Raw genomic sequence first — 46414 nt, 5'->3', positions numbered from 1 at the left:
GGCGCCCCGCCGCTGGTGAAGGCTGCGACCGGCGAGGTGGTGACGGCGGAAGAACTCGGCGGCGCCGACGTGCATTCGCGCCAGTCGGGTGTGACCGATCACTACGCCCAGAACGACGCGCACGCGATCGGCATCGCCCGGCGCATCGTCGGCACGCTGAAGCCGTCCTCGCGGCCGAACCTCAACATGCACAAGCCGCGCGACCCGCTGTTTGCGGCGGAGGAGATCTACGGCGTGGTGCCCGTGGATGGCCGCAAGCCGTTCGACGTGCGCGACATCATCGCGCGCGTGGTGGACGGCTCCGAGTTCGACGAGTTCAAGAAGCTCTATGGCACCACGCTCGTGTGCGGCTTCGCCCATATCTGGGGTTTTCCGGTCGGCATCATCGCCAACAACGGCATTCTCTTCAGTGAAAGTTCACTGAAGGGCGCCCATTTCATCGAGCTGTGCTGCCAGCGCGGCATTCCGCTGGTGTTCCTGCAGAACATCACCGGCTTCATGGTCGGCAAGAAATACGAGGCCGGCGGCATCGCGCGCGACGGCGCCAAGCTGGTGACGGCGGTTGCGACCGCCTCGGTGCCAAAGTTCACCGTCGTGATCGGCGGCTCCTACGGCGCCGGCAATTACGGCATGTGCGGCCGCGCCTACTCACCGCGATTCCTCTGGATGTGGCCGAATGCGCGCATCTCGGTGATGGGCGGCGAGCAGGCCTCGATGGTGCTGAGCCAGGTCCGGCGCGACAATATCGAGGCCAAGGGCGATAGCTGGTCCAAGGAGGAGGAAGACAAATTCCGCGAGCCCATCCGCGCGCAATATGACAGCCAGGGGCATCCCTATTACGCGACTGCGCGCCTCTGGGACGACGGCGTGATCGACCCGGCCGACACGCGGCTCGTGCTGGGCCTCGGCCTCTCGGCGGCGTCGAATGCGCCGATCGAGCCGACGAAATTCGGCCTGTTCAGGATGTGATGCGATGGACCGTACAAAGCTCTACCGGCGTTTTCGCACGCTCCTGATCGCCAACCGCGGCGAGATCGCCTGCCGCCTCATCCGCACGGCGCGGGCCATGGGCCTGCGTACCGTCGCGGTCTATTCCGAAGCCGACCGCGACGCGATGCATGTCGCGCTCGCTGACGAAGCCGTGCTGCTCGGGCCGGCACGGGCCCGCGACAGCTATCTCAATGTCGAGCGGCTGATCGAGGCTGCGAAGAAGACCGGCGCCGAGGCCGTGCATCCCGGCTACGGATTTCTGTCGGAGAACGCCGAATTCGCGCAGGCCTGTTACGACGCCGGCCTCGTCTTCGTCGGCCCGACCGCCGGAATGATGACGGCGATGGGTTCGAAATCGGGCTCGAAGGCCTTGATGGAAAAGGCCGGCGTGCCGCTGGTGCCCGGCTATCACGGCGACGCGCAGGACGACGCGACGCTGGCGAAGGCCGCCGAAAAGGTCGGCTTCCCCATCCTGGTGAAGGCCTCCGCCGGCGGCGGCGGTCGCGGCATGCGGATCGTGCGCTCGGCGGACGAACTTGGGCCCGCCATCGTCAGCGCCAAGCGAGAAGCCAAAGCCGCGTTCGGCGACGACCGCATGCTGATCGAAAAGTATGTCGACAATCCCCGGCATATCGAGGTGCAGATCATCGGCGACAGCCACGGTAATCTGCTCTCGCTGTTCGAGCGCGAATGTACCTTGCAGCGGCGGCACCAGAAGGTGATCGAGGAAGCGCCGTCGCCGACGCTCAGTCCCGCCCAGCGCGAGACGGTCTGCGCCGCCGCGCGAAAGGCGGCGGGAGCCGTGAACTATGTCGGCGCCGGCACCATCGAGTTCGTCTCCGACGGCAAGGACGTGTTCTTCATCGAGATGAACACGCGCCTCCAGGTCGAGCATCCCGTGACCGAATTGATCACCGGGATCGATCTCGTCGAATGGCAGCTGCGCGTCGCCTTCGGCGAGGCGCTGCCGCTGAAGCAGGACGAGATCCGGCTCAACGGCCACGCGGTCGAAGCGCGCGTCTATGCCGAGAACCCGACCAAGAATTTCATGCCGTCGGTCGGCAGGATCTCGACCTGGCGCCTCCCGGCAGAAACCGGCGGCTTGCGCATCGACGCCGGCTACCGCGAGGGCGACAGTGTCTCGCCGTATTACGACGCGATGCTCGCCAAGATGATCGCGTGGGCGCCGACGCGGGATGTCGCGATCGATCGGCTCAACCGCGGGCTGGAAGAGTCCGACGTCCGCGGCATCGTCACCAACATCCCGTTCCTATCGGCGCTGATCACGCATCCGAAAGTGCGGGCGAACGCGATCGACACCGGCTTCATCGAGCGCGAGCTGGCGGTGCTGACGTCGACGGCATCGGCGCCCGGCGAGCTTGAGCTGTGCGCGGCGGTCGCCGCTGTGATCAATGAGGAGCGGCAGGCCGCGCAAGGCGGCGCGCATTCACCCTGGCAGACCTTTGGCTGGCAGCCGGTCGGCCGCCGCCAGCGCAGCTTTGTTTTTCGCGTCGGTCATGGGCCTGAGCAGAAGGTCACGCTGAACTATGGCAGCGGGCCCTCAACCCTGGTGATCGGCGAGCGCGAGCTGGCCTTCACGATCGCGCCGAAGGATGGCGGCTTCGACCTGACGCTCGACGGCGTCAAATCGTCTGTCGCGGCCGTGATTGACGGCCACGAGCTGTACCTGCGCACGCGCAACGGCCGCTTCGACCTGCACTGGGTCGATCCGTTCGGCGGCGAGACCGAGGAGCAGACCGGCGCGGACAAGATCGCAGCGCCCCTGCCGGGTACGGTCGTCGCCGTGTTGGCCGAGGAGGGCGCCAAGCTCGAGAAAGGGGCGCCGATCCTCACCCTGGAGGTGATGAAGATGGAGCAGACGCTGCGGGCACCCTATGCCGGCGTGCTGAAGTTGATCAAATGCAAGGTCGGCGACATCGTCCAGGAAGGCGTCGAGCTCGCCGTGGTCGAACCGTCGGGAGAGTAAGATGAGCGATCCCGTCCGCATCATCGAGATGGGGCCCCGTGACGGCCTCCAGAACGAGAAGACGGCCGTCAGCGTCGAGGCCCGCATCGCCTTCATCGAGGCGCTGGTCGCGGCCGGCCTCGATACGGTCGAGGTCGGCGCCTTCGTCTCGCCCAAGGCGATCCCGCAGATGGCAAGCTCCGATGCCGTGCTGCGCGGTGTTGCCCATGTGAAGGACGCCGAATTCCACGTTCTGGTGCCGAACGAGAAAGGCTATGACGCCGCGCGCGCGGCGGGCGCGCAAGTCGTCTCGGTGTTCGCGGCGGCTTCAGAGGGCTTTTCGCGGGCCAACATCAACTGCACGGTTGCGGAGTCCATCGATCGCTTCAAGCCGGTACTGGCGCGCGCCAAGAGCGATGGCGTCAAGGTGCGCGGTTATATCTCCTGCGTGCTCGGTTGCCCGTTCGACGGCGAGATCAAGCCGAAGGCGGTCGCCGACCTTGCCAGCACGCTGTGGGACCTCGGCTGCTACGAGATCTCGCTCGGCGACACCATCGGTGTCGGCACGCCTGCCAAGGCGAAGGAGATGCTGCGCGCGGTTAGTGCCAACATCCAGCCGGCAAAACTGGCGATGCATTTCCACGACACCTATGGCCAGGCGCTCGCCAATCTCTATGCGGGAATGGAGGAGGGGGTTCGCGTCATCGACGCCGCCGCCGGCGGCCTCGGCGGCTGCCCCTACGCGCCGGGCGCGACCGGCAATGTCGCGACCGAGGATGTCGTCTACATGCTCGAAGGCATGGGCGTCAGGACCGGCGTCGACATGGACAAGCTGCTGGCGGCCACGAACGAGATGAGCGGCGTGCTCGGCAAGCCGCCGGTGAGCCGCGTGGCCTCCGCGCTGAATGCGAAGAAGAAGCGGGCTGCTTCCTAGTTCGCCGTCATTGCGAGCGCAGCGAAGCAATCCAGAATCCCTCCGCGGAGGGTTTCTGGATTGCTTCGTCGCAAGGGCTCCTCGCAATGACAGAAGAGAGAGCTCTCGTAGGGTGGGCAAAGGCGCGTAGCGCCGTGCCCACGGTCTTTACATGATGGTGGGCACGCTTCGCTTTGCCCACCCTACGAGACCTTCGCTCAGGCCGCCTTCAACCCGACATCCGGCAGGCGCGGGCGGTTCTTCAGGGCGCGGACCATCATGGCCTCGACCTCGGCCTTCTCCTGCGGCAGCAGCGCGAGGCGGGGCGGGCGGGTCAGAGCGGTACCGCGGCCCATGATGTGCTCGCACAGCTTGATGCACTGGACGAGATCCGGGCGGGCGTCGAGATGCAAGAGCGGCATGAACCATTCGTAGAGCGGCATGGCCTCGGCAAAGCGGCCGGCCTTGGCCAGACGAAACAGCGTCTCGCCCTCGCGCGGGAAGGCATTCGACATGCCGGAAACCCAGCCCACCGCGCCCATGGCGATGCTCTCGACGATGACGTCGTCGAGGCCGGCGAACAGCACGAAGCGGTCGCCGACCATGTTCCTGGTGTCGATGAAACGCCGGGTGTCGCCTGAGGAGTCCTTGAAGCAGACCACGGTCTCGACGTCGGCGAGCGTGGCCAGAATGTCGGGGGTGACGTCGTTCTTGTAGATCGGCGGATTGTTGTAGAGCATCACCGGCAGGTCGGTCGCGCTGGCGACGGCGCGGAAATGCGCGGCGGTCTCGTGCGGCTTGGACGAATAGACTAGGGCCGGCATCACCATCACGCCGTCGATGCCGACGCGCGCGGCTTCCTTGGCGGTTTCGACCGCGAAAGCCGTGGTGAATTCGGCGATGCCGCACAGCACGGGCACCCGGCCGGCCGCGACGGATTTGGCCGTCTCCATGATCGCAACCTTCTCCTTGCGCTCCAGCGAGGTGTTCTCGCCGACCGAGCCGCAGACGATCAGGCCGGAGACGCCGTCGCGGATCAGCCCGTCCATGACCTTCGCGGTCGCGTCGATGTCGAGCGAGAGGTCGTCGTGGAATTGCGTGGTGACGGCCGGGAAGACGCCTTCCCAGGAAACGCGGCGGCTCATGGTTTTTCTCCAGATGGAAATGCCAGCGGGGGGCTGGGTCCGCCGGCTGTGGTGAAGAGGATGGCGAATGGGATCAGAGCGTCGCGCCGACCTTGCGCAACTCGGCGAGAACGGGTGCCTTCGGCAGCCAGATCTTGTCGAACTCGGCGATGACGGCCTCGGTATCGCCGGCCGGGACCTGGCGGATCGGGATCGGCGCGTTCTTGAAGTTCTCGATCAGCGCTGGTTCGTTGGAGGCGAGTTCGTCGATCTGCGCGTCCAGCGTCGACTTGATCGTCTTGGCGATCAGCTCGCGGTCGGCTGCGGGGAGCGTCTGCCAGACCCGGCCCGACACCACGGCCGCCATCGGCATGAAGACGGCATTCATCTGCAGGATCACCTTCGAGACCTTGTCGAAGCGCTGGTTCCAGGAGAATTCGAGATCGGCCTCGAGGCCGTCGACCTGGCCGTTGGCCATGGCGTCGAACACCTGCGGCGTCGGGATCGGCGTCGGGGCTGCGCCGAGCGAGGAATAGAAATCGCGATAGACCGGCGTCGGGTTGATGCGCAGCTTCATGCCCTTGATGTCGGCGAGCGAATTGAGGTCCTTGGACGAGAACACCGCGCGCATGCCGGTGATGCCCCAGCCGAGCCCGATGGTGCCGGTCTCCTGCGGCAGCACGTCGAACAGCTTCACTGCCGCCGGATGCCGGACGAATTTCGCGACCGCGGGTGTCGAGCGGACGATGTAGGGCGCATTGATCGCGGCGATGTGCGGCACGCGCGAGCCGAGCTCGGCGGCCTGGATGAAGCCCATGTCGAGCGCGCCGGACTGCAATTGCTGCATCATGGCGGGCTCGTTGCCGAGCTGGCCCGAGTGGAACACGGTCAGGGTCAGCCGGCCGTTGGTGGCAGCCTTGAGCTCGTCGCCGAATTTGAGCGCGGCCTTGTTCCAGGAGTGGCCGTTCGGCGTGATCAGGCCGAGGCGGAATTCCTTGGCCTGGGCAAGCGCCAGCGACGGCGCGAACACCGATGCGGCGGCACTGGCGGCGAGAAAGCGGCGGCGTGAAAGCGGCATGGTCGGGCTTCCTTTTGAACAGGCCTATTTGATGAGGATCAGCGAGAGCGAGGGGTAGAGCGAGAGCAGCACCAGCAGGACGCAGGAGATGACGAAGAAGGGCAGCGTCACCATGAACATCTTGCCGGGCTTGGCGCCGGTGACGGCGGCCGCGACGAAGAAGCAGAGCCCGACCGGCGGCGACAACAGGCCGAGTACGAGGTTGATCACGACGACGACGCCGAAATGCCGGGGATCGATGTGATAAACGTCGGTCGCAACCGGCAGCAGGATCGGCACCGTCATGATCAGGCCGGGAATGCCGTCGATCACAGTGCCGATCACCAGCAGGATGACGTTGCAGATCAGCATGAAGCTGATGGGGTCCTTGGCGGCCGTCTGGATCCAGGCCGCGGTTTCCTGCGGCACCTTGCCGAAGATCAGGACCCAGGAGAACACGGCCGCCGCCGCCACGAGGAACAGCACGATCGCCGAATAGATGCCACTGCGCAGCATCATCTGCGGCAGCTGGGAGAACTCGAATTCCTTCGTCCAATACTTGCCGACGAGTGCCGCGGCGACTGCGCCGACCGCGGCGGATTCCGTCGCATTGGCGAGGCCGCTGAGGATGGTGCCGACGATGACGATCGGGATCAGCAGGGTGGGTGACGTCCGCAGGATCGTCATGACGCGCTGGCGCGGCGTCTGATAGTCCGCACGGGGATAATTGTAGATATATCCCATCAGCGCGATGACGAGGCAGAACATCACCGTGAGGATGACGCCCGGCACGATGCCGGCGATCAGCATGTCGCTGACCGAGACCTGCGCCAGCACGCTGTAGACCACGAACATCACCGAGGGCGGAATGATCGGGCCGAGCATGCCGCCGTAGGCGGTGAGGCCCGCCGCGAAGGTCTTGTCGTAGCCCTTCTTCTCCATCTCCGGCACCATGATCTGGGCCATGATCGCGACCTGCGCGGTGGCTGAGCCCAGGATCGATGAGATGAACATGTTGGCGAGGATGTTGACGTAGGCAAGCCCGCCCTTGAGCGAGCCGACGAAGGCCATCGCCATGTCGACGATGCGCCGCGTGATGCCGCCGCCGTTCATGATCTCGCCGATCAGGATGAAGAGCGGGATGGCGATCAGGCCGTAGCTGTCGACGCCGCCGAACAGCTGGAGCGGATAGGACTGGAACAGCACGGGATTGCCGGACGCTGCGATGTAGACGAGGCCAGCAAGGCACAGGCAGAGCCCGATCGGCACGCCGACCAGCATGATCGCGACGAAGGCGGCTGACGTGATCATCAGTTGACCCCGTCGAGTTCGGAGAGCTGAAAGCCCTTCGGCGGCGTGCGCGGGACCAGCTCGAGATCTTCCAGAAGGTTGGCGAGGCCGTGCACGGTCATCGACACCGCGAAGATCGGCAGCGTCAGATAAAGCACCCAGGTCGGCCAGTTCAGCGTCTGGGTGTGCTCGGTGTAGAGGAAGTTGAAGGTTTCGGCCGCAAGCTTGCGTCCGTCGAACCCGGCACGCGCGAGGCCAATCGGGTCCATCCAGAGCACGCATGTGATGATCAGGGCGACGCCGAAGACGACGACGAGGCCGGTCGAAATCACTTTTGCGATCTTCTGGTGCCGGGCCGAGAGGCGCTCGGTCAGCATGGTCACCGCGAAATCGAGCCGCAACCGCGTCATCGCGGAGGCGCCGACGAAGGTCAGCCAAACCACGCAATAGACTGCGGATTCGTCGATCCAGTAGATCGGGAAGCGGGCGTAACGGGTGACGACGTTCAGCAGGATCAGGCCGGTGAGCAGGTACATCAGGCCCATCAGCGCGACGCGCTCGACGGCGAGCAGGGCGCTGGATGCGCGGACGACCATGCGTCGAACGCTCAACGCGCGCGTGGCCGGAATCGTCTGCTCGATCATGAAAGAGGCCCCGACCCCTGAGAAATCTCGTGCTATCGGCAAATGTATAATTTATACATTTTGGGTGTCAAACGGAGATTGCGGTCATTTCGGCGGTAGGACGCGCTTTTGCTGGGCACTCACTTTTGCTGAGTGGCTCGACATGCAAGAGAGGGACCGCGTCGGCTGGACGAGTCGGGAAGGACAACAAGGTCAGATGAAACAGCCTCTGAAGCATCGCACGCTGTCGGCCGCGATCGTGGATCAGCTCCGGCAGGCGATCCTCGACGGCACCTATCCGGCCGGCTCGCAGCTGCGCCAGGATGCGCTTGGCGAAACCTATGGCGTCAGCCGCATTCCCGTCCGCGAGGCGTTGTTCCAGCTCGAAGCGGAAGGCCTGGTGCGCATCGTGCCGCAGAAGGGCGCCATCGTCTCGGAGCTGTCGCTCGACGAGATCAACGACGTGTTCGATCTGCGCTGCATCCTGGAACCACGCCTGCTGGCGCAGTCGGCGCCGCATTTCTCCGCAGATGATTTCGATGCGCTCGACGACATCCACAGGCAATTCGAGAAGGCCATCAAGGCGAAGAATGTCAGCGATTGGGGCCAGCTCAACGCCGACTTCCATCTCGCGCTCTATATGCACGCCCCGCAGCCGCGCACGCGTGCGATCGTGCTGTCACTGCTCCAGACCAGTGACCGCTACACGCGCCTGCAGCTCTCCAACACCAAGGCGATGGGGACCGCCGAGAAGGAGCACGCCCAACTGATCGCGCTCTGCCGCGCCCGGAAGGTCGATGAGGCCTGCGGCTTCCTGGAGCGGCATATCGAGGCCGTGCGCAAGGACCTGTTGCAGGTGGTCGCCGGCCGCGTGGCCCCACCGAAGGGGCGGCGGAAATAAAAATCGCAGGGTGGGCAAAGCGAAGCGTGCCCACCACTTTTAGCGGAATCACAAAGAGATGGTGGGCACGGTGCCGCGCGCCTTTGCCCACCCTACGGCAGTTGCGATTGCCGCTACCGGCTCCCGTCCGGCCCCATCACCAGATCCGGCAGTGCGGTCGAAATCCCCGGCACGAAGCAGAGCAGCAGCACCGCGAGCATCATCAGCAGCACGAAGGGCAGGGTGCCCCAGATCACCTCGCGCAGGGGAATATCAGGCGCGACGTTGCGGATGACGAAGATGTTGAGGCCGACCGGCGGGTGGATCAGGCCCATCTCCATCACGATGGTCATGACCACGCCGAACCAGATGATGTCGAAATTGGCCGCGCGCAGCGGCGGCAGGATGATCGGCGCGGTCATCAGGATGATCGAGACCGGCGGCAGGAAGAAGCCGAGCACGACGACCATGACGAGGATCGCGAACAGCAACTCCCAGCGCGGCAGGTGCATCGCGACGATGGATTCGGCGACCGATTGCGAGATGTGCAGATAGCTCATGACGTAGGAGTAGAGCAGCGACATGCCGATGATCATCATCAGCATGGTCGATTCCCGGATCGTCGATTTCATGATGGGCGCAAGGTCGCTCGGTCGCCACACGCTGTAGATCGCCGCGATCAGCGCCAGCGCGAGCAGGCCGCCGAGGCCGGCGGTCTCCGATGGCGTGGCGTAGCCGCCGTAGAGCGCGATCATGACGCCGGTGAGCAGCAGCACGAACGGAATCACGCGCGGCAGCACGCTGAAGCGTTCGGCCAGCGTGTACTCGTCGCGGGCGAGGATCGCAGCCTCCGGGCCGCCGTTCTTGTAGACCGCTTCGGCCGCGGCATATTCCTGCCGGAAACGGATCACGGCATAGGCCCCGAACAGCGAGACCAGCAGCAGCCCGGGTCCAATGCCGGCGAGGAACAGCCGTCCCAGCGACTTTTCGGCTGCGACCGCGAACAGGATCATGGTGATCGACGGCGGCAGCAAAATGCCGAGCGTGCCGCCGGCGGCGATGATGCCGGCCGCGAAGCCGCCGGAATAGCCGCGCTTGCGCATCTCGGGGATGCCGGCCGAGCCGATCGCCGAGCAGGTCGCGGGGCTCGAGCCCGCCATCGCCGCGAACAGCGCGCAGGCGAACACGTTGGCGACGCCGAGGCCGCCGGGCACACGATGCAGCCAGGCATGCAGCGCCAGATAGAGATCCTGGCCTGCGCGTGACTTGCCGATCGCGGCGCCCTTCAGGATGAACAGCGGGATCGACAGCAGCGTGATCGAGGCCATTTCCTCGTACACATTCTGGGTCACCGTATCGAGGGACGCGGAGGGCATGTAGATGCCCATGAACACGACCGCGACCGCGCCGAGCGCGAACGCAATCGGCATGCCCGAAAACATCACGAGCAGCGTCGCGACCGCGTAGGCGACGCCGATACCGAAAACGCTCATGGACGCTTCGCTCCTGCTAAAGGCCTGGTCCCCGCGAAAGGCAGCGCAAGCTGCACGAGGATCTGGACGCAGAGCAGGCTCATGCCGAGCGCCATCAGTGAATAGGGAATGGCGAGCGGCGGCGACCAAATCGAGTTCGAGACCTGGCCGTCGACATAGGCTTCGTGCGCCAGCGTCCAGGACTTCCAGGTGAAGAAAGCGCAGAACAGGAACGTCGCGGCGTCAACCAGCCAGAGCCTGATCTTGTTCGCCAGCGGCGAGAGCAGCCCGACGAACGCCTCGATGCCGATATGGCCGCGGTTCTGCTGCACATAGGCGGCCGTCATGAAGGTGGCGCCGACCAGCAGGAACACGGCGGCCTCGTCCTGCCAGTAATTGGCGGCCTTGAACAGGGCGCGGCTGAGCACGCTGTAGCTCAGGATGGCGCAGGCCGCGATCAGCGCGAGCGCGGCGAACACGACGATGATGCTGTTGAGGATGGCAAGACCGCGATCGACCGCCGCCGCAAGGCCTGTCCTTGCGGCAGCGTTCGCCTGGTCGTCACGATCCGGAAGCGGACCGTGACTCATGCGCCAACGTCGGAAGCGAGCTTGAGCAGGTTTGCCGAGGTCGCGGTCTTGGCGCCGTAATCCTTCCACGCGGTGTCGCGAGCGATGTCGCGCCATTTGCCGACGATGGCGGCGTCGAGCGCACTGACCTTGGCGCCGGCCTTCTCGTAGACCTTGGCGACCTCGACGTCGTCGTCCTGCGCGCCCTTGCGGCCGAAGGCTTCGAGCTCGGTGCCGACCGCGAGCAGGACGTCCTGCTGGTTCTTCGGCAGCTTGTCGAAGATCGCCTTCGACATCATCAGCGGCTCGAGCATGAACCAGTAGGACGCGCCGGCCCCCGACGTCAGCGACTTTGCGACCTCTTCGAGGCGGAACGAGATCAGGCTGGTCGAGGAGGTGATGCCGGCATCGCAGGCGCCGGTCTGCATCGCCGCGTAGATTTCGTTGGAGGGCACCGACAGCACGGAGGCGCCGGCGGTCTGGAGCACCATGTCCATCTCGCGCGAGCCGCCGCGCACCTTCAGGCCCTTGGCGTCTTCAGGGGCGACGATCGCCTTGGATCGGCTGGCGACGCCGCCGGCCTGCCAGACCCAGGTGAGCAGGATGATGCCCTTGTCGGCAAGGAAGTCGGTCAGCGCCTTGCCGACCGGCTCCTTCTTCCAGCGCATGCCCTGATCGTAGGTGGTGACGAGGCCCGGCATCAGGCCGATATTGGTCTCCGGCAGCTCGCCGCCGGCATAGGGCATCGGATAGAGCGAGATATCGAGCGCGCCCTTGCGCATCGCGGAGAATTGCGCGTTGGTCTTGATCAGCGAGGAGTTCGGATAGATTTCCGCGGCGATGTCGCCGTTGCTGCGCTTGGCGACTTCGGCGGCGAACATGCGGCAGAGCCGGTCGCGGAAATCGCCCTTGTCGATGGTGCCGCCGGGGAATTGGTGCGAGATCTTCAGCGTGGTGGCGGCATGCGCGGTCCCGGTGCCGAAACGTAGAATGGCGGGTGCGGCGACGGCGGTCGCGAGCAGGTGGCGGCGCGTGAGCATGGTGTGATCCCCTTGAACGTTTCTTTGAATGGTTGTTGTTTGCAGTGATTGGGTGGGTCGTTGAGACCGGCGCTAGGCCCATCCTAGCCGGTCTTCCATCCGATGATCTCTAGTCTGATAGTTCGAGACGGAATGCCGCGGCAAGGGCCGGCATTGCTGCGCTGCACACTTGCCGTTCCTTCCGCGCCGTATCGGCGGCGCCATACGCGAAGGCGATTGCGGCGAATAGGTGGACGGCAGCATCCCGCAGAAATTTATCGGTGGCGGCGTAACAACGCGTGCGGTCGATCCGTCGAGATCAATAGCGGCGTCCGTCGCTGACAAACACGATCTCGAAGGGAAGATGATCCATGACCATTCGTAACCGCATCGCGCTCGGCGTCTCGGCTGCCGCTCTCTCGCTTGGCCTCGCGTTTGCGCCGGCCGCCTTCGCTCAGGACAAGATGGGCAAGGATGACGGCATGATGAAGAAGGACACGATGTCCAAGGACGGCATGAAGAAGGACGGCATGTCCAAGGACGACGGCATGAAGAAGGACCACATGACGAAGGATGGGATGAAGAAAGACGACGGGATGATGAAGAAGAACTGATCTCGACCGTCATCGCCGAGCGTTGGCGCGAAGCGAACGCAAGCTTTCGAAATCCCGGGGGCGGTCATGTGGGCCGCTCCCCGGAATCATTTCTTGGTTCAATTGAACGTTACTTCCGCTTGGCCTTACGGGCGGCGTAGCGGGCGTCGCGCTTGGCCTTCTGTTCGGCCTCGAGTTCAGCCGCCTTGGCAATTGCTTCTTCGGCTTCGCGGGCGATGCGCGCAGCCTCGGCCGCTGCAGCTTCTTCCGCGATGCGCTTCTGCTCGGCCTTTTCCGCCTCGCGTGCAGCCTTTGCCTCGGCGCGCTTGGCCGCAAGTGCTTCGCGCTCGGCGCGCTTCGCCACGACCGCGGGATCATCGGGCCCGGGCTGCGACTTGAATTTGTTCAAAAGATTTTTGCGTGCTTCCTGCGCGGCCTTTTGCCGGTCGGAAAAGCCTGGTTCCCTGAATCCACTCATGGACGAGCCTTGTCTTCCTCGCTTTCGATCCTACATCATTGCCTGTTGGTACGTCGGCTGGGCATAGCGGGCGCCACGCGACGAAGAAGCGTGTACATCGGCGCGCGTCGCGAAGCCACCCATAATCGCAGCCGATCAGGTAGACGAAAAATCGCCAACCCCCGACGATCTCTCGTAGCCCGGAAAAACTGCCGAATTGTGATGTCCCTCATAAAGGGGCCCGGAGGCGACGCCTAGCGTTCGCCCGGATACGAGACGGAGCACGGGCATGACCCTTTCAAGACTGAGCCTGAAAGCGCTCCTGGTCGCCGTCGCGGTGGTGGCCGGTGCCGCGCTGCTGCTCGCCCGTCCGCAGCCGATCGAGAGTGCCGTCCTGGGCGCGGATTGGGAATGCACCCGCACCGCGTTCGTGCTCACTACCTGCGCCCCCCGGATCCAGCAAGCGATTCCGGCCGTCGAGACCTCGCGCAAGGATGCGATCCGCCAGACCCGGGGGTGAACGGGAGAGGCTGGAGGGGATGTGACGCCACGCCGCAGAGGTGATAAAGCGCAGCGCGCCCCTGTGATTGGTCCGCCATGTCCGAGTCCAAGCCTGCGTCTCAGCCCGAACCGGGCAAGACGCCGAAATCCTCGCCCAAACCTCAATCCGGCGACAACCGGCGCGGCACCATGGCCGGTCTGATCATCGCCATCGTGATCCTCGGTGTCGGCTGGTGGCTCGCCCGCGATCTCACTGCCGCCAGCAAGATGCAGGACTGCCTGATGTCGGGGCGGAGCAATTGCAACGTGATCGAGCCGGCCCGCTAGAAGCGCTCCAAGCGTGGCCCGCACGGACGAAAAAATGCCGTGATCTTAATCATTTGTAACGGGACTAGCCGACCAAAGCAGGTCAGTTATGTCAGCCGGCATCAGCCATGCGCGAGGCGAATCGTCTATCGCGCATGGACCACGGCCACGGCAATCGCGAGAGTAGGGGGTTCAGCACGCATGAGTGCGTCCAGCCGCATGAAGATCATCATTCCCTTGGTTTCGGCCATGTCATTGCTCGCCGTCTCGGCGCAGGCACAGGACGCAGGGCCATCGAGGCACGACGGCCATCCGCCGGCAGGGCCGGGCGCTGGCGCGCCGCCCCAGAACATGCGCAAGGGACCTCCGCCGCAGCAGGCCGCCCGGCCCGCACCGCCGCCCGGCGCCGGCCAGCCTCATGCCGGTCCTGGTCCCGGGCCCGGCCCCCGCGGTGCCGGCGGCCCGCCGCCGGGACGCAACTACGCCAGGGGCCCCGCGCCGGCGCGCGACTGGGGCGGACATGCCTATCGCGGCCATGTTGCCTGGGATGGCGGGCGCTGGCGCCACGAAGTCCACAACGGCCGCTCGGGCTGGTGGTGGGATGTCGGCGGCGTCTGGTATTATTATCCGCAGCGGATGGCCGGCCCGCCGGGCTACATCTCGGAGGAGTATTACGACGACGTGCCGGTGGTCTACGCGCCGCCCGCGGCCGCCTACGAACCGCCACCTCCGCCGCCGCCGGCCGACCCCGGCGCCAGCGCGCTTGGCGGCGCCATTGTCGGCGGCGTACTCGGCGGCCTGATCTCGGGCAACGCGTCGGGTGCGGCCGCAGGTGCCGTGATCGGTGGCGCCACCGGCGCGATTGCCGGTGCAACCGCGGCCTCGCGGCCCGGCTATTATCTGGCCCAGGGCAATTGCTACTATCGCTATCCGAGCGGCCAGTACGTGCAGGCCGATCCGCGCGCCTGCTACTGAGTCTTCGCGCAATATCGGAATCGAGGCGAGAGGCGGGCTAAAGGCCCGCCTCTTTCGTTCTGGCGTTGATGCCACCTGGCCGCGTTCGGGGGCGCACGACAACTGCCTCAAATCAGCGCTGGCGCTCGTTGGCGCTTCACGCGATTTTCAAAAGATGGAATTGTCGGGACAAGAATTCCGGGGACCTGGGACATGCTGGATGCGATCCAGATCAGCGTGGCGTTATGGGCCATGATCGTTTGCGGCGGGATCAAGCTGGGGCAGGCGGTGCACTGCCTGTTCTAGCGCGTGGGCCGTTGCGGCCAAGCCGTGTGCGCGGAGCAGCGACCGATCGCCGTGCGCGTCAGGAGACCAGCCAGTTGAAGAATGCCATCGCACCCCAGACCAGGCCGCCGATCCAGGCCAGCATGACGATGCCGATGGTCGCAAGAAGGGCGACGCCGAACAGGTCGGAGCTTTCTCGTCGTGTCGGGATCTGAGCCTCGGCTGCTGCTTCTTGTGTCATGACCGGAAAGACCACTTGTGCCTCCTCGCACCGTTGCGAGCGTCGATGGGTGTTTAGCGGAGACGCCGGACGCAGCCTGTGACGCAATTCACAGATCGGTCCGAATGACGTCCGCTCTCACGGCTTCGTGCGGGACATGTCCGGAAACAATCGTGCCTTCACAGCCGTGAGTAAGCGATCCGCTTCCCCGGAATCGTACGGATGAAATTGCCATCCGTTCGTCGAGATCTGCCGGCTAGAATTGGCTTCATGTGTACCAAGTACGATCCACGGCACGAGGCCGAGGCCGCGATGAAGCGGGCGGCAGAATCCGAAGGCCCCGACCGGCAAAGACTGATCCAGGTCGCCCTGGCCTGGCATCAACTCGCCCGCGATCGGCGCGACGAGCAGGCGGACTGACCGCCTTCAGCCCACGACCGCAGGACCCCGACTTCGGACAAACGTGATTGAGTCAGCGACGTCATCGCAAGGCGCGGGCAACCCCGTCGGCGGTGCGGCCGTGCGCGACAGGAGTAGTCGCCGTGCGTCGCAGCATGGATGCGATTCTCATCGATAGGACGGAAAACCCAATTATCTCAAAGGCAAAATATGTCTACTTGCCTAACTATGTTGTTTTTAGGTGACGCTTGATTGCTAATCGTTGCTGGGAACCCGAACAGCAATTGCCGGTCCTCCTCGGTTCGACGTATTGCTTGGCGACTCGATATTGACGGCCATTCATTCGTTTTTCTGGAATTTCTTTAAGGGGGGTGGGAATGACTTCTTCCGTGACCCGCAAGGCCCTTTGGCTCGGTGGCGCCGCTTTTCTTGCGCTGGGGACCTCGGCCAACGCGCAAAACATCGACACGATGTCGCAATGGAACGGCACGTCGTTCATCTCGAGCTGGGGCGTACCGAACACGGCCACATACGGCCAGACCTTCGTGCCGACGAGCGGGCAGTCCCGCCTGTCGGGCTTCACGTTCCAGCTCCTCCAGAGCAGCGGCACGGCGCCGCAGTACCAGGCCTTCGTCTACGCGTTTGATCCGACCAGCCAGCGCATCACGGGCTCGGCGCTGTTCACCTCCGGTATCATGACGGCGCCCAGCGGCGCTTCGTTCCAGACCGTGTCGATCAATACGGGGGGCGTCTCGCTCACGCCCGGCCAGCAATACGTTCTGTTCCTGACGACCTCGACGATCACCGGGCAGCCGAACAGCTCATACAGGTGGGGCGCGCTGACCAACAACACGGCGATTCCGAACGGTCAGTTCGTATTCCAGAACAACGGGACGAACTTTGCACAATTGAGCACGGTCGCCTGGAGCAACATCGCCGAAGATCTCGCGATGCAGGCCTTCCTCTCAGGCGGCAATACCGGCGAGAACCTCGCCCAGGCGCAATCAGGCGCATTCCAGCTCGGTAACTCCTACCTGTCGCTGCTGACCGATCCGTTCGCGACCAACAAGGTCGCGACGACGGGCACGCTGAACTATGCCGGTGAAAAGCCGGTGCCGGCGGCCGTCCGCTCGGCCTTCGGCGCCTACATGAAGGCGCCGCCGCCGGTGGTCGCCTATGTCCCCCGCTGGGATGTCTGGGGCGCGGCGTTTGGCGGTGCGAACAACACAGGCGGCAACGTCGCGGTCGGCACGTCCGACCTCTACACCCGCGTCGGCGGTGTCGCCGCCGGTGCCGACTACCGCTTCACGGCGGACTCGCTGATCGGCTTCTCGCTCGCCGGCGGCAACATCAACTGGTCGGTGACGCCGACGGTTGCCGGCGCAGGCAATGGCGGTGGCACCAGCGACACCTTCATGGCCGGTGTCTACGGCAAGTACGGTTTCGGGCCGGGCTACATTTCGGCAGCGGGCACCTACACCAACTACTGGATGGGCACGAGCCGCTCCAACACGCCGGGCATCGATCTCTACAAGGCGGACTTCGAAGCCCAGGGTTGGGCAGGGCGCATCGAGGGCGGCTACAAGGTCGGCCAGTACTGGACCGTGAACTGGACGCCTTACGGTGCCATCCAGGGCCAGTGGTTCCGGACGCCCGGCTACACCGAGACGGCAGCGCTGGGCGCCGCCGGGAGCGCGCTGACGGTGGTTGGCCGCACGGCGACCGCCTATCGTGGTGAGGTCGGCGTGCGCACCGACAAGATCGTGCCGGTGGACAATGGCGGCCAGCTCAATTTGTTCGGCAAGTTCGCCTACGCCCATGACGAGATCAGCAATCCGTCGGCAACACTGAGCTTTGTCGGTCTCGGCGGTGTCGGCGCTGCGCCCTTCACGGTGTTCGGCACGACGCCAGCCCGTGACCTCGCGCTGACCACGGCCGGCGCTGAGTGGCGCACCGCGAGCGGCGTCTCGTTCCTGGTGAAGTTCGACGGCGAATTCAGCGATCGGTCGCAGACCTACTCGGGCACGGGACGTATTCGTTACACCTGGTAAGCGGGCGCTCGCCGGGGACCCCAGGCGCGAGGCCGGCATTGCCCGCCTCGCGCCTTTGTTTTTCCGAGGTAGCATGAGAAAGCCCCGTGCTCGGGGGGACAAGCACGGGGCCCTTCAAAGCCGACCGGGGCAGGGGAGGTCGGCACCACTCTGTTTCGTTGCATCAACTCTGCGGTCGCAGTCTCGTTCCGCGCGGCTTTCGTATTTTGTCGCGCCGCCGGCCGCTGTGACGGGTATGCGGATGACTCCGCGTCACGATCGGAGCGCAGGAACCTCCGTTCCTCGCCGGCGTTGGCCGGCTATGACAGACCCCGAATTACGCGCGCAGTCTTTCGAGATCGCCTGGAAATATCTCGATCAAGCCGGCCTGCTCACAGGCGAGAGCAAGGATTCTGCGCGCTTTATCCTGAACAGGATCGACCGGATGATGCTGCGCGGCGAGCGGCGCAGGCTGCTGCTGTCGAACGCCGCGATCGATGCGTATCGCTTGCGACCTGTGCTCGTGACGCTGGACGCATGAATTACTGAGCCAGTGAAACGCCGCGTTAAGATATGCGCAGCGTCGGTTTTCGCGGTGACGATTCGTGCTTTGCGAACGAAGCGGAGTCGGACCGTGAACAAACGAAATGCCGGCCGGCGCGAAGGCGTGCTTGAATCAATCGATCGCCAGGCATTCTTCCAGATGCTGCTTCCGGTCTTCCAGATGCGACTTCTGATGGGCTCGATGCGTCCATGCCTGAACGGCAAAGGCGAGTTCATGCTGGCTCGCCGCGACATTCGCGATGGACGCCTGCGCCACCTCGATCCGCTTTGTGACCACGCTGGTGTTCACGAGGCCCGCATCGATCGCCAGATACGACATCGCGACAATTGCCACCGCAGATGCGATAGCCATTCTCGTCCACTCGGCTGGTAGCATAGACAGTCCTTGTCGGGCGCATGTCGCCCGGCGCTTAGATAGGGGGGATCTGTCCGGTTGGAAGGCCGGTGCGGGGGTACCCACGCGTTCGTGATGGAAGAGATTTGCAGCTGTGCAACGCGAACGCTGGCGCGTGACATTAGTCGCGGGAATGGAAATCTATGATTTGATCGGACTGGGGCGGGGGCTTCGTCTCCATAGGGAAGCCCAACCGCTTTCTAGCGGTAAGTCGTTTGTGTTCGGTCAGGCGTAATCCCACGCGATTGCGGAGGGACATGTTGTACTGCCGTCCAATGGAGGTCTCGGCGCTTACCGCGGTGGTAATAAAGTCCCCGATCGGGATGCTCATCAGGTAGCGCTGTCCCGGCTTGATGGTCACCCAATCTTTGTCCTGCAAAAGAGAAATGCTCACTTCCCACAAATTCCAGGTGACCCGGATCGAGGGGCTGAATGCCACTGTGAAGTACTTCAAGACAACGTCTTTATCGCTGACGTTCACGGCCTCCAGCCAAAGGTAGTCGGAATCAAGAAGTGGAAGCGAGCTTCCTTTCTCGGAGGCGCGAGTGGCCTTGATCTTCAACTGTCTTCGTCCCTTGACGAATTGGAGACGGTGAAAACAAACCCAAGCACACCCGCCAGAGCAGCTCCCGTCTTTGCTATATCAGGGAATTCCATCTGAGGACGTTGGCCTTTATGAACGGCAAGCGCGGACCGGATAAGCGCTGCCGCGCACCAAAGCTTTACAAGTACAGCCTTCCGACGCAGTTTTTCAATAAGCAGCCTACGTATTGGCGCTTTAGATTGAAACCGGTTCGCATGTCAGAGAATGGCGATCCCAGCAGGACTCGAACCTGCAACCCGCGGAGTAGAAATCCGCTACTCTATCCAGTTGAGCTATGGGACCGTCTTGAGCCGCCTGATCCCGGCGGCTGGCCGTTCATCTACCATGCCAATATGAAAAATCTGGTCTTTCGCCAAGCCTGAACCGAACCGTTTTCATACCTAAAGCGACAAAGCGAGACGGTGGGGTGTCAGGGTGCCGGGTTGAGCGGCAGCGGACTGGACGATGGGTCACATCGCCGGGAACGCTGATCAGCTTCCGGGACACGGCCGCCGGTCGATCGGTCGGATATGGCTGCGCCATCAGGACGGCGTGCGCAGCGGTGTCTGGATCGGTCTCCTCCGGGCTTGCCTTTCCATGGCGAATGCGACGATCTGCAGCTTTGGTTCCATCGCCTTGAGTCCGTCACCTTTCCGCGCATTTCTTGCGACAAGCGGCGTTCGTCCGCGATTTCCGGGAGTCCATCCATGATCGGTCTTGTTCGCGCCGTCACACTCTGCGCCGCGCTGGCGTTCGGCCTTTCGGCGGCGCTGGCCGCCGACAAAGCCTTCAAACGCGACGATCTTGCCGATTCCGCGATCAAGCTGGAGGCCCAGATCAAGAGCGAGGCCGGCCCGGTCGCCAAGACCAATGCCACCCTGCGCACCGACGCCGACGCAGCCTTCCGGCGCAACGATTACCGCACCGGCCTGTCGGTGCTCGGCCAGATCGCGGCGACCACGCCCGAGGATACCGGCAACTGGCTGCGGCTGGCCAAGGTGATCTTCCAGATCTCGCCAAAAAGCTCGAGCGAGCAGACCTTCCTGCTGGAGCGGGCCTCCACCGCCGCCTACATCGCCTATCAGCGCGCCGGCAATCCGGGCGAGGAGGCGGACGCGCTCGCCGTGCTCGGAAAATCGCTGGCGGAGCGAAAGCTGTGGCGGCCGGCACTGGATGCGCTGCGGCTGTCGCTCGACATGCGCGAGGTCGCCGACGTCCGCGGCCAATACGAGAAGATGCGCGACGAGCACGGTTTCCGGCTGCTCGACTATACCGTCGACTCGGATTCGGCGAGCCCGCGCGCCTGCTTCCAGTTCTCGGAAGAGCTCGCCAAGCGGACCGATTTCGCGCCGTTCCTGGCGCTGGCGGGCCAGGACAAGCCGGCGCTGTCGGCCGAGGGCAAGCAGCTTTGCGTCGACGGGCTGAAGCACGGCGAGCGCTACAACATCAACCTGCGCGCCGGCCTGCCGTCCACCGTCAAGGAAGGCCTGCCGAAATCGGCCGAGTTCAACGTCTATGTGCGCGACCGCAAGCCCTTCGTGCGCTTCACCAGCCGGGCCTATGTGCTGCCCAGAACCGGCCAGCGCGGCATTCCCGTGGTCAGCGTCAACACGCCTGCTGTCAACGTCAACGTCTTCCGGATCGGCGACCGCAATCTGATCAACACGGTGGTCGACAGCGATTTCCAGAAGACGCTGTCGAAATACCAGCTCAGCGACCTCGGCGGCGAGCGCGGCGTCAAGGTCTGGACGGGCGAGCTCGCGACCGCGATGACGCTGAACCAGGACGTCACCACTGCATTCCCGGTCGACCAGGCGCTCGGCGAGCTCCAGCCCGGCGTCTACGTGATGACCGCCGCGGCCAAGGGCCCGGGCTCGGACGACGACTACCAGCTCGCCACGCAATGGTTCATCGTCTCCGATCTCGGCGTCACAGCCTATTCCGGCAATGACGGCATCCATGTCTTCGTCAACTCGCTGGCCTCGACCGATCCGGTCGGCAAGGCCGAGGTGCGGCTGGTCGCGCGCAACAACGAGATCCTGGCGACCCGCAAGACCGACGAGAGCGGCCACGTGCTGTTCGAGGCCGGCCTTGCGCGCGGCGAGGGCGGCCTGTCGCCGGCGATGCTGACGGTCACGGGCGAGAAGGCCGACTATGCCTTCCTCAGCCTGAAGACCTCGGCCTTCGACCTGTCCGACCGCGGCGTCGCGGGCCGCGTCGTGCCTGCGGGCGCCGATGCCTTCGTCTATGCCGAGCGCGGCGTCTACCGCTCCAGCGAGACCGTCTATCTCACTGCGCTGTTGCGCGACGGGCAGGGCAATGCCGTGACCGGGGGGCCGCTGACCCTGGTGATCGAGCGCCCCGACGGCGTCGAATATCGGCGCGCTGTGCTCGCTGATCAGGGCGCCGGCGGCCGGACGCTGTCGGTGCCGCTCAATTCGGCCGTGCCGACCGGGACCTGGCGGGTTCGCGCCTTCACCGATCCGAAGGGCTCGTCCGTCGGCGAGACCACCTTCATGGTCGAGGACTACGTCCCCGATCGGATCGAATTCGACTTGTCCGCCAAGGACAAGCTGATCAAAGCTAACGCTCCAGTGGAGCTTAAGGCAGACGGCCATTTCCTCTACGGCGCGCCGGCCTCGGGCCTTGCGCTCGAAGGCGACATGCTGATCGCACCCGCAAACGAACGGCCGGGCTTTGCCGGATACCAGTTCGGCGTCGCCGACGAGGAAACCACCTCGAACGAGCGCACGCCGCTGGAGAATCTACCGGAGGCGGATGCCAACGGTGTCGCCACCTTCCCGGTGACGCTGGACAAGCAGCCGGCCTCGACGCGTCCGCAGGAGGCGCAGATTTTCGTCCGCATGGTCGAGACCGGAGGCCGTGCCGTCGAGCGCAAGATCGTGCTGCCGGTCGCGCCCGCGACCGCGCTGATTGGCGTCAAGCCGCTGTTCGCGGACAAGAACGTCGCCGAAGGCGACAAGGCCGAGTTCGACGTGGTGTTCGTCTCGCCGGAGGGCGAAAAGCTGCGCCGCGACGGGCTGCGCTACGAGCTCCTGAAGATGGAGTCGCGCTACCAATGGTATCGCCAGAACAATTACTGGGAGTATGAGCCGGTCAAGTCGACCTCGCGCGTCGCCGACGGCGATGTCACCGTTGCCGCCGACAAGCCGGCGCGAATCTCGCTCAGCCCGCAGCCCGGCCGCTACCGGCTGGATGTGAAATCGAATGATGCCGATGGCCCGGTGACCTCGGTGCAGTTCGACGTCGGCTGGTATTCCGACGGCAGCGCCGACACGCCTGATTTGCTGGAGACCTCGATCGACAAGCCGCAATACGCCTCCGGCGACACCATGACCGTGTCGGTGAACGTCCGCAGCGCCGGCAAGCTCACCGTCAACGTGCTCGGCGATCGCCTGCTGACCACGCAGACCATCGACGTCAAGGAGGGTACCGCGCAGGTCAAGCTTTCGGTCGGCAAGGACTGGGGCACCGGCGCCTATGTGGTGGCGACGCTGCGCCGTCCGCTCGATACGGCTGCCCAGCGCATGCCGGGCAGAGCGATCGGGCTGAAATGGTTCGGGATCGACAAGCAGGCCCGCACGCTCCAGGTGAAGCTGACGCCGCCGGCGCTGATCCGGCCGAACGGGATGCTGAAGATCCCGGTCAAGCTCGACGGGCTCAACCCCGGCGAGGACGCCAAGATCGTTGTCGCCGCGGTCGATGTCGGCATTCTTAACCTCACCAATTACAAGCCGCCGGCACCGGATGACTATTATCTCGGCCAGCGTCGCCTAAGCGCGGAGATTCGCGATCTCTATGGGCAATTGATCGACGGCATGTCGGGCACGCGCGGCCAGATCAAGTCCGGCGGTGACGCAGGGGCAGCCGAGCTTCAGGGCTCGCCGCCCGCGCAAAAGCCGCTGGCGCTCTATTCCGGCATCGTCACCGTCTCAGCTGACGGCACTGCCGAAGTGAGCTTCGATATTCCGGAGTTCGCCGGCACCGCGCGCGTGATGGCGGTGGCGTGGACCGCGACCAAGCTTGGCCGCGCCAACATTGATGTCGTGATCCGCGACCCCGTCGTTCTCACCACGACCCTGCCGCGCTTCCTGCTCAACGGCGACCACGGCACGGTCAATCTCGAGATCGACAATGTCGAGGGCCAGGCCGGCGACTACGTCATCAACGTGAAGACGGGCGGTCCGGTGAAGATGACCGGCAGTCCCGCCACCACGGTCAAGCTCGCCGCCAAGCAGCGCAACGCGTTCTCGCTCGCGATCGACGCGACCGCGGCGGGGCAGGCGACGCTCGATGTCGACATCAAGGGGCCGAACGGCCTGACGCTGGCGCGGCACTATGCGCTCGACGTCAAGGCGGCAACCCAGGTGCTGGCGCGGCGTTCGATCCGGACGCTTGCGAAGGGCGAGAGCCTGACGCTGACCTCGGATATGTTCTCCGACCTCGTGCCGGGCACCGGCAGCGTCTCGGTTTCGGCGAGCCTGTCGACCGCGCTCGATGCGGCCACGATCCTCAAGGCGCTCGACCGCTATCCCTATGGCTGCTCGGAGCAGATCACGAGCCGCGCCATGCCGCTGCTCTACGTCAACGACCTCGCGGCCGGTGCGCACCTGGCCATGGACACCGAGGTCGACCAGCGCATCCGCGATGCGATCGAACGGCTTTTGGCCCGTCAGGGCTCCAACGGCTCGTTTGGCCTGTGGTCGGCCGGCGGCGACGATGCCTGGCTCGACGCCTATGTCACTGATTTCCTCACCCGCGCCCGTGAAAAGGGTTTTGTGGTGCCGGATGTCCTGTTCAAGAACGCGCTGGATCGCGTCCGCAACTCCGTGGTCAACGGCAACGAGCCGGAGAAGGACGGCGGCCGCGATCTCGCCTACGGCCTCTACGTGCTCGCACGTAACGGGGCCGCGCCGATTGGCGATCTCCGCTACCTCGCCGACACCAAGCTCGCCAACCTCGCAACACCCATTGCGAAGTCGCAGCTTGCCGCGGCGTTGGCACTGGTCGGCGACCGCAACCGCGCGGAACGCGTCTATGGCGCAGCCCTCGACAGCCTCGCGCCAAAGCCTGTGCTGGAGTTCGGTCGCACCGACTACGGCTCGCAGCTGCGCGATGCCGCGGCTCTGGTCTCGCTCGCCAGCGAAGGCAACGCGCCGAAGGCGACGCTGACGCAGGCGGTGTCGCGGGTCGAGACCGCGCGCGGGCTGACGCCCTACACCTCCACGCAGGAGAATGCGTGGCTGGTGCTGGCGGCGCGGGCGCTGGCCAAGGAAAACCTCTCGATCGAGGTCGACGGCCAGAGCGTCAAGACCGCGCTCTATCGCAGCTACAAGGCGGAGACGCTGAGCGGCAAGCCGCTGAAGATCACCAACACCGGGGACGCACCGGTGCAGGCGGTGATCTCGGTGTCAGGCTCGCCGGTGACGCCGGAGCCGGCGGCATCGAACGGCTTCAAGATCGAGCGCAGCTATTTCACGCTCGACGGCAAGACCGCCGACATCAGCAAGGTCAAGCAGAACCAGCGCTTTGCGGTGGTGCTGAAGATCACCGAGGCCAAGCCCGAATACGGCCACATCATGGTGTCCGACTATCTGCCCGCAGGTCTCGAGATCGACAATCCGAAGCTGGTGTCGTCGGGCGAGAGCGGCACGCTGGACTGGATCGAGGACGGCGAGGAGCCCGAAGATACCGAGTTCCGCGACGACCGCTTCACCGCGGCCGTCGACCGCGCCTCGGATTCCAAGGCGGTCTTCACCGTCGCCTACATCGTGCGCGCGGTATCGCCCGGCAAATACGTGCTGCCGCAGGCCTATGTCGAGGACATGTACAATCCCTCGCGCTATGGCCGGACCGGCACGGGCAATGTCGAGGTGCGGGCTGCGAAGTGAGCGAGATGAGCGAGACCGCACCCCAAACCAAGTCGTCGTGCCCGGGCTTGTCCCGGGCATCCACGGCCTTTGGTGCTGCGGCGAGGAATGTGGATGGCCGGGACGGGCCCGGCCATGACGGAGCAAGGGGCAGGGGCCGTCGCGTCCTCTCCGCGCTCGCGCTCATGTTCATCCTCGCCATCATCGGATTCGTCGGCTGGGTCTATTCGCTCGGTCCTCTCCCGCTCGAGGAGACTCGCGCAGTCTCCACCACGATCGTCGACCGAAACGGAAAGCTGCTGCGCGCCTATGCCATGGCCGATGGGCGCTGGCGGCTGCCGGTCGATGCCAAGACGAGCGTCGATCCGACCTATCTGAAGCTGCTGTTCGCCTATGAGGACCAGCGCTTCTACGCCCATGACGGCATCGACCCGCTGGCACTGGGCCGCGCCGCGTTGCAACTCGGAACGCGCGGCCACATCGTGTCGGGCGGCTCGACCATCACCATGCAGCTGGCGCGGCTGATGGAGCCGCGGCGGCAGCGCTCGCTCTACGCAAAGCTGCGGCAGATCGTGCGCGCCATCGAGATCGAGCGCAGCATGAGCAAGGCCGAGATCCTCGACCTCTATCTTGCGCTCGCGCCCTATGGCGGCAATCTCGAAGGCATCCGCTCAGCCTCCATTGCCTATCTCGGCAAGGAGCCGAAGCGGTTGTCGCTGGCCGAGGCCGCGCTGCTGGTGGCGCTGCCGCAATCGCCGGAAACGCGCCGGCTTGACCGCTATCCCGACGCCGCACGCAAGGCCCGCGACCGCGTGCTCGACCGCATGGTCGAGGAGCATGTCGTCAGCGCCGAGGACGCGGCGCAGGCCAAGGCGGTGCCGGTGCCAAAACTGCGCAAGCCGATGCCGGTCCTGGCGCCGCACGCCTCCGACACCGCGCTCTCGACCGTCAAGGACAGTCCGGTCATCAAGCTGACGCTGGATGCCAATTTGCAGAAGGTGCTGGAGCCGCTGGCGCGCGACCGCGCCATTGCCCTCGGGCCCAACATTTCTGTCGGTATCATCGTCGTCGACAACGACAGCGGCGACGTGCTCGCGCGCGTCGGCTCGGCTGATTATTTCGACGACAGCCGGGCAGGGCAGGTCGACATGACCCGCGCCATCCGCTCGCCGGGCTCGACGCTGAAACCGTTCATCTATGGGCTCGCCTTCGAGGACGGGTTTGTCCACCCCGACAGCCTGATCGACGACCGGCCTGTGCGCTTCGGCTCCTACGCGCCGGAAAATTTCGACATGACCTTCCAGGGCACGGTGCCCGTGAAGAAGGCGCTCCAGCTCTCGCTGAACGTGCCGGCGATCGTGCTGCTCGACCGGGTCGGCGCGAGCCGGCTGTCGTCGCGGCTGCGGCAGGCCGGCGGCAATCTGGTGCTGCCCAAGGACGAGGCGCCGGGCCTCGCCATGGGCCTCGGCGGCGTCGGCGTGACGCTCCAGGACCTTGTCCAGCTCTATGCGGGCTTCGCCCGGCTCGGCACCACCAAGCCACTGCGCGAAGTGATGGCCGCCAGGGACGACCGCGAGGCGATGCGGCTACTGGATCCCGTCGCGGCCTGGCAGGTCGGCAACGTGCTGCTGGGCACGCCGCCGCCCGAGAATGCCGCCCACAACCGCATCGCCTTCAAGACGGGCACCTCCTACGGCTATCGCGATGCCTGGTCGGTCGGCTTCGACGGCCGCATGACCATCGGCGTCTGGGTCGGCCGGCCCGATGGCGCGCCCGTTCCCGGCCTGATCGGGCGCGTGGCCGCAGCCCCGATCCTGTTCGACGCCTTCGCCCGGACGGGCAAGACGCTGACGCCGCTGCCGAAGCCGCCGAAGGGAACCCTGGTCGCCAGCAACGCGAAGTTGCCGTTGCCGCTAAAGCGGTTCCGCCCGGTCGGCGAGCTGGTGCGGACCGGCAGCGAGCAGGCCCTGCACATCCAGTTCCCGCTGAACGGCTCGCGGATCGATGTCGATCGTTCCGGCGGCGAGGGCAGCGCGGCCATGCCGGTGAAGGTCGCCGGCGGCGTTCTGCCGATGACCGTGATGGTTAATGGAACCTCGCTCGGCGAGATCGACGGACGGCGGCAGCGGCTGATCGATCCGCCCGGTCCTGGATTTGCGCGGCTGACCGTGATCGATGCCACTGGCGCCGCGGACACAGTTGTCATTCGAATTCAATGAGCCGGCCTTAAGCGGTTGTCCGAATGACGGTTTCAGCGTAAGCGGAACCAATGGCCGAGACCTACCCCGCACCTCGTTTTGGAGCCCCCCGCGAACCGAAATCGCCCGTGAATCCGGGGAGCCGGCTCGTGACCATGCTCGACGTCGCCACGACCAGCCATGCCCGCGCGGTCGCCTTCCTGCTGCTGTGCGCGCTGCTGCTGTTCCTGCCGGGTTTCTTCACCATCCCGCCGGTCGACCGCGACGAGGCGCGCTTCGCCCAGGCCACCAAGCAGATGGTCGAGAGCGGCGACTATGTCGACATCCGCTTCCAGGAAGACGTCCGCTACAAGAAGCCGGTCGGCATCTACTGGTTGCAATCGGCCGCCGTCGAAATCGCCTCCGCGCTCAAGCTGCCGAAGGCCGATCTGCGGATCTGGGTCTACCGGCTGCCGTCGCTGTTAGGCGCGATCGGCGCCGTGCTGATGACCTATTGGGCCGCGCTCGGCTTCGTCACGCGGCGCGCCGCCGTGCTGGCCGCGCTGCTGATGTGCGCCTCCGTGCTGCTCGGCGTCGAGGCGCGGCTGGCGAAGACCGACGCGATGCTGCTGTTCTGCGTCACCGCCGCGATGGGGGCGATGGCGCGGGCCTATCTGTCGTGGCAGCGCGCCGAGGACGAGACCCATCCGCCGTGGAGCTGGCCCGCGATCTTCTGGACCGCGCTCGCCGTCGGCATCCTGATCAAGGGCCCGCTGATCCTGATGTTCGCCGGCCTCACGATCGTGGCGCTGGCGATCCAGGACCGCGACGCCTCCTGGCTGTGGAAGCTGCGCCCGCTCTGGGGCCTGATGTGGGTGCTGGTGCTGGTGCTGCCCTGGTTCGTCGCGATTTTCTGGCGCGCGGGCGATGCCTTCTTTGCGGACTCCGTCGGCGGCGACATGCTGAGCAAGTTGGGGGCCCAGGAATCCCATGGCGCGCCGCCGGGCCTCTATCTGGCGCTGTTCTGGATCACGTTCTGGCCGGGCGCGCCGCTGGCGGCGATGGCGGCGCCTGCGGTGTGGCGGGCGCGGCGCGAGCCGGGCGCGCAGTTCCTGCTGGCCTGGCTGGTCCCGTCCTGGATCGTGTTCGAGGCGGTGTTGACCAAGCTGCCGCATTACGTGCTGCCGCTGTATCCGGCGATCGCCATCCTCACCGTCGGCGCGCTGGAGCGGAACGTGCTGTCGCGCTCCTGGCTCGCGCGCGGCTCGGCCTGGTGGTTCGCCATTCCTGCGGCGGCCTCGATCATCGCGGTGGTCGGCGCGGTCATGCTGACGCGGCAGCCGGCGTTCGTGGCCTGGCCGTTCATCGCGGCCGCGCTGATCTTCGGCCTGTTCGCCTGGTGGCTGTTCGACAGCAATCGCGCCGAGCGCTCGGTGCTCAACGCGCTGGTCGCAGCCCTGATGCTGGCGGTCGTGGTCTACGGCATCGTGCTGCCGTCGCTGACGCCGGTGTTTCCGAGCATCGAGGTCGCGCGCGCGCTCCGCAACGTCACCTGTGTCGGGCCGAAGGCGGCAGCCGCCGGCTATCACGAGCCGAGCCTCGTATTCCTGGCAGGCACGCAGACGCTGCTCACCGACGGCTCGGGCGCCGCCGATTTCCTGCGGCAGGGCAGCTGCCGCTTCGCGCTGATCGAGCAGCGCACCGAGCGCAGCTTCGTGCAGCGCGCCGAGGCGATCGGGCTGCGCTACAAGGTCGGCGCCCGCATCGACGGCTATAATTTCTCGCAGGGACGCGCGATCTCGATCTCGATCTTCCGCTCCGAAGGCACCGAGTAAGATGCCCGTCACGACCGACATCGCGCCGCGCCCGGGCTATCCCGCGCAATTGCTCGCTGTTGCGGGGCGTGCGCTGGCGCAGCTCGTGCGTTCGCCCTCGCATTCGCGCCGCGCCGAAGCTGCGCGAAAACTGGCGCGGCATTCGCTGTGGCTGAGCGCAGCGGGCGCGGCCGCCATCATCGCACTCATGCTGGTGTTCGACCGGACCGAGATCCAGCTGATGCCGGCGCGCGGCGCTCCCGGCCTGTGGCCGATCCGCATCCTCACCGATTTCGGCAAGGACGAGTACGTGCTCTCCGCGCTCGGTATCGTGCTGGTAGCCTTGGCGCTCGTTGCGGCCGGCCTGCACGGCACCCGACGTGCGCTGCTGCTCGGCCTCGGCACACGCCTGCAATTCATGTTTCTGTCTGTTGCGTTCGCCGTGTTCGTCGCCGAGATCCTGAAATTCATCATCGGGCGCGGTCGCCCGTTCGTCGGCGGCGACGCCAATCCCTTCAATTTCGTTCCGTTTCAGGGAACGCCGGCCTATGCCAGCCTCCCGTCGGGCCACGCGGTGACGGCGTTCGCACTGGCGTTTGCGGTCTCGGCACTCTGGCCGCGGCTGCGCGTGTTCATGTTCACCTACGCGATCGTGATCCTGCTGACGCGCCTGGTGCTGCTCGCGCATCATCCGAGCGATGTCGTCGCCGGCGCCCTGGTCGGCATGGTCGGCGCCATGGCGGTGCGCTACTGGTTCGCGGCCCGCAGGCTGGGTTTCGCCATTCATGCCGACGGCAGCATCCTGGCCCTTCCGGGACCGGTCGGCGGGCGCCTCAAAAGGGTTGCCCGCGGGGCCTCGGCCCCATAAAAGCGGCTGCCTGCCGGGGCTGCCGGTTCCCTTGGGTCGCAGGCCAATTCCAACCACGAGCTACGATTTGTCGACGTCCCAGCCTTCGGTTTCCATCGTCGTTCCCGTGCGCAACGAAGCCGACAACATCGCGCCGTTGATCGCCGAAATCGGCGCGGCGCTCGATGGCCGCTGGGCCTATGAGATCATCTACGTCAATGACGGTTCGACCGATGCGACGGGCGAGCGGCTCGCCTCCATCATGCGGCAGCGGGACAATCTGCGGCAGCTCCGTCACGCCAGATCGACCGGCCAGTCCGCGGCGGTCCGTAGCGGCGTGCGGGCGGCGCGCGGCGCAATCGTGGCGACGCTCGACGGCGACGGCCAGAACAATCCGGCATTCCTGCCCGACCTGATCGCAGCGGTCGAGAAGAGCCCGCGCGTCGGGCTCGCCGCCGGCCAGCGGGTCGGGCGCAAGGACACCGGTTTCAAGAAATTTCAGTCACGTATCGCCAATGGGGTGCGCGGCGCGATCCTGAACGACGGCACGCGCGACACCGGCTGCGGGCTGAAGGCGTTTCGCCGCGATGTGTTCCTGATGCTGCCTTATTTCGACGGCCTGCATCGCTTCCTGCCGGCGCTGGTGCGCCGCGAGGGCTTTGAGATCGCCTATGTCGACGTGATCGACCGGCCGCGCCATTCCGGCGTTTCAAACTACGGCTTCTTCGACCGCCTGTGGATCGGGATCATGGATCTCGCCGGCGTGTGGTGGCTGATCCGCCGCAAGAAGCCGACACCAGAAGTGACTGAGGTGACCGCATGATCATCCACTACGGCCAGCAGCTGAGCGACTATTTCTACGATGTCTTTGTCGCCAAGTTCGACTTCTGGCTCGCGTTCGGCCTGATCGCGCAGCTGTTCTTCACAGCGCGCTTCCTGGTGCAGTGGATTGCGAGCGAGCGTGCCGGCAACAGCGTGGTGCCGATCGCGTTCTGGTTCTGCTCGATGGGCGGCGGGCTGATGACCCTGATCTACGGCGTCGTGAAGCGCGAGCCCGTCATCATCATGGGCCAGCTGTTCGCGACCATCATCTATGTCCGCAACATCATGCTGATCTGGAAGAACCACGGCACCGCGTCGAAGACGCTGGATAGCTGATCGGAGGCAGGTGCGGCAGGGCGGCGGGATGTTGCGATCGGCATGCGCAAATTACCGACAATCCTGTTCGCATCGGTTGTTCTGGCCGGACTCGTTCTGCTTGGGCTCGGGCTGGTCGAGCTCGGCAGCACCGCCGTGTTTCTCGCAACGGCCGAGCAGACGGACGCGCGCTTCGCCGGTGCGGTCGCGCGCAGCGGTGGAAACCACGGCGGGACATTTCTCTATCCCACGTTTCAATTCTTGACGCGTGACGGCCAGGCGGTGACGTTCACGTCCTCGTCGGGCGCGACCGGGCAGCCCTATTCGGACGGCGAGCGTGTCAGGATCGCCTATGATCCCCACCGGCCCGAGAACGCGCGACTGCTGTCGTTCCTGACGCTGTGGATCGCCCCCGTGCTGCTGTGCGCGGCCGGCCTGCTCCTTGCGGGAGGAGCTGTTCTGGTTCGCGCAGGTCTAGCGCGGCAACGCCGAGGCCGCGCCTGACGCGGGCAGGGTGGCCGTCTCCGCCTCGCTCCTGCGATAGGGTTCGCCGGCCGCATCCAGCACGGGATAGGCGACCGAGCAGATATGCGAATGGATGCGGCGCAGGTCGCGCAGCACGTCCAGATGCAGCGATGTGGTCTCGATGGTTTCGGGCCGGCCCTCGCGCAGGCGGTCGAGATGGCGCTCGACGGCGGCAAGCTCGGTATTCTTCAGCGTGGTCTTCTCCACCAGCAGCTTGCGCGCCTCATTGGCATCGCCCGACATGAACACGCCGAAGGCGATCCGCAGCGATTCCATCGTGCGCTTGTGGAAGGCGGCGAGCTCCTCGGAGCCCTCGGCCGAGAACTGGAAGCGGCGCTTGATCTTCTTGGTCGCAAGCTCGCTCAGACTCTTGTCGATGATGTCGCCGATATGTTCGAGGTTGATGGCGAAGGAGATGATCTCCATCGCGCGCCGCCCCTCGCTCTCGTCGAGGCTGCCCCGCATGAGTTTGGTCACGTAGAGCTTGATGGCTTCATCCAGGCCGTCGACGACATTGTCCATCTTCGAGACCTGGTCGACCAGGACACGGTCGCCCGTCATCATCGCGGTCATGACCTTGCGCAGCATGACCTCGACAAAGTCGCCCATGCGGAGCGTCTCGCGGGCGGCGTCGGCGAGCGCCAGCGACGGCGTCTCCAGCGCGGTCTCGTCGAGATAGCGCGGACGGGCCGGGTCGGTCTCCTGCACGCGATCCGGCAACAGGTGGGTCAACAGGCGCGACAGGGGGTCGAGCAGGCCGATGAAGATGACGGCGGTGCCGACGTTGAAGGCGATGTGAAAGGCGGCCGTCATCTTGGCGAGATCGGGCTGCCAGCCGTGCATGTGCTCGGCGAGCGCGCTCAGGAATGGCAGGACGAGGGCGATGCCGACGACGCGGTTGATGAGATTTCCGAGCGGCAGGCGGTAGCTGGCGGGATCGTCGCGCCTGGCGCCTTCGAACACGGGATTGATGGCGCTGCCGAGATTGGCGCCGAGCACGAGGGCGAGCGCCGCGTAGGGCGTCACGAACTGCGAATAGGCCAGCGACATGATCAGCAGCACGCTGGCGACGCTCGAATGCACGGCCCAGGTGATGAGCGCGGCAATCACGATGCACAGGATGGGATCGCCCGTGACGGCCGCCATGATGACGCGGACGCCGGGCGCGTTCTCGGCCGGCGCCAGCGTGTCGAGCAGGATATGCAGCGACAGCAGCATCAGGCCAAGACCAATCGCGATACGGCCGATATCCTTGATGCGCGAGCGTGGGCCGGAGCGGAAGGCAACGAGCCCGACCACGAACAGCACGGGTGCGACGGCTGCGATGTTGAATGACAGCGCCTGGACGATCAGCGTGGTGCCGACATTGGCTCCCAGCATGATGGCGAGCGCTGCAACGAGGCTGAGCATGCCCTCGGCCGCGAACGAGCTCGTGAGCAGGGCCGTCGCTGTGCTGCTCTGGAGCAGTGCGGTGAGCCCGAGGCCGGCGGCGAACGCGCTGGCGCGGTTGCTCAGCGCCTTGCCGAGCAGGCGGCGCAGGTCGGGGCCGAAGGCGCGCAGGATGCCGCTCTGGACCATATGAAGGCCCCACAGCAACAGTGCCACGCCGCCCATCAGATCGAGCAGTACCAACGTTCCCATGCTCCGTGTCCGGATGAGAGTCGATTGGTGAGGCTAGCGCCAAATGCCTGGGGTTCAAACCATTTGTTGGCGCAACGCTGTTAACGTTTGCGCGGGTTGCACGTTCCCGCGGCGCGATGCCCTGTGAGCAGGCTCACATTGCCGCCTTGAGGGCAGCGAAGCCGCGATCGAGATCGGCCTTGAGATCGTCGGTGCTTTCGAGCCCGATGTGCAGACGCAGAGTGGGGCCGCCCGGCGCCCACTTGGTCGCGGTGCGATAGTCGTTGCAGTCAAAGGGAATCGCGAGGCTCTCGAAGCCGCCCCAGGAAAAGCCCATGCCGAACAGTTTGAGCGTGTTGAGCATGGTGTCGACGGCGGTCTGCGGCGCCGGCTTCAGCACGATGCTGAACAGGCCCGAGGCGCCGGTGAAGTCGCGCTTCCAGATGGCGTGGCCGGGATCGGTCTCCAGCCCCGGATGCAGTACGCGCGCGACCTCGGGACGGCTGGCGAGCCAGCGCGCCATCTCGAGGCCCGAACGGTGATGCTGCGCGAGGCGCACCGACAGCGTGCGCAGGCCGCGCAGCGCGAGGAAGACGTCATCGGGGCCCGCGCAGACGCCGAGCAGGCGGATGCCTTCTGAAATCTGCGGCCAGGCCTTGGCGTTGGCCGAGATGGTGCCGAACATGATGTCGGAGTGGCCGCCGATATATTTGGTGGCGGCCTGCATGCTGATGTCGACGCCCTGCTCGAGCGAGCGGTGATAGAGCGGCGTCGCCCAGGTGTTGTCGTCGATGACGAGCGCGCCGCGGGCATGGGCGACCTCGGCGATGGCGCGGATGTCGGGCATCTCGAACGATTGCGATCCCGGTGCCTCCACCAGCACGGCGCGGGTGTTCGGCTTGAACAGCCTGTCGATGCCGGCACCGATCATCGGATCGAAATAGGTGGTCTCGATGCCGAGGCGGGCGAGCATGCCGTTGCAGAAATTGCGCGAGGGCCGATAGACGTTGTCGCAGACCAGGATATGGTCACCGGTCTTCAGCACCGAGAGCAGGGTGGTCGAGATCGCCGAGAGCCCCGACGGCACGATGCCGATGCCCGCACATTGCGGTCCCTCCAGCGCCATCAGCGTCTCCTGGAACGCCTTGGTGGTGGGGGAGCCGTGGCGGCCATAGGTGAACTCGCCGCGATGGGCATGCAGGTCCTCGGCGGTCGGGTAGAGCACGGTCGAGCCGTGGAACACCGGCGGATTGACGAACCCCTTCTGCGCCTTGGTGTCGCGGCCGGAGGTGACCAGCCGGGTCTCGGCCTGCTGCTGGGAGGGGTGCGAGGAATCCATGCGCCTGCTTTCAAAACTCGTTTCTCCGCGGGACGTTGCGCCCCCGCGGGCCGGCCGAAAGGCCGCTGGCGTTAATAACAGGCCACAGAAGAGTCCCGTCAACCCCTTGACCCGGCTCGCCAGCCGCTCTCTGATGCGCAGGTGCTATTCAGTCGCCGCATGTTGAGGGGCCTGCCGCGACCTTCGATCCACCGTCTGACCGGACCTTGCGCCACAGCCATCATGGCGGGCGCCTGCGGCGGGGATTAAGGTATGGCCTCCCAGGATCGGCGGCTGTTCGGCAAGGTTTTCCAGCATGACTCTTGCAAGGCTAGCCTTCTTACGAGGAAAGTCCTGGCAGAGACGGTCCTGAGACAACATTCCTACCTTGAGATGACTTTGAAAGGCCCAAAGCCCATGAAACGCGTAACCCTGGCTCTCACTCTTGCTCTCGCCGCCGGCCTGACTGCCCAAGCCGCCGATGCGCAAACGCTCAAGACGGTCAAGGACCGGGGCGCGGTGTCCTGCGGCGTCAGCCAGGGCCTGCCGGGCTTCTCCTCGCCCGACGACAAGGGCAACTGGACCGGTCTCGATGTGGACCTCTGCCGCGCCGTCGCCGCCGCCGTCTTCAACGATCCGACCAAGGTCAAGTTCGTGCCGCTGTCCGCCAAGGACCGCTTCACGGCGCTGCAATCCGGCGAAGTCGACGTGCTCTCGCGCAACACCACCTGGACCATCTCGCGCGACACCTCGCTCGGCGCCAACTTCACCGGCGTGACCTATTATGACGGGCAGGGCTTCATGGTGAAGAAGTCGCTCAAGGTGAATTCGGCGCTCGAGCTCAACAGCGCCTCGGTCTGCGTGCAGACCGGCACCACCACCGAGCAGAACCTCGCCGACTACTTCAAGGCCAACAACATGAAGTACGAGGTGATCGCGTTCGGCACCAACGACGAAACCGTCAAGGCCTATGAGGCCGGCCGCTGCGACGTCTTCACCACCGACCAGTCGGGCCTGTACGCCAACCGCCTCAAGCTTGCCAATCCCAACGACCACATGGTGCTCCCCGAGATCATCTCGAAGGAGCCGCTCGGCCCGATGGTGCGCCACGGCGACGACCAGTGGTTCGACATCGTGAAATGGACGCTGTTCGCCCTGGTCACGACCGAAGAGCTCGGCATCACCTCGAAGAATGTCGACGAGAAGGCAAAACTGGAAAACCCGGAGCTGAAGCGCGTGCTCGGCAGCGACGGCAATTTCGGTGAGCAGCTCGGCCTGACCAAGGACTGGGTGGTGCGGATTACCAAGGCGGTCGGCAATTACGGCGAAGTGTTCGATCGCAATGTCGGCGCCGGCTCGCCGCTCGGCATCGCCCGCGGTCTCAACAATCTCTGGAACAAGGGCGGTCTCCAGTACGCGCCACCGATCCGCTGATCCCGCCTGAACCGCTGAAGCGGCGATGAGCACCGAGGCTCGAAAACCGCCGGCCCAGATTGCGCTGAAGATCAGGCGCATTCTGGGCGGCAAGACTGGCTGGAACGGCGTCGCCGTCCAGTTTGCCTTCGCGGCGGTTCTGGGCTGGATTGCCTATGAGATCGTCTCCAACACCCGCGCCAATCTCGAAAACCAGCACATTGCCGCCGGCTTCGGTTTCCTGCGGAACAATGCCGGCTTCGACGTCAACCAGACGCTGATCTCCTATACCGGCTCGGACACGTTCCTGCGCGTGTTCGTGGTCGGGCTTCTCAACACCCTCGTGGTCTCGGTGGTGGGCATCTTCTTCGCCACCGTGATCGGCTTCGTCATCGCGCTGTGCCGGCTGTCGCCCAATTGGCTGCTGTCGCGCATCGGCGAACTCTATGTCGAGGTGATCCGCAATCTGCCGCTGCTGTTCCAGATCCTGTTCTGGTACCTCGCGGTGCTCGCAGCCCTGCCCAATCCGCGGCAGAGCATTTCGCTGCTCGGCATCGCCTTCGTCAGCAATCGCGGCCTCGTCATTCCACGCCCGATCGGCGAGGGCGGTTTCGAGGCGTTCCTGGCGGTGCTGGCATTCGGCATCGTGGCTGCGCTGGCGCTGCGATTTTATTCGCGGCGTGCGCTGTTTCAGCGCGGCCAGGTGATCCGGATCTGGCCTTATGTGCTGGGCCTGCTGTTCGGATTGCCGCTGGTCACGATGGCGCTGTTCGGTCTGCCCTTCAGCTTCGAGGTGCCGCAGCTCAAGGGCTTCAACTTCGCCGGCGGCTCGCGGATCATCCCGGAGTTCGTGGCGCTGACGCTGGCGCTGTCGACCTATACCGCCGCCTTCATCGCCGAGATCGTGCGGGCCGGCATCCTGTCGGTGCACAAGGGGCAGATGGAGGCGGGGTCTTCGCTGGGCCTCAGCCGCGGCACCACGCTCCGGCTGATCGTGGTGCCGCAGGCGATGCGCGTGATCGTGCCGCCGCTGACCAACCAGTACCTCAACCTCACCAAGAACTCCTCGCTGGCGGTCGCGATCGGCTATCCCGACCTCGTCTCGGTGTTCGCCGGCACCTCGCTGAGCCAGACCGGGCAGGCGATCGAGATCATCGCCATGACGATGGGCGTCTATCTCCTGATCTCGCTCCTCACCAGCGCAATCATGAGCGTCTACGGTTGGCGCGTCAGCCGGAGTCTCGGCGCATGACCGACATCGCCTCGTCCTCCTTCGTTCGCCACGACCTCGTCGGCGAGCGCCCCGCGCCGGTGAAGACCACGGGCCTCATCGGCTGGGTGCGCACGCGCCTGTTCAACTCGCCGACCAACATCCTGCTCACGATCCTCGGCGCCCTGCTGCTCTGGTTCACCATCGTTCCCTCGGTCAAATTCCTGATGGTCGATGCGGTCTGGAGCGGTAACGACCGCACCGCCTGCCTGACCGAGAATGCCGGCTTTGCGGTCGGCGCCTGCTGGCCCTACATCCAGGCCAAGCTGCCGCAGTTGATCTACGGCTTCTATCCCGAGGCCGAGCGCTGGCGGGTCAACCTCACATTCATCCTGTCGGCGGTCCTGCTGGTGCCGCTGCTCGTTCCGCGCCTGCCGGCAAAGGGACTGAGCGCCGGCCTGTTCTTCTTCGCGTTTCCGGTCGTCGCTTTCTTCCTGCTGCGTGGCGGCGGCATCGCCGGCTTCGGCTTGAGCTGGACGGCCGGCCTCTTGCAATTGTTCGACGAGAGCATCATCGGCGCCGGTCAGGTGCTGCTCAATCTCAGCAAGACCTCGGCCATCGCGCCATTGTTGTGGGTCATCGGCAGCCTGATCGTGCTGATCGGCACCGCGATCCATTGGCTGATCTTTCCGTTGACCTGGCTGCGCGACCTGATCCAGGCCTCGGGCCAGTCGGTCTGGGCCGATTTCGCCATCACCGCGGTCGTCGTCTCGCTGATCGCCTTCATCCTCGGCGGTGGACTGCGCACGGGCTGGCGCGCTCTGGCATCGAGCATCGTCACCTTCATCGCGATGGCCATCGTGATCAAGCTGATGGGGCTCGATCACGGCGGACTGCCGATCGTGACCACGAACCTGTGGGGCGGGCTTCTGGTGACGCTGGTGGTCTCCGTCACCGGCATCGTCACCTCGCTGCCGATCGGCATCGCGCTGGCGCTCGGGCGCCGCTCCACCATTCCGCTGATCCGGATCTTCTCGATTGCCTTCATCGAGTTCTGGCGCGGCGTGCCGCTGATCACGGTGCTGTTCTTCGCCACCTACATGCTGCCGCTGTTCCTGCCGGGCAACTTCACGGTCGACGGCCTCGTCCGCGCGCTGATCGGCATCGCGCTGTTCACGGGCGCCTATCAGGCCGAGAACGTCCGCGGCGGCCTCGCGGCGATCCCGCGCGGGCAGGGCGAGGCGGCGGCGGCGCTGGGACTGTCGTGGTGGAAGACGACCTCGCTGGTCGTGCTGCCGCAGGCGCTGCGCCACGTCATCCCGAACCTCGTCAACAGCTTCATCTCGCTGTTCAAGGACACCTCGCTGGTCTCGATCGTGGCGCTGTTCGACCTGCTGGGCTCGCTGCGCGCGTCGTTCTCCGATCCGAAATGGTCGACGCCCTCCACGGCGTTCACCGGCTTCGCCTTCGCCGGGATCATCTACTTCATCTTCTGCTTTGGAATGTCGCGCTACTCGCTGTTCGTCGAGCATCGCCTCAACGCCCACCGTCGCAACTGAGCGAGGTCATCATGTCCGACCCCATCGTCAAGATTTCCGGCCTCAACAAATGGTACGGCGAATTTCACGTGCTGCGGGACATCGACCTCGAGGTCCACAAGGGCGAGCGCATCGTGATCTGCGGTCCCTCGGGTTCCGGCAAGTCGACGCTGATCCGCTGCATCAATGCGCTGGAGGAATTCCAGGAGGGCGAGATCGTCGTCGACGGCATCGAGCTCGGGCCGAACCTCAAGCACGTGGATGCGGTCCGGCGCGAGGTCGGCATGGTGTTCCAGAGCTTCAACCTGTTCCCGCATCTGACCGTGCTGGACAATTGCACGCTGGCGCCGATCTGGGTGCGCAACATCCCCAAGAGAGACGCCGAGGCGACCGCGATGAAGTTCCTGGAGCGGGTCAAGATCCCGCACCAGGCCAACAAGTTTCCCGGCCAGATGTCCGGCGGCCAGCAGCAGCGCGTCGCGATCGCCCGCGCCCTGACCATGAACCCGAAAGTGATGCTGTTCGACGAGCCGACCTCCGCGCTCGACCCCGAGATGGTCAAGGAGGTGCTCGACACCATGGTCGACCTCGCCGAAGAGGGCATGACCATGCTGGTCGTGACCCATGAGATGGGCTTTGCCCGCGAGGTCGCCAACCGCGTGGTCTTCATGGACGCCGGCCAGATCATCGAGGCCAACACGCCGAACGAGTTCTTCGCGGCGCCCCAGCACGCCCGGACAAAACTGTTCCTGAGCCAGATCCTGCGGTGACCGCCGCAAGGCTAAAATTGTAGCGATCGCCGTCGCGCGCCGTAAACCATGCCGTTCGCGACAGCGCGCAGCTTCACGCGTCCGAAAGCTCTTTCTGCGCATGTGCGCCGAAAGGGGATGCGTCCATGCTCGGTTTCCTGTTCGGCCTCAATGCCCGTCTCGGCCGCCTGCATTTCTTCCTGGCGACGATCGCGCTTGCTGTCGTGATGACCGCGATCTGCTTTGCGATCGCGATGGCCGTGCTGCGCACGACCTCGCCGAGCATGATCCGGCCGGAAGATCTCGTGAAGAACCCGGCAATGATCGCCGCGATGGTGTTCTTCGGGCTTGCGACCTTCACGCTGCAATCGATGCGCATTCGCGACATCGGCTGGGACCCGGTCTGCGTCGTGCCGGCCTGGATCGCGCTCATGATCGTCGATCACGTCGTCGCGGGCCGGTTTCCCGCCTGGGCGATCAGCCCGGAGCACCAGGGCACGATGGTCGGCGGGCTGGTCAATCTCGTGCTGATGCTCGCGCTCACGTTCTGGCCGAGCGCCGACAGCGAAGACTCCGCGGGCAATCCGTTCCAGCCGCGCGCGCGCGAGGCCAAGCCGTCGCTGTCGAACGAGCGCCTGAGCCGCGTCGCGCAGGGCTCGCCGCGCCCGACCTGGAGTTGATCGCCGGAGCTGACCGCCTAGACGAACGGCGGCTTGATGTTGCTGCGCTTCTCCAGCCATTCCGGCACCGGCAGGTTCTTGGCGCGCATGAAATCCGCATTGAACAATTTTGACTGATAGCGGCTGCCGGAATCGCAGAGCACGGTCACGATCGTCTTGCCGGGCCCGAGCTCCTTGGCGAGCCGGATCGCGCCCGCGATGTTGATGCCGCTGGAGCCGCCGAGGCACAGGCCCTCGTGCTGGAGCAGATCGAAGATCTCCGTGACGGCATCCGTGTCGGGAATGAGATAGGCGTCGTCGACCTTCGCGCTCTCGACGATCGCGGTCGCCCGGTTCAGGCCGATGCCTTCCGTGATCGAGCCGCCGGGCGTCGCCTTGGCATCGCCGGTCCGGAAATATTCGAACATGCCGGCGCCGTGCGGGTCGGCACAGGCGATGCGGATATTGCTGTTCTTCTCTTTCAGGTAGCGGCTGATGCCGGCGAGCGTGCCGCCGCTGCCGACCGAGCAGACGAAACCGTCGACCTTGCCGCCGGTCTGCTCCCAGATCTCCGGACCCGTGGACTCGTAATGCGCCTTGGCGTTGTCGAGATTGTTCCACTGGTCGGCGAACAGCACGCCATTGGGCTCGGTCTTGCGCAGCTCGTCCGCGAGCCGGCGGCCGACATGCTGATAGTTGTTGGGATTGGCGTAAGGCAGGGCGGGGACCTCGATCAGCTCGGCGCCGCACAGCTTGAGGAAATCCTTCTTCTCCTGGCTCTGCGTCTCCGGGATCACGATCAGCGTGCGATAGCCGCGGGCGCTGGCGACCACCGCAAGCCCGATGCCGGTATTGCCGGCGGTCGATTCCACCACGAGGCCGCCGGGCCGGAGCTCACCGCGCTTCTCGGCCTCCAGGATCATCCATTTGCCGGCGCGGTCCTTCACCGACTGGCCGGGATTCATGAACTCGGCCTTCCCGAGAATGGTGCAGCCGGTCAATTCCGAGGCGCGCTTGAGCTTGATCAGCGGAGTGTTGCCGATGGCTTCGACAACGTCATTTCGAATGGTCATATCGGGGGAAATCACTGGCAAAGGGGTTAATCAGGTTGGCCAGAACCTAGTGCCTGGGAGGTCAAAGGGGAAGGCTTTTGCGTTGCGGCGAAAGCGCTGGAAGCGGCCGCCGCAGCGACCGAATTCCGCAGCAGAGATCGGCGCCGGCGATGTCGGGCCGTGGTGCCCGATCTCGGTGGAATGATATGTCGGGTAAGCGTAACGGCGTGGTAGATAATGGTCGTCAGAGGCAACCCTCGCTGCCAATCTTCGCCGGCTGCGCGGCGGATCGATGACGACGCGCAGGCCGGCTTGGTCGCAGGCGCTCGTGGCGCCGATATCACATGAAATCTTGGTAAGCTTGAACGCGCTTTGCCACGCCATCAAAATTCGAGAAAGCACTGCAAGACAGCCAGATTTTGTATTTGCTAGATCATCGTATCGAGGCGCGGGGGCCGCCATCTCGCACCTGCGGGACTGTCGCCCTGTTCCGCACCCGGCTAGTATGACACTCACGGTTCCGCAGAAAGCATCACCTGTGAACGAGTTGCCCAAAGCCCCCCGACGGTCTGCCTGCGAATCGGTTAATCCGGCTGCGCGGTGGCGGCTCGATCTGCCCGGCGGGGGGTGGATGTGACACAGCAAGTTCCTGTGATCGCCATGCGGCGGTCTTTGGGGTCTTCGTCCCGGGCGCGCCGTGCTGCGCGCTGGGTCGCCGCGCTGTGCCTCGCTGCGAGTTCAGGCGCTTGCGTGCTGACGCAGGATCTTCCCGATCCCGCGCTCGATGTTCCCACGCAGTACAAATATGCCGGCAAGGGCGATGCGCCGCCGTCGCTGGATTGGTGGCGCGGCTTCCGCTCCGCCGAGCTGACGCAGCTGATGGAAGAAGCACAGACCGTCAATCTCGACATCGCCGCGGCGGTCTCGCGCATCGTCGAGGCCGACGCGCAGGCGCGGCAGGCAGGCGCGGCGCTGCTGCCGAGCCTGTCCGGCACCGGCCAGGAGACCTATTCGCGCACCTCCGGTTCCTCCGCCTCGGGCCTCACCAATGGCGGCCGTGAGGTCGTGAACTACCAGGCTTCGCTCAGTGCGAGCTACCAGCTCGACTTCTGGGGCCAGAACCGCGACGCGCTGCAAACGGCCGAAGAGACCGCGAATGCCAACCGCTTCGACCGCGACGTCGTCGCGCTGACGACGCTGGCCAGCGTCGCCAATGCCTATTTCCAGGTGCTGGCCTCGCAGGATCGCATCAGGACCTCCCAGCGCAACATCGCGAGCGCGCAGCGCATCCTCGATGCGGTCCGCGAGCGCCGCAAGGCCGGCACCGGCACCGATCTCGACGTCGCCCAGCAGGAGAGCGTGCTGGCGAACCAGAAGGCGCTGGTGCCGCCGCTGCGCCAGACGCTCGACCAGAACAGAAACGCGCTCGCCGTGCTGGTGTCGCGGCCGCCGGAAAGCGTGCGCATCGGCGGCGGTTCGCTCAACAACGTCGCGATCCCACGCGTCACGCCCGGCCTGCCGTCGGAGATCCTGACGCAGCGGCCGGACATCCGCCGGCAGGAGGCGCAGCTGGCCTCGGCCACCGCGAATATCGGCAATGCCCGCGCGCAATTCTTTCCGACCATCCAGCTGACCGGCAATGGCGGCTATCAGAGCTCGGCACTGGTGTCGCTGTTCCAGCCGCATGCGGCCTTCTTCCAGCTCGTCGGCAGCGCGACGCAGCCGATCTTCGACGGCGGCAAGATCCTCGGCAATTTCGAATACGCCAAGGCGCGTCAGGACGAACTGCTCCAGACCTATCGCAAGACCATCGTCCAGGCATTCACCGACGTCGACAACGCGCTGTTCTCGATCAAGCAGACCACGATCAAGCTGCAATTGCAGCGCGATGTCCTCAACGCCTCGCGCCGCGCCTTCGATCTGTCCGAGCAACAATTGCGCGCCGGCACCGCCGACATCGTGACCGTGCTCAACACCCAGCTGACCCTGTTTACGGCGGAAGACGCGCTGTCGCAGGCCCAACTCGCACGGCTTCTGGCCATCGTCAGCCTGTATCAGGCCCTCGGCGGCGGCTGGCAGCCGCGCATGGAGAAACCGGTCAATGCTCTTTAAGCCGGACAACAAGCAAGGCGCGAAGGAGGGCACGGCGACGAAATCGCGCGGCCGCGGCTTCGTCATGACGCTGATCACGCTCGCGATCCTCGGCGGCCTCGGTTACGTCGGCTGGATCGCGCTGCATCAGCAGCAGCAGGCCAACAACCGCAACCAGCGCCCCGATCTGCCGGTGCCGGTGCTCGCGGCGAGCCCGCGCGTCCAGGACGTGCCTGTCTATCTCGACGGCGTCGGCGCGATCCGCGCGCTCAACACCGTGACCGTGCGCTCGCAGGTCGACGGCAAGCTCATCGCGGTGAAGTTCACCGAAGGGCAGGACGTCAAGAAAGGCGACGTGCTCGGCGAGATCGACCCCGCGCTCTACCAGGCGACCTATGACCAGGCCGTCGCCAAGAAGGCGCAAGACGAAGCCCAGCTCGCCAACCAGCGCATCGATCTCACCCGCTACGAGCAGCTCGCCGCATCGAACGCCGGCTCGAAGCAGCAGGCGGACACCCAGCGCGCGCTGGTCGCGCAGACCGAGGCGCTGGTGAAGGCGGACCAGGCCGCGATCGACAATGCGGGCGCGACGCTGAGCTACACCAAGATCATCGCGCCGCTCTCGGGCCGCGCCGGTCTGCGCCAGGTCGACCAGGGCAACATCATCCACGCTTCCGACACCACGGGCCTCGTGGTGATCACGCAATTGCAGCCGATCGCGGTGTGGTTCAGCCTGCCGCAGCAGCAGATCATGCGCGTCAACGCGGCGGCGGGGAAGGGCACGCTCGCGGTCGACGTGTTCGGCAATGACGGCATCACCGTGATCGACACCGGCAAGCTCACCGGTATCGACAACCAGGTCGATCAGACCACCGGCACGCTCAAGCTCAAGGCCGAATTCCCCAACGCCAATTACCAGCTCTGGCCCGGCCAGTTCGTCAACGTCCGCCTCAAGGTCGAGACCCTGATGCAGGCGCTGGTGGTGCCGACATCGGCGGTGCAGCGCGGGCCGATCGGGACCTTCAGCTACGTCATCGGCGAGGACAATGTCGTCTCGGCCAAGCCGGTGACCGTGACGCAGCAGAACGAGCATGACGCCGTGATTGCGAGCGGGCTTTCGGCAAACGACCGGGTCGTCACCACCGGCTTCGCCAATCTCTCGGACGGCTCCAAGGTGATCGTAGGCCGCGACGATCAGACCCCGTCCGCCGATCTTGCCCCGCGCAAGCGCACGCGCGGTCCGGATGGCCAGAAGAAGGACGGCCAAGCCAAGGACGGACAAAAGGACGGCGAGCACCGCGCGAAACGAAACAGCAGCGAAGGCGACCAGAAGGGCCAGACGGGGCCAGCACCGGGGCCGGGGGCATCGGGATCTGGAGCCAAGCAGCCATGATCCCAACAACAGCCGCCTGAGCGGCAGGCATATCCCATGGGTGTTTCCGAACCCTTCATCCGCCGGCCGATCGCGACATCGCTGCTCGGCATCGCGCTTCTGATCGGCGGGCTGCTGGGCTATTTCGCGCTGCCGGTCTCGGCGTTGCCGCAGGTCGACTTCCCGACCGTGCAGGTGACGACTCAGTTGCCGGGCGCAAGCCCCGACGTCATCGCCTCGCTGATCACCGCGCCGCTGGAGCGGCAGCTCGGCCAGATCCCGTCGCTGTCGGCGATGAACTCGACGAGCTCTTTCGGCGTCAGCCAGATCTCGCTCCAGTTCGATCTCAACCGCGACATCGACGGCGCGACGCAGGACGTGCAGGCCGCGATCAATGCGGCGGCGGGCGTGCTGCCCAAGACGCTGCCCTATCCGCCGACCTACGCCAAGGTGAACCCGGCGGACGCGCCTGTCATGACGCTGGCGCTGCGCTCCGACACGATCTCGCTGCGGGCGATGAGCGACATCGCCGACACGCTTCTGGCGCAACGTTTGAGCCAGATCTCCGGCGTCGGGCGCGTCTCCGTGCTCGGCGGGCTGAAGCCGGCCGTGCGCATCCAGGCCGACCTGGCCCGGCTGGCAGCCTATGGCATCGCCATGGAAGATTTGCGCACCGCGATCTCCAATGCCAACGTCTCCGGGCCGAAGGGCTCACTCGACGGCGCGCAGCAATCCTACATCATCGCCGCCAACGACCAGATCGCCGCCGCCGACGCCTACAAGCCCGTTATCATCACCTATCGCAACGGCTCGCCGGTCACGATCGCCGATGTCGCGCAGATCGTCGACGGGCTCGAGAACGACCGCACCGGCGGCTGGTACCAGGGCACACCGGCCGTCATCATCGACATCCAGCGCCAGCCCGGCGCCAACGTCATCGACGTCGTCAGCCAGATCCGCGCCGAGATCCCGAAGGTCCAGCGCGCGATTCCTGCCGGCGTGAACCTCACCATCGTCTCCGACCGCACCGTCACCATCCGCGCCTCGGTGCGCGACGTGCAGTTCACGCTGATCCTCAGCGTCGTGCTGGTGACGCTGGTGGTGCTGCTGTTCCTGCGCTCGCTCAGGGCCACGCTGATCGCCGGCGTGGCGCTGCCGCTGTCGCTGATCACCAGCTTCGGCATCATGTATTTCGCCGGCTTCAGCCTCGACAATCTGTCGCTGATGGCGCTCACCATCGGCACCGGCTTCGTCGTAGACGACGCCATCGTCATGATCGAGAATATCGTCCGCCACATGGAGAATGGCGACAACGCGATGCAGGCCTCGCTCAAGGGCGCCAGCGAAATCGGCTTCACGGTCATTTCGCTGACCGTATCGCTGATCGCCGTGTTCATCCCGCTGCTGTTCATGTCGGGCCTTGTGGGCCGCATGTTCCGGGAGTTCGCGTTGACGCTGACCATCGCGGTCGTGACCTCCGCGGTCGTCTCGCTGACGCTGACGCCGATGATGTGCTCGCGGCTGCTCAAGCACGCCCATGAGGAGCTGGCGGTGCCGGGATTGGCCGCGGTCAGCCGCTTCATCGATCGTACCGTCGAGGCTTACCACCGCACGCTGCTCTGGGTGCTGGAGCGCCAGCGCGCCACGCTGGTCGTGACCTTCGCCACGCTGATCGCGACGCTCGTTCTCTACGTGGTCGCGCCAAAGGGCTTTCTGCCGCTTCAGGACACCGCCTCGATCACCGCGGTGACGGAGGCCGGTCCCGACGTCTCGTTCGCGGAGATGCAGAAGCGGCAGGCCGAGGCGGCCGAC

Annotated in this window: 40 protein-coding genes and 1 tRNA gene; 26 read left to right on the top strand and 15 right to left on the bottom strand. The window is 65.4% G+C overall.

The annotated features are described in order from the left end of the window. From PMI42_RS04365 to PMI42_RS04355, 3 genes are all read left to right on the top strand, one after another. Positions 1–969: carboxyl transferase domain-containing protein (locus PMI42_RS04365; RefSeq protein ID WP_008130915.1), on the top strand; the 969-nt coding region annotated here is incomplete at its 5' end. 4 nt (positions 970–973) lie between these two features. Then, complete coding sequence (locus PMI42_RS04360; protein WP_008130914.1) at positions 974–2977, top strand: acetyl/propionyl/methylcrotonyl-CoA carboxylase subunit alpha; 2004 nt, start codon at positions 974–976, stop codon at positions 2975–2977. A gap of 1 nt (position 2978) precedes the next feature. Then, positions 2979–3890 (top strand): hydroxymethylglutaryl-CoA lyase, encoded by a 912-nt coding sequence (locus tag PMI42_RS04355; RefSeq protein WP_008130913.1) that lies wholly within the window; start codon positions 2979–2981, stop codon positions 3888–3890. A gap of 197 nt (positions 3891–4087) precedes the next feature. On the opposite strand, the gene PMI42_RS04350 is transcribed toward PMI42_RS04355, so the two are convergent. The 4 genes from PMI42_RS04350 to PMI42_RS04335 form a co-directional block, all read right to left on the bottom strand. Next, positions 4088–5014, bottom strand: a complete 927-nt coding sequence (locus PMI42_RS04350) for a dihydrodipicolinate synthase family protein (RefSeq protein WP_008130912.1) — start codon at positions 5012–5014, stop codon at positions 4088–4090. 73 nt (positions 5015–5087) lie between these two features. Continuing rightward, entirely contained in the window at positions 5088–6071 is a 984-nt protein-coding gene (locus PMI42_RS04345) for a TRAP transporter substrate-binding protein (protein ID WP_008130911.1), read from the bottom strand. Between the two features lie 24 nt (positions 6072–6095). Further along, positions 6096–7361 (bottom strand): TRAP transporter large permease, encoded by a 1266-nt coding sequence (locus PMI42_RS04340; RefSeq protein ID WP_008130910.1) that lies wholly within the window; start codon positions 7359–7361, stop codon positions 6096–6098. After that, positions 7361–7984 (bottom strand): TRAP transporter small permease, encoded by a 624-nt coding sequence (locus PMI42_RS04335; protein ID WP_193376320.1) that lies wholly within the window; start codon positions 7982–7984, stop codon positions 7361–7363. Before PMI42_RS04335 ends, PMI42_RS04340 begins: the two co-directional genes overlap by 1 nt. A 196-nt stretch (positions 7985–8180) precedes the next feature. On the opposite strand from PMI42_RS04335, the gene PMI42_RS04330 reads away from it, so the two are divergent. After that, positions 8181–8864 carry a GntR family transcriptional regulator gene (locus tag PMI42_RS04330; protein ID WP_035964465.1) on the top strand — a complete coding sequence of 228 codons (684 nt, stop codon included), beginning with the start codon at positions 8181–8183 and terminating at the stop codon, positions 8862–8864. 113 nt (positions 8865–8977) lie between these two features. Here PMI42_RS04330 and PMI42_RS04325 read toward each other — a convergent pair whose 3' ends face one another. Genes PMI42_RS04325 through PMI42_RS04315 form a run of 3 tightly spaced genes read right to left on the bottom strand, consistent with a single transcriptional unit; the run spans position 8978 to position 11924 of the window. Beyond that, positions 8978–10336, bottom strand: a complete 1359-nt coding sequence (locus PMI42_RS04325) for a TRAP transporter large permease (protein WP_008130906.1) — start codon at positions 10334–10336, stop codon at positions 8978–8980. Further along, a complete protein-coding gene (locus PMI42_RS04320; RefSeq protein ID WP_008130905.1) occupies positions 10333–10905 on the bottom strand; it encodes a TRAP transporter small permease in 573 nt (190 codons plus the stop codon). Before PMI42_RS04320 ends, PMI42_RS04325 begins: the two co-directional genes overlap by 4 nt. Beyond that, a complete protein-coding gene (locus PMI42_RS04315; protein ID WP_008130904.1) occupies positions 10902–11924 on the bottom strand; it encodes a TRAP transporter substrate-binding protein in 1023 nt (340 codons plus the stop codon). The genes PMI42_RS04320 and PMI42_RS04315 overlap by 4 nt, the downstream gene beginning before the upstream one ends. A gap of 350 nt (positions 11925–12274) precedes the next feature. Here PMI42_RS04315 and PMI42_RS04310 point away from each other — a divergent pair, with 350 nt between their 5' ends. Beyond that, positions 12275–12517 carry a pentapeptide MXKDX repeat protein gene (locus PMI42_RS04310; protein WP_008130903.1) on the top strand — a complete coding sequence of 81 codons (243 nt, stop codon included), beginning with the start codon at positions 12275–12277 and terminating at the stop codon, positions 12515–12517. A 109-nt stretch (positions 12518–12626) separates the two neighbouring features. Here the strand turns inward: PMI42_RS04310 and PMI42_RS04305 are convergent, their stop codons facing one another. After that, positions 12627–12974 carry a DUF6481 family protein gene (locus PMI42_RS04305; protein ID WP_008130902.1) on the bottom strand — a complete coding sequence of 116 codons (348 nt, stop codon included), beginning with the start codon at positions 12972–12974 and terminating at the stop codon, positions 12627–12629. A gap of 268 nt (positions 12975–13242) precedes the next feature. On the opposite strand from PMI42_RS04305, the gene PMI42_RS04300 reads away from it, so the two are divergent. From PMI42_RS04300 to PMI42_RS04290, 3 genes are all read left to right on the top strand, one after another. Next, the gene (locus PMI42_RS04300; protein ID WP_008130901.1) at positions 13243–13473 is read left to right on the top strand and encodes a hypothetical protein; all 231 of its coding nucleotides are present in this window, start codon (positions 13243–13245) and stop codon (positions 13471–13473) included. 77 nt (positions 13474–13550) lie between these two features. After that, on the top strand, positions 13551–13781 hold the full coding sequence (locus tag PMI42_RS04295) for a hypothetical protein (protein WP_008130900.1): 231 nt from the start codon (positions 13551–13553) through the stop codon (positions 13779–13781). A 180-nt stretch (positions 13782–13961) separates the two neighbouring features. Further along, the gene (locus tag PMI42_RS04290; RefSeq protein WP_008130899.1) at positions 13962–14735 is read left to right on the top strand and encodes a hypothetical protein; all 774 of its coding nucleotides are present in this window, start codon (positions 13962–13964) and stop codon (positions 14733–14735) included. A 343-nt stretch (positions 14736–15078) separates the two neighbouring features. Here PMI42_RS04290 and PMI42_RS38420 read toward each other — a convergent pair whose 3' ends face one another. Beyond that, positions 15079–15255, bottom strand: coding sequence for a hypothetical protein (locus PMI42_RS38420; RefSeq protein ID WP_008130897.1), 177 nt, complete (start codon positions 15253–15255; stop codon positions 15079–15081). Positions 15256–15441: 186 nt separating this feature from the next. Between PMI42_RS38420 and PMI42_RS39955 the strand changes: the two genes are divergently transcribed. The 3 genes from PMI42_RS39955 (at position 15442) to PMI42_RS04275 (ending at position 18189) form a co-directional block, all read left to right on the top strand. Beyond that, on the top strand, positions 15442–15639 hold the full coding sequence (locus PMI42_RS39955) for a hypothetical protein (protein WP_157195715.1): 198 nt from the start codon (positions 15442–15444) through the stop codon (positions 15637–15639). A gap of 356 nt (positions 15640–15995) precedes the next feature. Further along, the gene (locus PMI42_RS37405) at positions 15996–17669 is read left to right on the top strand and encodes an autotransporter family protein (RefSeq protein ID WP_008130896.1); all 1674 of its coding nucleotides are present in this window, start codon (positions 15996–15998) and stop codon (positions 17667–17669) included. A gap of 301 nt (positions 17670–17970) precedes the next feature. Further along, the gene (locus PMI42_RS04275) at positions 17971–18189 is read left to right on the top strand and encodes a hypothetical protein (protein WP_008130895.1); all 219 of its coding nucleotides are present in this window, start codon (positions 17971–17973) and stop codon (positions 18187–18189) included. Between the two features lie 135 nt (positions 18190–18324). Here PMI42_RS04275 and PMI42_RS04270 read toward each other — a convergent pair whose 3' ends face one another. The 3 genes from PMI42_RS04270 to PMI42_RS04260 form a co-directional block, all read right to left on the bottom strand. After that, positions 18325–18564 carry a hypothetical protein gene (locus PMI42_RS04270; protein WP_008130894.1) on the bottom strand — a complete coding sequence of 80 codons (240 nt, stop codon included), beginning with the start codon at positions 18562–18564 and terminating at the stop codon, positions 18325–18327. 163 nt (positions 18565–18727) lie between these two features. Then, positions 18728–19168, bottom strand: a complete 441-nt coding sequence (locus PMI42_RS04265) for a hypothetical protein (protein ID WP_008130893.1) — start codon at positions 19166–19168, stop codon at positions 18728–18730. A gap of 247 nt (positions 19169–19415) precedes the next feature. After that, a tRNA-Arg gene (locus tag PMI42_RS04260) sits at positions 19416–19492 on the bottom strand. Positions 19493–19896: 404 nt separating this feature from the next. Between PMI42_RS04260 and PMI42_RS04255 the strand changes: the two genes are divergently transcribed. The 7 genes from PMI42_RS04255 (at position 19897) to PMI42_RS04225 (ending at position 31559) form a co-directional block, all read left to right on the top strand. Further along, positions 19897–25101: an alpha-2-macroglobulin family protein gene (locus PMI42_RS04255; RefSeq protein WP_008130892.1), complete on the top strand. Its 5205-nt coding sequence runs from the start codon at positions 19897–19899 to the stop codon at positions 25099–25101. Between the two features lie 89 nt (positions 25102–25190). After that, complete coding sequence (pbpC, locus tag PMI42_RS04250) at positions 25191–27299, top strand: penicillin-binding protein 1C (protein ID WP_035964459.1); 2109 nt, start codon at positions 25191–25193, stop codon at positions 27297–27299. A gap of 50 nt (positions 27300–27349) precedes the next feature. After that, a complete protein-coding gene (locus PMI42_RS04245) occupies positions 27350–29092 on the top strand; it encodes an ArnT family glycosyltransferase (protein WP_008130890.1) in 1743 nt (580 codons plus the stop codon). A gap of 1 nt (position 29093) precedes the next feature. Next, entirely contained in the window at positions 29094–29939 is an 846-nt protein-coding gene (locus PMI42_RS04240; RefSeq protein WP_008130889.1) for a phosphatase PAP2 family protein, read from the top strand. Positions 29940–30006: 67 nt separating this feature from the next. Further along, positions 30007–30741, top strand: coding sequence for a glycosyltransferase family 2 protein (locus PMI42_RS04235; protein WP_008130888.1), 735 nt, complete (start codon positions 30007–30009; stop codon positions 30739–30741). Continuing rightward, positions 30738–31076, top strand: coding sequence for a lipid-A-disaccharide synthase N-terminal domain-containing protein (locus PMI42_RS04230; protein WP_008130887.1), 339 nt, complete (start codon positions 30738–30740; stop codon positions 31074–31076). Before PMI42_RS04235 ends, PMI42_RS04230 begins: the two co-directional genes overlap by 4 nt. 42 nt (positions 31077–31118) lie before the next feature. Next, positions 31119–31559 (top strand): DUF3592 domain-containing protein, encoded by a 441-nt coding sequence (locus PMI42_RS04225; RefSeq protein ID WP_008130885.1) that lies wholly within the window; start codon positions 31119–31121, stop codon positions 31557–31559. On the opposite strand, the gene PMI42_RS04220 is transcribed toward PMI42_RS04225, so the two are convergent. Both PMI42_RS04220 and metC read right to left on the bottom strand, forming a co-directional pair. After that, on the bottom strand, positions 31530–33221 hold the full coding sequence (locus tag PMI42_RS04220; RefSeq protein WP_008130882.1) for a Na/Pi cotransporter family protein: 1692 nt from the start codon (positions 33219–33221) through the stop codon (positions 31530–31532). The two genes, PMI42_RS04225 and PMI42_RS04220, sit on opposite strands and share 30 nt — an antisense overlap. A 133-nt stretch (positions 33222–33354) precedes the next feature. After that, positions 33355–34539: a cystathionine beta-lyase gene (metC, locus tag PMI42_RS04215; protein WP_008130880.1), complete on the bottom strand. Its 1185-nt coding sequence runs from the start codon at positions 34537–34539 to the stop codon at positions 33355–33357. A gap of 396 nt (positions 34540–34935) precedes the next feature. Between metC and PMI42_RS04210 the strand changes: the two genes are divergently transcribed. From PMI42_RS04210 to PMI42_RS04190, 5 genes are all read left to right on the top strand, one after another. After that, the gene (locus PMI42_RS04210) at positions 34936–35952 is read left to right on the top strand and encodes an amino acid ABC transporter substrate-binding protein (protein WP_008130879.1); all 1017 of its coding nucleotides are present in this window, start codon (positions 34936–34938) and stop codon (positions 35950–35952) included. A 25-nt stretch (positions 35953–35977) separates the two neighbouring features. After that, positions 35978–37183 carry an amino acid ABC transporter permease gene (locus tag PMI42_RS04205; protein WP_008130876.1) on the top strand — a complete coding sequence of 402 codons (1206 nt, stop codon included), beginning with the start codon at positions 35978–35980 and terminating at the stop codon, positions 37181–37183. Next, on the top strand, positions 37180–38700 hold the full coding sequence (locus PMI42_RS04200) for an amino acid ABC transporter permease (RefSeq protein WP_008130874.1): 1521 nt from the start codon (positions 37180–37182) through the stop codon (positions 38698–38700). Before PMI42_RS04205 ends, PMI42_RS04200 begins: the two co-directional genes overlap by 4 nt. 11 nt (positions 38701–38711) lie before the next feature. Further along, entirely contained in the window at positions 38712–39449 is a 738-nt protein-coding gene (locus PMI42_RS04195; RefSeq protein WP_008130871.1) for an amino acid ABC transporter ATP-binding protein, read from the top strand. Positions 39450–39574: 125 nt separating this feature from the next. After that, on the top strand, positions 39575–40108 hold the full coding sequence (locus tag PMI42_RS04190) for a DUF805 domain-containing protein (RefSeq protein ID WP_008130869.1): 534 nt from the start codon (positions 39575–39577) through the stop codon (positions 40106–40108). Between the two features lie 17 nt (positions 40109–40125). On the opposite strand, the gene PMI42_RS04185 is transcribed toward PMI42_RS04190, so the two are convergent. After that, positions 40126–41160: a cysteine synthase A gene (locus tag PMI42_RS04185; RefSeq protein WP_008130867.1), complete on the bottom strand. Its 1035-nt coding sequence runs from the start codon at positions 41158–41160 to the stop codon at positions 40126–40128. 606 nt (positions 41161–41766) lie between these two features. Between PMI42_RS04185 and PMI42_RS04180 the strand changes: the two genes are divergently transcribed. From PMI42_RS04180 to PMI42_RS04170, 3 genes are all read left to right on the top strand, one after another. Next, entirely contained in the window at positions 41767–43251 is a 1485-nt protein-coding gene (locus PMI42_RS04180) for an efflux transporter outer membrane subunit (protein ID WP_085969399.1), read from the top strand. Then, positions 43241–44623: an efflux RND transporter periplasmic adaptor subunit gene (locus PMI42_RS04175; protein WP_008130863.1), complete on the top strand. Its 1383-nt coding sequence runs from the start codon at positions 43241–43243 to the stop codon at positions 44621–44623. The genes PMI42_RS04180 and PMI42_RS04175 overlap by 11 nt, the downstream gene beginning before the upstream one ends. Before the next feature lie 36 nt (positions 44624–44659). Next, positions 44660–46414, top strand: a 1755-nt coding sequence (locus tag PMI42_RS04170; RefSeq protein WP_008130861.1) for an efflux RND transporter permease subunit, incomplete at its 3' end; no start/stop codon positions are given.

It is taken from the genome of Bradyrhizobium sp. YR681 (assembly GCF_000282615.1).
Lineage (GTDB): Bacteria > Pseudomonadota > Alphaproteobacteria > Rhizobiales > Xanthobacteraceae > Bradyrhizobium.
Note: the sequence above shows the minus strand (reverse complement) of the source record. Positions and strands in the feature narration are given on the sequence as shown.

Excerpts from the sequence above, each read along its gene's own strand:
- PMI42_RS39955 (WP_157195715.1), top strand. The coding sequence starts at position 15,442 with ATGAAATTGCCATCCGTTCGTCGAGATCTGCCGGCTAGAATTGGCTTC.
- PMI42_RS04345 (WP_008130911.1), bottom strand. The coding sequence starts at position 6,071 with ATGCCGCTTTCACGCCGCCGCTTTCTCGCCGCCAGTGCCGCCGCATCG.
- PMI42_RS04310 (WP_008130903.1), top strand. The coding sequence starts at position 12,275 with ATGACCATTCGTAACCGCATCGCGCTCGGCGTCTCGGCTGCCGCTCTC.
- PMI42_RS04220 (WP_008130882.1), bottom strand. The coding sequence starts at position 33,221 with ATGGGAACGTTGGTACTGCTCGATCTGATGGGCGGCGTGGCACTGTTG.
- PMI42_RS04225 (WP_008130885.1), top strand. The coding sequence starts at position 31,119 with ATGCGCAAATTACCGACAATCCTGTTCGCATCGGTTGTTCTGGCCGGA.
- PMI42_RS04350 (WP_008130912.1), bottom strand. The coding sequence starts at position 5,014 with ATGAGCCGCCGCGTTTCCTGGGAAGGCGTCTTCCCGGCCGTCACCACG.
- PMI42_RS04335 (WP_193376320.1), bottom strand. The coding sequence starts at position 7,984 with ATGATCGAGCAGACGATTCCGGCCACGCGCGCGTTGAGCGTTCGACGC.
- PMI42_RS04295 (WP_008130900.1), top strand. The coding sequence starts at position 13,551 with ATGTCCGAGTCCAAGCCTGCGTCTCAGCCCGAACCGGGCAAGACGCCG.
- PMI42_RS04195 (WP_008130871.1), top strand. The coding sequence starts at position 38,712 with ATGTCCGACCCCATCGTCAAGATTTCCGGCCTCAACAAATGGTACGGC.
- PMI42_RS04185 (WP_008130867.1), bottom strand. The coding sequence starts at position 41,160 with ATGACCATTCGAAATGACGTTGTCGAAGCCATCGGCAACACTCCGCTG.
- PMI42_RS04175 (WP_008130863.1), top strand. The coding sequence starts at position 43,241 with ATGCTCTTTAAGCCGGACAACAAGCAAGGCGCGAAGGAGGGCACGGCG.
- PMI42_RS04205 (WP_008130876.1), top strand. The coding sequence starts at position 35,978 with ATGAGCACCGAGGCTCGAAAACCGCCGGCCCAGATTGCGCTGAAGATC.
- PMI42_RS04245 (WP_008130890.1), top strand. The coding sequence starts at position 27,350 with ATGGCCGAGACCTACCCCGCACCTCGTTTTGGAGCCCCCCGCGAACCG.
- PMI42_RS04210 (WP_008130879.1), top strand. The coding sequence starts at position 34,936 with ATGAAACGCGTAACCCTGGCTCTCACTCTTGCTCTCGCCGCCGGCCTG.
- PMI42_RS04270 (WP_008130894.1), bottom strand. The coding sequence starts at position 18,564 with ATGGCTATCGCATCTGCGGTGGCAATTGTCGCGATGTCGTATCTGGCG.
- PMI42_RS04330 (WP_035964465.1), top strand. The coding sequence starts at position 8,181 with ATGAAACAGCCTCTGAAGCATCGCACGCTGTCGGCCGCGATCGTGGAT.
- PMI42_RS04190 (WP_008130869.1), top strand. The coding sequence starts at position 39,575 with ATGCTCGGTTTCCTGTTCGGCCTCAATGCCCGTCTCGGCCGCCTGCAT.
- PMI42_RS04360 (WP_008130914.1), top strand. The coding sequence starts at position 974 with ATGGACCGTACAAAGCTCTACCGGCGTTTTCGCACGCTCCTGATCGCC.
- PMI42_RS04340 (WP_008130910.1), bottom strand. The coding sequence starts at position 7,361 with ATGATCACGTCAGCCGCCTTCGTCGCGATCATGCTGGTCGGCGTGCCG.
- PMI42_RS04290 (WP_008130899.1), top strand. The coding sequence starts at position 13,962 with ATGAGTGCGTCCAGCCGCATGAAGATCATCATTCCCTTGGTTTCGGCC.
- PMI42_RS04230 (WP_008130887.1), top strand. The coding sequence starts at position 30,738 with ATGATCATCCACTACGGCCAGCAGCTGAGCGACTATTTCTACGATGTC.
- PMI42_RS04320 (WP_008130905.1), bottom strand. The coding sequence starts at position 10,905 with ATGAGTCACGGTCCGCTTCCGGATCGTGACGACCAGGCGAACGCTGCC.
- PMI42_RS04255 (WP_008130892.1), top strand. The coding sequence starts at position 19,897 with ATGATCGGTCTTGTTCGCGCCGTCACACTCTGCGCCGCGCTGGCGTTC.
- PMI42_RS04325 (WP_008130906.1), bottom strand. The coding sequence starts at position 10,336 with ATGAGCGTTTTCGGTATCGGCGTCGCCTACGCGGTCGCGACGCTGCTC.
- metC (WP_008130880.1), bottom strand. The coding sequence starts at position 34,539 with ATGGATTCCTCGCACCCCTCCCAGCAGCAGGCCGAGACCCGGCTGGTC.
- PMI42_RS37405 (WP_008130896.1), top strand. The coding sequence starts at position 15,996 with ATGACTTCTTCCGTGACCCGCAAGGCCCTTTGGCTCGGTGGCGCCGCT.
- PMI42_RS04305 (WP_008130902.1), bottom strand. The coding sequence starts at position 12,974 with ATGAGTGGATTCAGGGAACCAGGCTTTTCCGACCGGCAAAAGGCCGCG.
- PMI42_RS04200 (WP_008130874.1), top strand. The coding sequence starts at position 37,180 with ATGACCGACATCGCCTCGTCCTCCTTCGTTCGCCACGACCTCGTCGGC.
- PMI42_RS04315 (WP_008130904.1), bottom strand. The coding sequence starts at position 11,924 with ATGCTCACGCGCCGCCACCTGCTCGCGACCGCCGTCGCCGCACCCGCC.
- PMI42_RS04300 (WP_008130901.1), top strand. The coding sequence starts at position 13,243 with ATGACCCTTTCAAGACTGAGCCTGAAAGCGCTCCTGGTCGCCGTCGCG.
- PMI42_RS04240 (WP_008130889.1), top strand. The coding sequence starts at position 29,094 with ATGCCCGTCACGACCGACATCGCGCCGCGCCCGGGCTATCCCGCGCAA.
- PMI42_RS04355 (WP_008130913.1), top strand. The coding sequence starts at position 2,979 with ATGAGCGATCCCGTCCGCATCATCGAGATGGGGCCCCGTGACGGCCTC.
- PMI42_RS04275 (WP_008130895.1), top strand. The coding sequence starts at position 17,971 with ATGACAGACCCCGAATTACGCGCGCAGTCTTTCGAGATCGCCTGGAAA.